Annotated in this window: 49 protein-coding genes (1 of these 49 running past the window's edge); 18 read left to right on the top strand and 31 right to left on the bottom strand. The window is 60.2% G+C overall.

Translation table 11 applies throughout. The features are described 5' to 3' along the window. A partial coding sequence (gene ilvD / locus AC1DYF_RS12470; RefSeq protein ID WP_477877049.1) for a dihydroxy-acid dehydratase occupies nucleotides 1–1,254 on the top strand: 1,254 nt, incomplete at its 5' end. A 72-nt stretch (nucleotides 1,255–1,326) separates the two neighbouring features. Here the strand turns inward: ilvD and AC1DYF_RS12465 are convergent. The 5 genes from AC1DYF_RS12465 to AC1DYF_RS12445 all read right to left on the bottom strand — a co-directional run bounded on the left by AC1DYF_RS12465 (nucleotide 1,327) and on the right by AC1DYF_RS12445 (nucleotide 7,180). Then, on the bottom strand, nucleotides 1,327–2,772 hold the full coding sequence (locus AC1DYF_RS12465; RefSeq protein ID WP_477877048.1) for a hypothetical protein: 1,446 nt from the start codon (nucleotides 2,770–2,772) through the stop codon (nucleotides 1,327–1,329). 147 nt (nucleotides 2,773–2,919) lie between these two features. Continuing rightward, nucleotides 2,920–3,690 (bottom strand): amino acid ABC transporter ATP-binding protein, encoded by a 771-nt coding sequence (locus AC1DYF_RS12460; protein ID WP_477877047.1) that lies wholly within the window; start codon nucleotides 3,688–3,690, stop codon nucleotides 2,920–2,922. Between the two features lie 15 nt (nucleotides 3,691–3,705). Further along, nucleotides 3,706–4,860, bottom strand: a complete 1,155-nt coding sequence (locus tag AC1DYF_RS12455) for an amino acid ABC transporter permease (protein ID WP_477877046.1) — start codon at nucleotides 4,858–4,860, stop codon at nucleotides 3,706–3,708. Nucleotide 4,861: 1 nt separating this feature from the next. Continuing rightward, on the bottom strand, nucleotides 4,862–6,055 hold the full coding sequence (locus AC1DYF_RS12450) for an amino acid ABC transporter permease (protein ID WP_477877045.1): 1,194 nt from the start codon (nucleotides 6,053–6,055) through the stop codon (nucleotides 4,862–4,864). A gap of 96 nt (nucleotides 6,056–6,151) precedes the next feature. Then, a complete protein-coding gene (locus AC1DYF_RS12445) occupies nucleotides 6,152–7,180 on the bottom strand; it encodes an amino acid ABC transporter substrate-binding protein (RefSeq protein ID WP_477877044.1) in 1,029 nt (342 codons plus the stop codon). Nucleotides 7,181–7,501: 321 nt separating this feature from the next. Between AC1DYF_RS12445 and AC1DYF_RS12440 the strand changes: the two genes are divergently transcribed. Then, nucleotides 7,502–8,692: a cystathionine beta-lyase gene (locus AC1DYF_RS12440; RefSeq protein ID WP_477877043.1), complete on the top strand. Its 1,191-nt coding sequence runs from the start codon at nucleotides 7,502–7,504 to the stop codon at nucleotides 8,690–8,692. A 30-nt stretch (nucleotides 8,693–8,722) separates the two neighbouring features. Here the strand turns inward: AC1DYF_RS12440 and AC1DYF_RS12435 are convergent, their stop codons facing one another. After that, entirely contained in the window at nucleotides 8,723–9,877 is a 1,155-nt protein-coding gene (locus tag AC1DYF_RS12435) for an FAD-dependent monooxygenase (protein WP_477877042.1), read from the bottom strand. Between the two features lie 44 nt (nucleotides 9,878–9,921). Beyond that, nucleotides 9,922–10,167 (bottom strand): zinc-finger domain-containing protein, encoded by a 246-nt coding sequence (locus AC1DYF_RS12430; protein ID WP_477877041.1) that lies wholly within the window; start codon nucleotides 10,165–10,167, stop codon nucleotides 9,922–9,924. A gap of 126 nt (nucleotides 10,168–10,293) precedes the next feature. Here AC1DYF_RS12430 and AC1DYF_RS12425 point away from each other — a divergent pair, with 126 nt between their 5' ends. The 7 genes from AC1DYF_RS12425 (at nucleotide 10,294) to AC1DYF_RS12395 (ending at nucleotide 16,594) form a co-directional block, all read left to right on the top strand. Continuing rightward, a complete protein-coding gene (locus AC1DYF_RS12425) occupies nucleotides 10,294–11,079 on the top strand; it encodes an alpha/beta fold hydrolase (protein ID WP_477877040.1) in 786 nt (261 codons plus the stop codon). A gap of 127 nt (nucleotides 11,080–11,206) precedes the next feature. Next, entirely contained in the window at nucleotides 11,207–12,028 is an 822-nt protein-coding gene (gene cysE / locus AC1DYF_RS12420) for a serine O-acetyltransferase (protein ID WP_477877039.1), read from the top strand. 105 nt (nucleotides 12,029–12,133) lie between these two features. Then, on the top strand, nucleotides 12,134–12,337 hold the full coding sequence (locus AC1DYF_RS12415; RefSeq protein ID WP_477877038.1) for a DUF3126 family protein: 204 nt from the start codon (nucleotides 12,134–12,136) through the stop codon (nucleotides 12,335–12,337). A 222-nt stretch (nucleotides 12,338–12,559) separates the two neighbouring features. Continuing rightward, a complete protein-coding gene (locus tag AC1DYF_RS12410; RefSeq protein WP_477877037.1) occupies nucleotides 12,560–12,943 on the top strand; it encodes a phasin family protein in 384 nt (127 codons plus the stop codon). A gap of 233 nt (nucleotides 12,944–13,176) precedes the next feature. Then, complete coding sequence (clpS, locus tag AC1DYF_RS12405; RefSeq protein WP_477877036.1) at nucleotides 13,177–13,530, top strand: ATP-dependent Clp protease adapter ClpS; 354 nt, start codon at nucleotides 13,177–13,179, stop codon at nucleotides 13,528–13,530. A gap of 10 nt (nucleotides 13,531–13,540) precedes the next feature. Further along, nucleotides 13,541–16,003: an ATP-dependent Clp protease ATP-binding subunit ClpA gene (clpA, locus tag AC1DYF_RS12400; RefSeq protein WP_477877035.1), complete on the top strand. Its 2,463-nt coding sequence runs from the start codon at nucleotides 13,541–13,543 to the stop codon at nucleotides 16,001–16,003. A gap of 141 nt (nucleotides 16,004–16,144) precedes the next feature. Then, nucleotides 16,145–16,594, top strand: coding sequence for a DMP19 family protein (locus AC1DYF_RS12395; protein ID WP_477877034.1), 450 nt, complete (start codon nucleotides 16,145–16,147; stop codon nucleotides 16,592–16,594). Nucleotides 16,595–16,642: 48 nt separating this feature from the next. On the opposite strand, the gene phnN is transcribed toward AC1DYF_RS12395, so the two are convergent. From phnN to AC1DYF_RS12355, 8 genes are all read right to left on the bottom strand, one after another. Then, nucleotides 16,643–17,233, bottom strand: a complete 591-nt coding sequence (phnN, locus tag AC1DYF_RS12390) for a phosphonate metabolism protein/1,5-bisphosphokinase (PRPP-forming) PhnN (RefSeq protein ID WP_477877033.1) — start codon at nucleotides 17,231–17,233, stop codon at nucleotides 16,643–16,645. Continuing rightward, on the bottom strand, nucleotides 17,230–18,363 hold the full coding sequence (locus tag AC1DYF_RS12385; RefSeq protein WP_477877032.1) for an alpha-D-ribose 1-methylphosphonate 5-triphosphate diphosphatase: 1,134 nt from the start codon (nucleotides 18,361–18,363) through the stop codon (nucleotides 17,230–17,232). Before AC1DYF_RS12385 ends, phnN begins: the two co-directional genes overlap by 4 nt. A 1-nt stretch (nucleotide 18,364) precedes the next feature. Next, nucleotides 18,365–19,072: a DUF1045 domain-containing protein gene (locus AC1DYF_RS12380; protein WP_477877031.1), complete on the bottom strand. Its 708-nt coding sequence runs from the start codon at nucleotides 19,070–19,072 to the stop codon at nucleotides 18,365–18,367. A gap of 73 nt (nucleotides 19,073–19,145) precedes the next feature. After that, nucleotides 19,146–20,480 carry a phosphonate ABC transporter, permease protein PhnE gene (gene phnE / locus AC1DYF_RS12375; protein WP_477877030.1) on the bottom strand — a complete coding sequence of 445 codons (1,335 nt, stop codon included), beginning with the start codon at nucleotides 20,478–20,480 and terminating at the stop codon, nucleotides 19,146–19,148. A gap of 10 nt (nucleotides 20,481–20,490) precedes the next feature. Next, complete coding sequence (phnE, locus tag AC1DYF_RS12370; RefSeq protein WP_477877029.1) at nucleotides 20,491–21,477, bottom strand: phosphonate ABC transporter, permease protein PhnE; 987 nt, start codon at nucleotides 21,475–21,477, stop codon at nucleotides 20,491–20,493. A 152-nt stretch (nucleotides 21,478–21,629) separates the two neighbouring features. Next, nucleotides 21,630–22,535, bottom strand: a complete 906-nt coding sequence (gene phnD, locus AC1DYF_RS12365; RefSeq protein WP_477877028.1) for a phosphonate ABC transporter substrate-binding protein — start codon at nucleotides 22,533–22,535, stop codon at nucleotides 21,630–21,632. Nucleotides 22,536–22,620: 85 nt separating this feature from the next. Beyond that, a complete protein-coding gene (gene phnC, locus AC1DYF_RS12360; protein ID WP_477877027.1) occupies nucleotides 22,621–23,460 on the bottom strand; it encodes a phosphonate ABC transporter ATP-binding protein in 840 nt (279 codons plus the stop codon). A gap of 176 nt (nucleotides 23,461–23,636) precedes the next feature. After that, a complete protein-coding gene (locus AC1DYF_RS12355) occupies nucleotides 23,637–24,758 on the bottom strand; it encodes an LLM class flavin-dependent oxidoreductase (RefSeq protein WP_477877026.1) in 1,122 nt (373 codons plus the stop codon). Between the two features lie 112 nt (nucleotides 24,759–24,870). On the opposite strand from AC1DYF_RS12355, the gene AC1DYF_RS12350 reads away from it, so the two are divergent. Then, nucleotides 24,871–25,425 (top strand): winged helix DNA-binding protein, encoded by a 555-nt coding sequence (locus AC1DYF_RS12350; RefSeq protein ID WP_477877025.1) that lies wholly within the window; start codon nucleotides 24,871–24,873, stop codon nucleotides 25,423–25,425. Between the two features lie 13 nt (nucleotides 25,426–25,438). Here the strand turns inward: AC1DYF_RS12350 and AC1DYF_RS12345 are convergent, their stop codons facing one another. The 4 genes from AC1DYF_RS12345 to AC1DYF_RS12330 form a co-directional block, all read right to left on the bottom strand. Next, nucleotides 25,439–26,623 (bottom strand): NAD(P)/FAD-dependent oxidoreductase, encoded by a 1,185-nt coding sequence (locus AC1DYF_RS12345; RefSeq protein ID WP_477877024.1) that lies wholly within the window; start codon nucleotides 26,621–26,623, stop codon nucleotides 25,439–25,441. 112 nt (nucleotides 26,624–26,735) lie between these two features. Further along, nucleotides 26,736–27,971, bottom strand: a complete 1,236-nt coding sequence (locus tag AC1DYF_RS12340) for a styrene monooxygenase/indole monooxygenase family protein (RefSeq protein ID WP_477877023.1) — start codon at nucleotides 27,969–27,971, stop codon at nucleotides 26,736–26,738. Between the two features lie 29 nt (nucleotides 27,972–28,000). Beyond that, nucleotides 28,001–28,786 (bottom strand): SDR family oxidoreductase, encoded by a 786-nt coding sequence (locus AC1DYF_RS12335; RefSeq protein WP_477877022.1) that lies wholly within the window; start codon nucleotides 28,784–28,786, stop codon nucleotides 28,001–28,003. Nucleotides 28,787–28,838: 52 nt separating this feature from the next. After that, nucleotides 28,839–29,342 carry a flavin reductase family protein gene (locus tag AC1DYF_RS12330; protein WP_477877021.1) on the bottom strand — a complete coding sequence of 168 codons (504 nt, stop codon included), beginning with the start codon at nucleotides 29,340–29,342 and terminating at the stop codon, nucleotides 28,839–28,841. A gap of 140 nt (nucleotides 29,343–29,482) precedes the next feature. On the opposite strand from AC1DYF_RS12330, the gene AC1DYF_RS12325 reads away from it, so the two are divergent. Further along, nucleotides 29,483–30,463 (top strand): AraC family transcriptional regulator, encoded by a 981-nt coding sequence (locus AC1DYF_RS12325; protein ID WP_477877020.1) that lies wholly within the window; start codon nucleotides 29,483–29,485, stop codon nucleotides 30,461–30,463. Between the two features lie 42 nt (nucleotides 30,464–30,505). On the opposite strand, the gene AC1DYF_RS12320 is transcribed toward AC1DYF_RS12325, so the two are convergent. From AC1DYF_RS12320 to AC1DYF_RS12295, 6 genes are all read right to left on the bottom strand, one after another. Continuing rightward, nucleotides 30,506–31,066 (bottom strand): VOC family protein, encoded by a 561-nt coding sequence (locus AC1DYF_RS12320; protein ID WP_477877055.1) that lies wholly within the window; start codon nucleotides 31,064–31,066, stop codon nucleotides 30,506–30,508. A gap of 150 nt (nucleotides 31,067–31,216) precedes the next feature. Continuing rightward, entirely contained in the window at nucleotides 31,217–32,053 is an 837-nt protein-coding gene (locus AC1DYF_RS12315; RefSeq protein WP_477877019.1) for an ATP-binding cassette domain-containing protein, read from the bottom strand. Next, nucleotides 32,053–32,913 (bottom strand): ABC transporter ATP-binding protein, encoded by an 861-nt coding sequence (locus AC1DYF_RS12310; RefSeq protein WP_477877018.1) that lies wholly within the window; start codon nucleotides 32,911–32,913, stop codon nucleotides 32,053–32,055. Before AC1DYF_RS12310 ends, AC1DYF_RS12315 begins: the two co-directional genes overlap by 1 nt. Further along, nucleotides 32,910–33,758 (bottom strand): ABC transporter permease, encoded by an 849-nt coding sequence (locus AC1DYF_RS12305; RefSeq protein ID WP_477877017.1) that lies wholly within the window; start codon nucleotides 33,756–33,758, stop codon nucleotides 32,910–32,912. Before AC1DYF_RS12305 ends, AC1DYF_RS12310 begins: the two co-directional genes overlap by 4 nt. After that, nucleotides 33,751–34,758, bottom strand: a complete 1,008-nt coding sequence (locus tag AC1DYF_RS12300) for an ABC transporter permease (RefSeq protein ID WP_477877016.1) — start codon at nucleotides 34,756–34,758, stop codon at nucleotides 33,751–33,753. The genes AC1DYF_RS12305 and AC1DYF_RS12300 overlap by 8 nt, the downstream gene beginning before the upstream one ends. Nucleotides 34,759–35,161: 403 nt before the next feature. Continuing rightward, a complete protein-coding gene (locus AC1DYF_RS12295; RefSeq protein ID WP_477877015.1) occupies nucleotides 35,162–36,697 on the bottom strand; it encodes an ABC transporter substrate-binding protein in 1,536 nt (511 codons plus the stop codon). Nucleotides 36,698–37,025: 328 nt separating this feature from the next. Between AC1DYF_RS12295 and AC1DYF_RS12290 the strand changes: the two genes are divergently transcribed. Then, on the top strand, nucleotides 37,026–39,179 hold the full coding sequence (locus AC1DYF_RS12290; protein ID WP_477877014.1) for a thiamine pyrophosphate-dependent enzyme: 2,154 nt from the start codon (nucleotides 37,026–37,028) through the stop codon (nucleotides 39,177–39,179). Nucleotides 39,180–39,189: 10 nt separating this feature from the next. Beyond that, the gene (locus AC1DYF_RS12285) at nucleotides 39,190–40,749 is read left to right on the top strand and encodes an indolepyruvate oxidoreductase subunit beta family protein (RefSeq protein WP_477877013.1); all 1,560 of its coding nucleotides are present in this window, start codon (nucleotides 39,190–39,192) and stop codon (nucleotides 40,747–40,749) included. A 341-nt stretch (nucleotides 40,750–41,090) separates the two neighbouring features. Here the strand turns inward: AC1DYF_RS12285 and AC1DYF_RS12280 are convergent, their stop codons facing one another. Continuing rightward, nucleotides 41,091–41,363 carry a hypothetical protein gene (locus tag AC1DYF_RS12280; RefSeq protein WP_477877012.1) on the bottom strand — a complete coding sequence of 91 codons (273 nt, stop codon included), beginning with the start codon at nucleotides 41,361–41,363 and terminating at the stop codon, nucleotides 41,091–41,093. Between the two features lie 292 nt (nucleotides 41,364–41,655). Between AC1DYF_RS12280 and AC1DYF_RS12275 the strand changes: the two genes are divergently transcribed. Continuing rightward, a complete protein-coding gene (locus tag AC1DYF_RS12275) occupies nucleotides 41,656–41,913 on the top strand; it encodes a hypothetical protein (protein ID WP_477877011.1) in 258 nt (85 codons plus the stop codon). Between the two features lie 14 nt (nucleotides 41,914–41,927). Further along, nucleotides 41,928–42,179 carry a hypothetical protein gene (locus AC1DYF_RS12270; RefSeq protein ID WP_477877010.1) on the top strand — a complete coding sequence of 84 codons (252 nt, stop codon included), beginning with the start codon at nucleotides 41,928–41,930 and terminating at the stop codon, nucleotides 42,177–42,179. 12 nt (nucleotides 42,180–42,191) lie between these two features. Here AC1DYF_RS12270 and AC1DYF_RS12265 read toward each other — a convergent pair whose 3' ends face one another. Further along, the gene (locus tag AC1DYF_RS12265) at nucleotides 42,192–43,139 is read right to left on the bottom strand and encodes a phosphoribosylaminoimidazolesuccinocarboxamide synthase (protein ID WP_477877009.1); all 948 of its coding nucleotides are present in this window, start codon (nucleotides 43,137–43,139) and stop codon (nucleotides 42,192–42,194) included. Between the two features lie 97 nt (nucleotides 43,140–43,236). Then, nucleotides 43,237–43,566, bottom strand: a complete 330-nt coding sequence (hspQ, locus tag AC1DYF_RS12260; protein ID WP_477877008.1) for a heat shock protein HspQ — start codon at nucleotides 43,564–43,566, stop codon at nucleotides 43,237–43,239. Nucleotides 43,567–43,752: 186 nt separating this feature from the next. Here hspQ and AC1DYF_RS12255 point away from each other — a divergent pair, with 186 nt between their 5' ends. Beyond that, nucleotides 43,753–45,060, top strand: coding sequence for a hypothetical protein (locus tag AC1DYF_RS12255; protein WP_477877007.1), 1,308 nt, complete (start codon nucleotides 43,753–43,755; stop codon nucleotides 45,058–45,060). 14 nt (nucleotides 45,061–45,074) lie between these two features. Continuing rightward, complete coding sequence (locus tag AC1DYF_RS12250) at nucleotides 45,075–46,115, top strand: TAXI family TRAP transporter solute-binding subunit (RefSeq protein ID WP_477877006.1); 1,041 nt, start codon at nucleotides 45,075–45,077, stop codon at nucleotides 46,113–46,115. Here the strand turns inward: AC1DYF_RS12250 and AC1DYF_RS12245 are convergent. Then, nucleotides 46,105–47,325, bottom strand: coding sequence for an RNA polymerase sigma factor (locus AC1DYF_RS12245; RefSeq protein WP_477877005.1), 1,221 nt, complete (start codon nucleotides 47,323–47,325; stop codon nucleotides 46,105–46,107). The genes AC1DYF_RS12250 and AC1DYF_RS12245 overlap by 11 nt on opposite strands. Before the next feature lie 3 nt (nucleotides 47,326–47,328). Further along, nucleotides 47,329–47,691 (bottom strand): YciI family protein, encoded by a 363-nt coding sequence (locus AC1DYF_RS12240; RefSeq protein ID WP_477877004.1) that lies wholly within the window; start codon nucleotides 47,689–47,691, stop codon nucleotides 47,329–47,331. A 192-nt stretch (nucleotides 47,692–47,883) separates the two neighbouring features. On the opposite strand from AC1DYF_RS12240, the gene AC1DYF_RS12235 reads away from it, so the two are divergent. Beyond that, a complete protein-coding gene (locus AC1DYF_RS12235; protein WP_477877003.1) occupies nucleotides 47,884–48,369 on the top strand; it encodes a hypothetical protein in 486 nt (161 codons plus the stop codon). Between the two features lie 72 nt (nucleotides 48,370–48,441). Here the strand turns inward: AC1DYF_RS12235 and glnA are convergent, their stop codons facing one another. Beyond that, nucleotides 48,442–49,197, bottom strand: the 3' portion of a protein-coding gene (glnA, locus tag AC1DYF_RS12230) for a type I glutamate--ammonia ligase (RefSeq protein WP_477877002.1). The gene runs 654 nt beyond the window's last position; the window shows 756 of its 1,410 coding nt (coding positions 655–1,410); its start codon lies off the right edge, out of view; its stop codon occupies nucleotides 48,442–48,444.

Genomic DNA, 49,197 nt, shown 5'->3' with positions numbered 1-49,197 from the left:
GGCATGTTCACCGCCAATTCGATGAACTGCCTGACTGAAGCGCTCGGCCTGTCGCTGCCAGGCAATGGCTCGACGCTAGCCACCCATGCCGATCGCAAGCGCCTGTTTGTCGAGGCCGGTCATCTGATCGTCGATCTGGCCCGGCGTCATTACGAACAGGACGATGCATCGATCCTGCCGCGCTCCGTTGCCAACAAGAAGGCTTTCGAAAATGCCATGGCGCTCGACATTGCCATGGGCGGCTCGACCAATACCGTGCTGCACATCCTTGCCGCCGCGCATGAGGGTGAGGTGGATTTCACCATGGCCGATATCGACGCGCTGTCGCGCCGGGTACCCTGCCTCTCCAAGGTGGCGCCGGCCAAAAGCGACGTGCATATGGAAGACGTGCATCGCGCCGGCGGCATCATGTCGATCCTCGGCGAGCTCGATCGTGGCAACCTGCTCAACCGCGACTGCGTCACCGTGCATTCGGCGACGCTCGGCGACGCCATCGACCGCTGGGACATCACCCGCACCAACAGCGAGTCGGTACGCAATTTCTATCGTGCTGCCCCTGGCGGCATTCCCACGCAGGTGGCCTTCAGCCAGGAAGCGCGCTGGGACGATCTCGACACTGACCGCGAAAAGGGCGTCATCCGCTCGGTCGAGCACCCATTCTCAAAGGATGGCGGTCTTGCCGTGCTCAAGGGCAACCTTGCCGTCGATGGCTGCATCGTCAAGACGGCCGGCGTCGATGAAAGCATCCTGAAATTCTCCGGTCCGGCAAAGGTCTTCGAGAGCCAGGACGCGGCCGTCAAGGGCATCCTCTCCAATGAAGTGGTTGAAGGCGATGTCGTCGTCATCCGCTACGAGGGGCCGAAGGGCGGGCCAGGCATGCAGGAAATGCTCTATCCGACCAGCTATCTCAAGTCCAAGGGTCTCGGCAAGGCCTGCGCGCTGATCACCGACGGCCGTTTCTCCGGCGGCACGTCGGGCCTGTCGATCGGCCATGTCTCGCCGGAAGCCGCCAATGGCGGCCTGATCGGCCTCGTCCGCGAAGGCGACCGCGTCGAGATCGACATCCCCAATCGGACGATCACGCTTGCCGTCGACGAAGCAACGCTTGCCGCCCGCCGTGCAGAGCAGGATGCGTTCGGCTGGAAGCCGGAGGCTCCGCGCAAGCGCAATGTGACGACGGCGCTGAAGGCCTATGCGGCCTTCGCCACCAGCGCCGACCGCGGCGCGGTGCGTGACCTCAACGCCTTCAAGTAATTTATCAACCATCAAAGAAGAGGGGCGCGGTGATCAGCCGCGCCCCTTTTGTATTGTCAGGTCGGTGACGGCTCAGCCGCCATCATCGTCACCGCCGCCGTCGTCACCACCGGAATCATCGCCACCGCCATCATCCGGCGCGGAATCATCACCGCCATTGTCCTCCGGCTCGGCCTGATCGTCCTGACCGCCATCATCCGGTGCCGCCTGGTCGTCATTGTTGTCGTCCGGCGCGGCTTGATCGTCGTTGTTATCGTCGGGTGCCGCCTGATCGTCWTTGTTGTCGTCAGGAGCGGCCTGGTCGTTGTTGTCGTTGTTGTCGTCCGGCGCAGCCTGATCGTTGTCATTATCGGCAGGGGCTGCATTGTCTTCATCGGCTTCGTCCGGAGCGGCTGCATCCTCGCTTTCGTTATCGTTCAGGTAGGACTGGTCATCTGTCGCCTGATCGTTGTCTTCGACATTGGACTGTGCATCCGCTTCCGGATCGGGATTGTCGCCGACGTCATCGATCTTCTCGTTGTCATCATGGTCTTCGGCGGTGTCGATCGCCTTGTCTTCGTCGGTTGCCTGGTATTCCTGCTCGACCGAAGCCTCGGTCGTTTCCTCGGTCTGCTCGTATTCCGATTCGAACGAGCTATATTCTTCCGACGTCTGCTCGAAGTCGTAGCTTTCGCTCGTCTCGACTGATTCCTCGTAGGATGCCCAGGAATAGGATTCATAGTAGGAGGAGGATTCGGAATAGCTGTAGCTGACCTGTTCGGAGTAATACTGCCACGAATCGGCGTAGAACGAGACGTAAGCCGGTTCATAGGCGGCATAGTAATAATAGTAGCCGGCATAATAGCCGGCGAAGTCGGCCAGGATGAAGGCCGTGTACCATTGCTGGTTTGCGAGGCGATTGGCATTCTCTGCCTTGGCAAGCAGCTTGCGCAGGCGGTTGATCTCGGCCTGCTGGCGCTTGGTCGCCTTCTTGTTGGCGGCCATCTTGTCGAGATGGCGCTGCATGTCGTGGATGCGCCGGCCATTCGACTTGGCGAGATCCTTGTCATTGGCCGCCTTGCCGCCCTTGACGCGCTTCAGATAGGCGCGCCAGGCCTTGTTCAGCGTATCGACGCCGATCCCGACCTTCTTGTCCTTCAGATTGGCCAGGCGATAGGTCTGGTTGAGCTGGGCGATCTCTTGGCCGAGCTTCGGCAACGAGGCTGCCAAGGCCTTGCTGTCCTTCGCCTGCGCAGCCTGCTTGACCACTTTGATCGCCTTCATGGTCGAGGCGAGCGATTTCAGGAAGGGTGCGCTCTTGCCGCGCTCTGGCTTCGGCAATTGCTTGAACGCCTTGTAGATGAAGGCGATCGATTCCTGCTGCTTGCGCAGCAGTTGGTCGGCATTGAGCTTCTTGGCCTGGAATTCGGCCCGCGTCTCAGCCCGCGTGTCCACAGCAGAGGGCGCCAGGATGGCGACGCTCAGTCCCAGGGAAAGCAGAAATGCCGAGACCATTGATGTAGATTTGGATTTTGTCATGTTTCCCCCAAATACCCTCGTTGGCGCGCCAATGCCTAGCACGCCAAAGCTTTACGTTTTCGACTTTGTTTGGGGGGAAATCGATCTTTAACCGGAATTTTCTGCAGAGGCCGTTACTTGGCCTCCGCAGATTGATATCCGTCAAAACTAATGCAGGATCTGGCTGAGGAACAGCTTCGTCCGTTCATGCTGGGGGTTGTCGAAGAACTGGCCAGGCTCGTTCTGCTCGACAATCTGGCCCTGGTCCATGAAGATCACCCGATTCGCCACCTGGCGGGCAAAGCCCATTTCGTGGGTGACGCAGAGCATGGTCATGCCTTCTTCTGCAAGTCCCACCATGGTGTCGAGCACTTCCTTGACCATTTCCGGGTCCAGCGCCGAGGTCGGTTCGTCAAACAGCATGATCTTCGGCCGCATGCAGAGCGCACGTGCGATCGCCACGCGCTGCTGCTGGCCGCCGGAAAGCTGGCCGGGATATTTCTTCGCCTGTTCGGGGATTTTCACCCGGGTGAGAAAGTGCATGGCAACTTCCTCGGCCTGCTTCTTCGGCATCTTGCGCACCCAGATCGGTGCGAGGGTGCAGTTTTCCAGGATCGTCAGGTGCGGGAAGAGGTTGAAGTGCTGGAACACCATACCGACTTCGCGCCGCACCTCGTCGATGCGCTTGAGATCGTTGGTCAGTTCGATGTTGTCGACGACGATCCGACCTTTCTGGTGCTCTTCCAGCCGGTTGATGCAGCGGATCATCGTCGACTTGCCGGAGCCGGACGGGCCGGCGATGACGATGCGCTCGCCCTTCATCACCTTGAGATTGATGTCACGCAGCACATGGAATTCGCCGTACCATTTGTTCATGCCGACGATGTCGACGGCAATTTCCGTCGTCGAAACGGTCATTTTTTGAGCGGCTTCAGCCATGGATTTCCCCTTTTGTTATCGTTTGTGTCCGGTGTCGAGGCGCCGCTCGACGAATGCTGAATAGCGCGACATGCCGAAGCAGAACAGCCAGAACGTAAATCCGGCAAAGATCAGTCCGGTCAACGGCGTCACTGGCGTGACCCAGCGAGCGTCGCCGAAACTGGCTTTGACGATGCCGAGCAGGTCATACATGTTGATGATCGATACCAGCGACGTATCCTTGAACATGCCGATGAAGGTGTTGACGATACCCGGAATGACCAGCTTGATCGCCTGCGGCATGATGATGAAAGTCATTTTCTGGAAGAAGTTCAAGCCGAGGGCGTCAGCGCCTTCGTACTGCCCCTTCGGAATCGCCTGAAGCCCGCCGCGAATGACTTCGGCCATGTAGGCCGATGCGAATATCGAAACGCCGACCAGCGCGCGCAGGAATTTGTCGATATTGGTACCGGGCGAAAGGAAAATCGGCAAAAGCACGCTGGCCATGAACAGCACGGTGATCAGCGGCACACCGCGGATAAGCTCGATGAAGGCGACACAGGCTGCTTTGAGGATCGGCATCTTCGAACGCCGCCCGAGGGCCAGCAGGATGCCGACAGGCAGTGACACGACGATGCCCACAAAGGACAGGATCAGTGTCACCATCAGCCCACCCCAATTGGTGGTTTCGACCGGAGAAAGGCCAAACCAGCCGCCGAGCAGCAGAAAATAGGCGACGATCGGCAGAGCGACCAGCAGGAGAATGGCGTTCAGACCCTTGCGCGGAAACGCGGGCATCAGAAACGGCACCAGCAGCCCGACGAACAGAAGCGCAACCAGGATCGGACGCCACAGCTGATCGCGTGGATAGGAGCCGACCATGAACTGGGTAAACCAGTTGCCGACATAGGCCCAGCAGGCACCACTCCATCCGTCCGGTCGTGTGCCGCCCTGGGCAATCGTCGCGCAAGCGGTGCGGTCGGGTCCATTCCAGATGGCCGATATGAAAAGCCAGTCGAAGACCGACACCACGAACCAGACGATGACGAGAATGACGACCACGCTGATGATCGTATCCTTTATCGACGCAAATAAGTTCCGGCGCGCCCACCCCCAGGCAGTCTTGTCATTCGTCGGCGCGCTTTGCGCAGCGATGGCCTGGGTGCGTACATAAGCAATGTTCTCAGCCATCTCAGCGCTCCACCAAAGCCATCTTGGCATTGAACCAGTTCATGAACAGCGATGTGGCCAGACTGGTCGACACATAGAGCAGCATCCAGATGCCGATGATCTCGATCGAATGGCCGGTCTGATTGAGGATCGTTCCGCCGACCGCGACCAGATCGGCATAACCGATCGCGACCGCGAGCGACGAATTCTTCGTCAGGTTCAGGTATTGCGATGTCAGCGGCGGAATGATGATCCGCAGCGCCTGTGGCAGCACGATGAGGCGCGTGGTCAGACCAGGGCGGATGCCCAGTGCATGCGCCGCCTCCGACTGTCCCTTCGAAACGCCACGGATACCGGCGCGGACGATCTCGGCGATGAAGGAGGCTGTGTAGAAGGAAAGGGCAAGGTAGAGCGATAGGAATTCCGGCCCGACCACCGTGCCGCCCTGCATATTGAACTTACCGAGCTTGGGCACGTCGAAACTCACCGGGAGGCCGAGGCCGATGAAGGCAAGCAGCGGCAGGCCGACGATCAAAGCGAGGTTGACCATCAGCACCGGAGAGCGCTGGCCCGTCGCCATCTGCCGCTTGCTGGCCCATCTGGAATAGATGATCGCGCCGATGAGACCAATCACGAAAGCCACTGCCACGATCCAGATGCTATCGCCAAAGATCGGAGCAGGCATGTATATGCCGCGATTGGTGACGAAGACCGAAAGCGGCAGCGCCAAAGCTTTCCTTACCTCCGGCAGCAGCGACAACACGCCCTTGTACCAGAAGAAAATAACCAGAAGCGGCGGGATATTGCGAAAAACCTCGACATAAATGGTCGAGAGTTTTGCGATCAGCCAATTGTTGGAGAGGCGTCCAAGACCCACCAGCAATCCGACGATTGAAGCCGTGATGATGCCGGTCACCGCGACGATTAGCGTGTTGATCAGGCCAACGACAAGCGCGCGCAAATAGGTGGAGTCGCTGGAAAAATCGATCGGCGTCTGGGCAAGTTCAAAGCCGGCGCGACCGCCCAGGAAGCCGAAGCCTGCCGTCATGTTCGCCTTGGCGAGGTTCTCTGCGGCATTTGACCACGAGTACCAGATAAGCCAGGCAATGAGGACCACCGTGAGCGCCTGATAAACAAACTGGCGCAGTTCCGGATTATACACCAAAGATTGCAACGATCGGTTCGTTCCGCCCCGTTCTACGGCGTCGACTGCCATTCATTTTCCCCTGTTCCGTCGCTCTTTTTTCCGAGCGTTTCATCGGAATATGCGGAAAGGCGGATGCCGCCTTTCCGCGCGTTGGTCAGACCAGCCTCAGCGGATCGGCGGTGCGTATTGCAGGCCGCCCTTGTTCCAGAGCGCGTTCAAGCCACGCTTGATCTTCAGGGGGCCGCCTTCGCCGACGTTGCGCTCGAAAGCTTCGCCGTAATTGCCCACCTGCTTGATGATATTATAGGCCCATTTCTCGTCCAGTCCGAGATCCTTGCCGATCGTCTCGTCCTTTTCCTCTCCGAGGAAGCGCTTGATGTCGGGATTGTCCGACTTGACCATTTCATCGAGATTGGCCTGGGTAATGCCGAACTCTTCAGCGGTTACCATGGCATAGTGTGCGTAGGAGACGACATCGAACCACTTGGAGTCGTTCTGGCGCACAGCCGGACCCAGCGGTTCCTTGGAGATGATTTCCGGCAGGATGACGTTGTCGGCCGGGTTGGCGAGGTTCAGCCGGATCGAATAGAGGCCGGACTGGTCGGTCGTGTAGACGTCGCAACGGCCGGCGCCATAGGCGGCATCGACTTCTTCCTGCTTTTCAAACACGACAGGCTTGTATTCCAGCTTGTTAGCCTTGAAATAGTCAGCGAGGTTGAGTTCAGTCGTCGTGCCGGACTGCACGCAGACGGCTGCGCCGGAGAGTTCGAGTGCCGACTTTACGCCCAGGCTCTTGTGAACCATGAAGCCCTGGCCGTCATAGTAGTTGACGGCGCGAAAATCGAAGCCCAACTGGCTATCCCGGCTTGCGCTCCAAGTCGTGTTACGGGCAAGAACGTCAACTTCGCCGGACTGTAGAGCCGGAAAGCGGTCCTTTGCCGAAAGCGGCGTGTATTTGACCTTGGTGGCATCACCAAACACCGCGGCTGCAATGGCCCTGCAGAGATCGACATCAAGGCCCGACCACTTTCCGGTGGAATCCTGTGCGCCAAAGCCCAGAAGATTGGAACCGTTGACACCGCACTGTACGAAACCCTTGGCTTTGACATCGTCAAGCGTGCCGGCATGAGCACTCACCGCGCCGAGCGCGACTACGGCGGCGCCGATCACACCGGTCAATAGCGTTTTGGACATTTTTCCCAACCTCTTGTTTGTCGTTGTTTCCCCGTGGATCCCCAATCGGGGATGTTCCAGCACCAACCGTTTTCCCTTCCGGAAGGCGGACCATTAAGACAATCTTAAACGCCACGATAGTCAAGACCGCACTGAGCATTTGCGGAAAATTGTGCGCGAAATCTCGCCAATGGTAGAAAATGTGCAAAAATTCGCTGTTGATTTGGGCAGCTTGGCGAATAATTTTGCGCGAGCGCACGGGGCGCCTCATCGGAACGCCGACTTGACGCTTCTCCCGGCCTATGGAATGGCATTGCGATCACCAGAACATGGACTTGGCAGATGGCAATCGAGAAGCAGGCAGACGATTTCGGACCGAATACGAAGCTCACCCACCAGGGCTGGAAGCCCGGCGAATTCCACGGTTTCGTCAACCCGCCGGTCGTGCATGCCTCGACCGTGCTGTTCCCGGATTCCAGCACGATGGACCGGCGTGCGCAGAAATATACTTATGGCACGCGCGGCACACCGACCACGGATGCACTCTGCGAGGCGATCGATGCGCTCGAAGGCTCGGCCGGCACGATCCTGGTGCCGTCGGGGCTGGCTGCAGTCACCGTGCCGTTCCTGGCCTTCGTTGCCGCCGGCGACCATATCCTGGTGACCGATTCCGTCTATTATCCGACGCGCAATTTCTGCGACGCGATGCTGAAGCGGCTCGGCGTGGAAACCGAATATTATGATCCAGGCATCGGCGCCGGAATTTCCGCATTGATCCGGCCCAACACGACGCTGGTGCATACCGAGGCGCCGGGCTCGCTCACCTTCGAAATGCAGGATATCCGCGCCATTGCCGATGCCGCGCATGCGGCCGGCGCGGTCGTGACCATGGACAATACCTGGGCAACGCCGCTTTATTTCAAGCCGCTCGATTTTGGTGTCGATGTCTCGATCCACGCGGCGACGAAATATCCGTCCGGCCATTCCGATATATTGATGGGCACGGTGTCCGCCAACGAGACATACTGGCCAAAGCTGCATGAAGGACAGATCACGCTCGGCACCTGCGGCGCGCCTGACGATGCCTATCAGATTCTGCGTGGCCTGCGCACCATGGGGATACGCCTGGAACATCATCAGAAAAACGCGCTCGAGATCGCACGCTGGCTGGAGGGCAGGGCGGATGTCGCCACGGTCCTGCATCCCGCGCTGGAATCGTTCCCGGGACACGCGCTCTGGAAGCGCGACTTCAAGGGCGCGTCCGGCGTCTTCTCCTTCGTACTTCGGGAGAATGACCCGGCGAAGTTCAAACCGCGGGCTTTCGCTTTCCTCGATGCTTTGAAACTGTTCGGGCTTGGTTATTCCTGGGGTGGCTTTGAGAGCCTTGCGGTCTGGTGCAATCTCGCCGACCGCAAGGTCGCGAAAGCGCCGGCGGAAGGACCGGTGCTGAGGCTGCAGATCGGTCTCGAAGACGTGCCCGATCTGATCCGCGACCTCGAAGCCGGCTTCAAAGCCGCGGCGGAACTAGGCTGAAGAAGTACGGGCGCCAGCCGAGACGAAAGTTCAGCCCGGCGCCTTGTAGCCATAGAGCCAGTCGAGGTCGGAGGCGACGTTTTCAGGACTGCGCACTTTGAGCACCATGTCACGTGCCCAGCGGACAGGTCCGCGCGCATGGTAGGCGAACTTGTTGAAGGCTGCGCGTGAGCGGACGCGCGAGACACGGCTCTGACGGTGATGTTCGAAGAAGGCAAGGCCATCGGCAAGCGCCACATCAGCGGTTGCGATACCGGCCAGTTCATAAGCATCCTCGATCGCCATGGCCGCACCCTGCGCCGCAAACGGCGTCATGGCATGGGCGGCATCGCCGATCAGCACACCATTCCTGCCGTCGGTCCAGCGGCCCTCAGTGACGCCGAAAAGCGGCCACCAGGTGGGTTTCGGCGCATAGGACAGAAGTGTGCGGATATCGCGGTGCCAGCAGGCGAACTGGGATGTCATTTCCGAGCGGTGGCTGGGATTGCATTCCGCCGCCCAGGTCTCGCCCGGATTCTTGCCCATCGACAGCGCCACGACGTTGAACGCCCCGGCATCCTTCAGCGGATAGGCGACGATATGCGCCTTCGGCCCGACAAAAGCGGTGACATTGCGCGGGTTGAGGAAGGACGGCGCGTCCTTTTCGGGAACGATGAAGCGCCAGGCGACCATGCCGGAAAATTCGGGTGCGCCAGCATGCGGAATGCGGCTGCGAAATTTCGACCAGACGCCATCAGCGCCGATCGTCAGATCCGGCTTCATGTCGGCCAGCGCATCGAGATCGGCGTCGTCCTTGATGCCTGAATCGAGTTTCAGGGTGATCAGCGGCTCGTCCTGGGCGGACTCGATCAGCACTTTCTGCAACGTTGCCCGGTGCAGCGAGGCATAGGGCGAGCCCCAGCGCTCGTGGGCGATTTTCTTGGCCGAAATCGAGGCGATCGGCGCCAGAGTCTGGCCGGAGACCAGACAGATATTGTCCGGCTCCCGCCACAGGTCCTTCAGCCTATCGGCTACACCGAGCCGGTCCAATACATAGGTGGCATTCGGCGAGAGCTGCAAACCGGCCCCGGTCCCCTGCAGCGTCGCGGTTCTTTCCACCACCGTCGAGGCGACACCTTTTTTTGCAAAGGCGAGCGCACTCACGAGTCCGGCAATGCCGGCACCAACAATAGCGACAGATTTCATCTGGTTCCAACCTCGCGCCCACTCTGGGACGCGGAAAACGTTCGTCAGGCTGCCTGGTCAGCGAAGACACAGCCCGCAGGGTCAGACTGACCGGCCTTGAGCGACGGCTCATATTGATAGAGCGTCGAGCAATACGAGCAGACCTTCTCGTTATCGTCACCCATATCAATGAAGATATGTGGGTGATCGAAAGGAACCGATGCGCCTGTGCACATGAACTCCTTGACCCCGATCTTGATCGTCCTGTATCCGCCATCATTCTGGAAGTGCGGAATGCTGTGACCAGCCATGCAAGTCTCCGAACCGATTTATTTTGTGGTGCAACATAATGGGTCCCGAGACAAAAGTGTAGGGCCAAAACGCCGCAAACTACACATGTCAGCTATAACATTTTTGCTAGTCCGGATCATCAAACCATGCATCTCAATGCGCCAAAATTCTCGCATTTCTCCCATGACGGGTTTGACTTCGCCTATTTCGACGAAGGTGAGCGACAGGGTGCACCGACGCTGCTGATCCATGGTTTTGCCTCTTCGGCAATGGTCAACTGGGTGCAGCCGGGCTGGCTGCAGACGCTCGCTCAGGCCGGGCGCCGGGTGATTGCGATCGACAATCGCGGCCATGGCGGCAGTTCCAAGCCTCACGATTCTGCCGCCTACCATCCGGCCCTGATGGCGTCCGATGCCGCCGCGCTGCTTGATCATCTCGGCGTCGATTCGGCTGATGTCATGGGTTATTCGATGGGCGCACGCATTTCCGCTTTCCTGGCGCTGGGACATGGCGAACGTGTCCGCTCGCTGATCTGGGGCGGGCTGGGAATCGGGCTTGTGCATGGCGTCGGCGACTGGGATCCGATTGCCGATGCCTTGCTCGCGCCCTCCGTGGAGACGATCAGTCACGAGCGCGGGCTGATGTTTCGCAACTTCGCCGACAAGACCGGCAGCGACAAGCTGGCGCTTGCCGCCTGYATCGCCTCCAACCGTGTGCTGGTGACGGAGGCGGAGGTGGCGCGGCTGATGCAGCCGACACTGATCGCAGTCGGCACCCGGGACGATATTGCCGGCAACCCGCACGAATTGGCGGCCCTGATGCCGGATGCACGCGCCATAGACATCCCCAACCGCGATCATATGCTCGCTGTCGGCGACCGTGTTTTCAAGAAGGCGGCACTCGATTTCTACCAGGAAACCGGTGGTTGCTGAACGATCTGCCGCCAACGGCATTCCGTCTTCGAAGGGGTGGTCGGACTTTCACGTTCCGGTGACCCCATTTCACTATGATGCGAAATCACCTATAGTATCTGGCAGAGGAACACGAAGGAGAGCCGCAATGGCCCTGAAGCATGATGTCCGTAGCGATGCCATTGCCAGCGTCGACCCTATCTGGGATACGCTGAGGCAGGAAGCAGAGATTGCCGCGGCACACGATCCCGTCCTGGGCACCTTTCTCTATTCGACGGTGATCAACCACAAGACACTCGAAGACTGCGTGATCTATCGGATCAGCGAGCGGCTCGACCATGCCGATATCCCCTCGGTCATCCTACGCCAGGCGTTCACGGAAATGCTGAGCGATTGGCCGGAATGGGGTACGATCATCCGCGTCGACATTCAGGCCTATTTCGATCGCGATCCCGTCTGCACCCGCTACATCGAGCCCGTGCTCCACTTCAAGGGCTTCCACGCCATCCAGACCTATCGCCTGTCGCACTGGTTGCTCAACAAAGGCCGCAAGGATTTCGCGCTCTATCTCCAGAGCCGGTCCTCCAGTGTCTTCCAGACCGACATCAATCCCGCCGCCCGGATCGGCAAGGGCTTCTTCCTCGACCATGCGACCGGGCTGGTGATCGGCGAAACGGCTGTGGTGGGCGACAATGTCTCGATCCTGCAGGACGTGACGCTCGGCGGCACCGGCAAGGAGAGCGGCGACCGGCATCCGAAGGTGCACGATGGCGTGCTGATCGGGGCAGGGGCCAAGGTGCTCGGCAATATCGAGATCGGCCATTGCTCACGCGTCGCTTCCGGCTCGGTGGTGCTGAAGCCCGTGCCGCCGAAGACGACGGTGGCCGGCGTGCCGGCGCGCATCGTTGGCGAGGCAGGCTGCTCGGAACCGTCACGCGCCATGGACCAACTCCTGTCGGCGATCGAGTGATATCCCTTTCGGTCGATCCTGCGCGGCTGTGAGCTTTGGGGTTTACAGCCGCGGTACACGCGTGGCAAAAGCGCCGCAAATCGGAACCGATATGGAGTGAATGCCGTGAAGCCTGATGAACTGAAGAAACTCGACGCCTATTTCAAGCGCACTCTCAACCCGAACATCGTCGTCAAGGCCCGGCCGCGCAAGAATGATTCGGCGGAAGTTTATCTCGGCGAGGAATTTCTCGGCGTCATCTACAAGGATGAGGAAGACGGCGATCTTTCGTATAATTTCTCGATGGCGATCCTCGACGTCGATCTCTAAGCGGAATTTCCCGCTTGGCCTCGCGTTTCCGGCGGGGCCAGCATGCTGCGACGCGATAAATTTTGACGAATGCCAACTCACTTCGGAAATTAGTATTACAAATCAAATATTTAAGATAAGCTACTGATTTTGCAACAAACTCTTTGGTTGCGTAGATGTTGACTTTTTTGTGCAGTGCACCTATATATTAGTGACCACTTTATGGCAAAGGGAACCCATCCAATGTTCAAATTTGACGAAGCTAGTCTGTATGGCAAAGATGCCATGGACAAGGCCCTGAAGTCCTATTCCACGACGTCCCGCGGCCTGCAGGCCATCGCGACGGAAACCACTGACTACGCCAAGAAGAGCTTCGAAGCGAGCGTTGCTCACTTCCAGAGCCTGATGGGTGCCAAGAGCTTCGAGGCCGCGATCGAAATGCAGACCTCCTATGCCAAGTCGGCAATGGAAGGCTACGTTGCCGAAATGACCAAGCTCGGCGAAATGTATGCCGATGTCGCCAAGGAAGCCTACGAGCCGGCCAAGGCTGCCGTCGCGACGGCCACCGAGGTCGTGAAGACCCGGGCAGAGAAGGTTGCCGCTGCCGCACAGAGCACCGCTGCCTGATCATACCCGCTTTTCGAATTGCGAAAGCCGGCAACCCGATGGGTTTGCCGGCTTTTATTTTTTGCCGTAACGGGAACTCTCAATTTCGCCAATCCATTTCCGGATAAGTTTCATCGAATAATATTGCAGGCTCAGAAAAGGGTCTTAAAATGGCGCGTTAGGATACCACATAACGGTCAGTGGATTAGGTTAAAATGCCTCGGCATTCATGGAATTCGGATTTGAAGGAAACGATGACTGATTTTGCATATCGGATGCAAGCCGGTGAAGAGCGGGACGCCAGTACTGGCGGTCGCGGCACGTCGGTAATCACCCGCGTTCAACCGAAAGTGAAGAAACCGAGCCTCTATCGCGTATTATTGTTGAATGATGACTATACCCCGATGGAATTCGTGATCCTCATCCTGGAGCGCTTTTTCCAGAAGGACAGGGAGGCAGCGACAAGGATCATGCTGCAGGTCCACAATCACGGCGTGGGCGAATGCGGCACCTACACATACGAGGTCGCGGAAACGAAGGTCATGCAGGTCATGGACTTTGCGCGAGAGCACCAACATCCGCTTCAATGCGTTATGGAAAAGAAATGAGGTTCTGAACGTGCCCACATTTTCATCAAGCCTGGAAAAGGCCCTTCACCGGGCACTGACTCTCGCCAATGAACGTCGTCACGAATATGCTACTCTCGAACATCTGCTGCTCTCCCTGATCGATGACAGCGATGCGGCCGCCGTCATGCGCGCCTGCAATGTCGATCTGGACAAGCTCAAGAAGACCGTCAGCGATTACGTCGACAACGACCTGGCCAATCTCGCAACTGGTTATGACGAGGATTCGAAGCCGACATCCGGCTTCCAGCGCGTCATCCAGCGAGCGGTGATTCATGTCCAGTCGTCCGGACGGGAGGAAGTGACTGGCGCCAATGTGCTCGTGGCGATCTTCGCCGAGCGCGAGAGCCATGCTGCCTATTTCCTGCAGGAGCAGGACATGACCCGCTACGACGCGGTCAACTATATCTCGCACGGCATTGCCAAACGTCCCGGTTCCGCCGAAACCCGTACCCCCAAAGGTGTGGATGAAAGCGAGCAGGAGGCCAAGCCCGCGACCGGCAAGGAGACGGAGGATGGCCAGAAGAAGCCGCTTGACGCGCTCAAGGCCTATTGCGTCAATCTCAACGAGAAGGCCAAGAACGGCCGCATCGATCCATTGATCGGCCGCCAGTCCGAGGTCAACCGGACGATCCAGATCCTGTGCCGCCGCTCGAAGAACAACCCGCTCTATGTCGGTGACCCCGGCGTCGGCAAGACGGCGATAGCCGAAGGCCTCGCCAAGCGCATCGTCGAGAAGCAGGTGCCGGAAGCACTGCAGAACGCCACGATATTCTCGCTCGACATGGGCACGCTGCTTGCAGGCACGCGCTATCGCGGCGATTTCGAAGAGCGGCTGAAGCAGGTGGTCAAGGAGCTCGAGGATTTCCCGGGCGCGATCCTGTTCATCGACGAGATCCATACGGTGATCGGGGCTGGCGCCACCTCGGGTGGCGCCATGGATGCCTCGAATCTGTTGAAGCCGGCTCTGTCCTCCGGGGCGATCCGCTGCATCGGTTCGACCACCTACAAGGAATACCGCCAGTTCTTCGAGAAGGACCGGGCGCTCGTCCGCCGCTTCCAGAAGATCGACGTCAACGAGCCGAACATCGACGACGCCATCGAGATCATCAAGGGCCTGAAGCCTTATTTCGAGGAGTTCCATCACCTGCGCTATTCCAACGACGCCATCAAGGCGGCGGTGGAACTGTCGGCCCGCTACATAACCGACCGCAAGCTGCCGGACAAGGCGATCGACGTGATCGACGAGACCGGCGCCTCGCAGATGTTGCTGCCGCTGTCGAAGCGCCGCAAGCTGATCACCGAAAAGGAGATCGAAGCGACGGTCGCCACCATGGCCCGCATCCCGCCGAAGACGGTGTCTCGCGATGACGAGGAACTGCTCTCCAATCTCGAGCAGGAACTGCGCGCCGTGGTCTACGGCCAGGAAGTCGCCATCGAGGCGCTGACGTCCGCGATCAAGCTGGCGCGTGCCGGCCTGCGCGAACCGAACAAGCCGATCGGCTCCTACCTGTTCTCCGGCCCGACCGGCGTCGGCAAGACGGAAGCGGCCAAGCAGCTTGCCTCGTCGCTGGGCGTAGAACTGCTCCGCTTCGACATGTCGGAATATATGGAGCGCCACACCGTGTCACGGCTGATCGGTGCCCCTCCCGGCTATGTCGGCTTCGACCAGGGCGGCCTGCTGTCCGACCAGGTCGACCAGCATCCGTATAGCGTGCTCCTGCTCGACGAAATCGAAAAGGCGCATCCGGACATCTACAACATCCTGTTGCAGGTGATGGATAACGGCTCGCTGACCGACAACAACGGCAAGAAAATCGACTTCCGCAACGTCATCCTGATCATGACCACCAATGCCGGTGCGCAGGACATGGCCAAGTCGGCAATTGGCTTTGGCTCTTTGAAGCGCGAAGGCGATGATATCGAGGCGATCAACAAGCTGTTCACGCCGGAATTCCGCAACCGTCTCGACGCGATCATCCCGTTCGCGCCGCTGCCGATGACGGTCGTCCACAAGGTGGTGCAGAAGTTCGTCTTGCAGCTGGAAAGCCAGTTGGCCGAGCGTCACGTCACCTTCGAACTCACCGAGGAGGCCACGACCTGGCTGGCCGAGAAGGGTTACGACGAAAAGATGGGTGCGCGTCCGCTGGGCCGCGTGATCCAGGAAAGCATCAAGAAACCGCTGGCCGAGGAAATCCTGTTCGGCAAACTGAAGAAGGGCGGCATTGTCCGCGTCTCCGTCGCCAAGAAGGAAGACGGCAAGACCGGCATCGTGCTCGAGGCCCTGCCGGATACGCCGGTCAAGCCGAAGGACGAAGCCGAAGTCGCCGCCACGCCGCCGGTTACCCGGAGCGGCAAGGCCAAGCCTGAGGTCGAGGAGGCCGTTGCATCGGCCAACCCGGTCGAAGAGCTGCCCAAGCCGAAGCGCCGACCGACGGTGCGGAAGGACGATTGAGTTCATTCATGTGAATGACGGCGGGCGGGATGCAAATCCCGCCCGTTTTATTTTACCTAGGCGGCTGCTATCGTGGCCAACGAGCATCGGCAGTTTGCGTTCTAAATCGTGAATGTGCCTTGTCCCATGAGGCGGGTAGCGATGGCATCATGTTCAGTCGAGGCGTGGAATCATTTCGTTCTTTGGAGTGAAGCATCGGCATATGAAAGGGGATCCATCCAATGGGCAGCGGCAACCGCCAAGCGCTACATGGGATCGGTTAACAATGACGGCCTCAACTCATTCTTGAGCCAGTCGTGGGACCTGGATCCCCAGGATGTCGTAGACGCTCTCCAAGCCATCGGTGCGCAGGCCGTTGCGAAGCAACTTGAATATGTACTTCTAAGACTTGGCGTGCGCCTGACGGTATCGTCACAGCAGGAAAGATGGGACGTTGTCGGGTTCTGCTGGAAGGACGAGCTTGATCCAATCGATTGTTTTTCAAACGAAGCGGACGTCGAGCTTATGTCTGCGTTGGAGGCACACGTCGCCAGCGAAGAAGATTTCTACATCGAATTGGGAGTCGGCCGGACACACATTGCCTATCGTTAAAGATGGACCTGCCGGTGATCGCCTCCGACATTTACCGCCTCGGCCTCTTCAGGCGTGTTCGCTGATGCTGCGGCTCGCCGCTCGCAGAATGACATCGACAAAGGCGTTGCCTGCCATGTCCAGCGTCCCGCTATTGTCGATCTCGATTGCTCGGCAATCCAGCGACCAAGCCTGCTCCTGGGAGCGCGCCAGCCGTTTGGAAATCGCCGCATCGTCCTCGCGCCCACGCGATTTCAGGCGCTGGGCGATGATGTCCGGCGTGGCGGTCACCGTCACCACGAGCAGGTTCGAATAGGCCTTCTGAAACTCGGGAAGAGCGGCGCGGGAGCCGTTGGCGATCAGCGTTTTGCCACTAGCAAGCTGGTCGCGGGTTTCGGCGGGAATGCCATAGTAGAGATCATGCGCTCCCCAGTGGACAGCAAATCGGCCGGCGTCGCGCATGGTTTCGAACTGCGCCTGCGTCACTGCATGGTGATCCTCGCTGCCAGCATCGGCATCACGGGTGATGAAGCGGCGTACGAAGCCGATATCGGCCTCATTGACCAAGTGCCGGCGGGCGAAATCGATCAGGCTGTCCTTGCCGGCGCCGCTTGGGCCGACGACGGCAATCATCGTACCCTGTAGGCGGTCGTCGCTCATATCACCCGCTGCCCTTCGCGCCAGACGGAACGGACCACCGGCACACCGCTCTTGCGGTCGATGCGGGCGAGGTCGGCGCGCAGACCTGGCGCGATGCGGCCGCGGTCGTTGAGGCTCACCGTCCGGGCCGGGGTCGAGGTGACCATGGCGATCGCCTTTTCCAGCGGCATGCCGGCATCGGCGAGCACGAAAGGCGCGTGGATCAGGCTGAGCGGCACGTAGTCCGACGACAGCACATCGAGAATACCGTGGTCGGCCAGATCCTTGGCGGTGATGTTGCCCGAATGCGACTTGCCGCGAACGATGTTGGGGGCGCCCATCAGCACGCTCATTCCTGCCTGGTGCGAAGCGCGCGCGGCTTCATGGCTGGTCGGGAATTCGGCAAGGCGGACGCCGTAGCCGATGGCTTCCTCGACATGCTCCACCGTGGCGTCGTCATGCGAGGCGACGGTGATGGCATGGCTGTTGCAGAAGGCAGCGATGATGTCGCGATGCTTCTTCGCGTGACGCTCGGAGGCTTCAAGGCGACGTGCGACGAATTCGGCGAACTGCTCGTCCGTCAGCCCGCGCTTGGTCTTGTAGTAGAAGGTATACTGATCCATCGTCTGGAACTGGCGCTGGCCTGGCGCATGGTCCATCATCGACACCAGCTTTACCTGCGGGTCATGCTCGAATGTCTCGAAATGGTCGATGACGTCGGATGACGAGACTTCGCAGCGCAGGTGGATCAGGTGCTCCGCCTTCAGGCGGTTTTCCGTCCGCGCCGTCATCAAAGCATCGGCCATGTCACGCATCTCGCCCGTCTCAAAGCCACCGTCTTCATCCGAGCCCATGCGCAGGCAATCGAAGACAGTGGTGATGCCCGAAGAGGCGACCTGGGCGTCATGTGCCTGGATCGCGGCGATCTTGTCCCAGCGGACGCCGGGGCGGGGCGAATAGTGGCTTTCGAGATGGTCGGTGTGCAGTTCGATCAGGCCCGGGATCAGATAGTCGCCTTCGAAATCCTCACCGATAGCCGAAAACCCTTCTGACAGTTCGGCGATCTTGCCATCGCGGATCACGACCGATCCGTTGAGGATCTTGTCGTCGAGGACGATGCGCGCATTTCTGAAGACGGTATCCTTGGACATTTCAGGCGGTCTTTCTTTGGATCAGCGGACGGAGGGGCGTGATCCTTTTCATGACAAAAGGACTTCCGCGTTCGGGTTCGATAAACAGGGCAAGGTGGGAAATGGCAAGCGGCCGGTCGAGGAAATCGGCGAAGAAGGCCTCGATCGCAGCGCGCATGGCCGTCTGGCGTTCAACCGGCACCTGGCCGGTCAGCGTCATGTGAAAGCGGAAATCCTCGAAAACGTAAGGATAGCCCCATTGCAGGAGATGATTGCGCTCGCTTTCGCTCAGCCGCTCCGGCCGGCGGCGGGCGATGTCGCCTTCCGAAAGTGCTGCGCGGAAGGGCTCGAAATGGGTCACGCTGGCATCGGCCAGCGCCTGCAATTCGTCACTTTCAGTGCCCGGAATCAGGGCAAAGAAGGCGCCGAGTTGGCCGAGCACGATCTTCGGGAGGTCGAACGCATCGATCTCTGCGGCAAAGTCGTCGAATGCGGCGAACAGGTCCGCCTCGCTGCGCCCAGGCGCCAACTCGATCGGCGCCTTCAGCGTCGCATGGAAGCCGTAGCGGCGCGGCTCGTCGGTCAGCGCCGCCAGTTCGGCGGCATCGAAGCCATCAGCGACAGGCTGGTCAAGCGGGCTGCCATCGAAGGCGTCCCGTCCCAGCCAAGTTGCAGCACGGATCGAAAGCGGATCATTCTCCGGGGGAGCAAAATAGAGTGCGTAGCGCATGACCTCTGTCGGACTCGGGTGTCGCGAGTCGACCCTGTTTAAGAAGCCGTTGCTCTATAGCCGCACTGTGACATTAACGTGAAGATGGGCCGATTAATCTCGACCGCAAAGCCGTCGACAAGGTGTCGAAAATATAGACGACGAGGAAGATCAGCAACACCATATAGGCGACATTTGCCCAGTTGGCATTGGTGCGCATCGCCTCCCAGAGTTTCAGACCGATACCACCGGCGCCGACGGCACCGATGATCGTCGCTTCGCGCACATTCGATTCCCACTGGTAGAGCGTCTGGCTGACCGTCACCGGCACGATCTGCGGCATGACGCCGAAGCGCTGCACTGCGATCGGCGAGGCGCCGACCGAGCGGATGCCCTCACGCGGCTTGTTGTCGATATTTTCCAGGCCTTCGGAATAGAGCTTGCCCAGCGTACCGGTCTCAGTGAGGAAGATCGCGCCCGAACCGGAGAGCGGGCCGGGGCCGAAGGCGCGGGTGAGGAACAGCGCCCAGATCAGCATGTCGACGGAACGCAGGAAGTCGAAGAAGCGCTTCAGCGCCGTGTTCAACGCGCGGTTCGGCGTGATGTTGCGGGCGGCGAGGAAAGCGAGCGGGAAGGCGAAGATCGCCCCCAGCAGGGTGCCGAGGAAGGCCATGATGATGGTCTCGAACATCTTGGTCCAGACATCGCCGTGCTGCCAGGCATTGTTGTTCCAGATGTTGTCCCAGGCCAGTGACAGGTTGGACTGGTCGGGGTCGATGCGGGGACCGGATACGATCAGGCTGATCACCTCGCCGGTGGATTTGCCGAAGAACGGCGATTGGGTGTCGAAGAGGAAATTCGCCCAGCCCCAGAAGCGCTTGCGTACCTTGACGCGGTCGACGTCAACACTCACGTCACCGGACAGGCCGAGGTCGACGAGAATGGTGTCGGGATAGACGGTGACGTAGTCCGGAACCGGGCCAACCAGTTTCGGACTGCCGCTGGTCACGTCGATACGCAGATCCTGTCCGTGGGTATGAACGGTCGTGCCAGCCTTGGTGATGGTGATGCCGCCGCTGATGTCGACATGGACAGTACCGTCGGGATTGTTCCTGACCCAGTCCGGATGCGGGTCACTGCCCAGCACCGAGAAACGCGAATATTTGGCCTGGATCGAGCCGTCGCTCCTGATGCGGAAATCCGGCTGGACGTCATAGCTGATCCATTGGATCATATAGATGCCGAAGCGTTCCCAATGCGCTTCTGAAACCAGCTTCGGCAGGTCGAAGAACCAGACGGCGTAAATCGCATAGATGAGCGTGCCGATGACGATCAGCAGACCGCCGAAGCGCTGGCGCGGCGAGCGGTAAAGCAGCTCCGGATAGCGCTGCTCGATTTCCTGCATGCGGATTGCGTCGAGAGTCGCCACGGCTGACCTCTTAGTGCTGGAGGAGGAAGGCATGCTCGCCGACGAGGCGGCGGCGGAGCCAGGCGGAGAACTGATCGACGGCCACGATGGTGATGAACAGCAGCAGCAGGAGCGCGATCGTCTTGGCGCCGAAACCGCGCGAGATGGAGAGCTTCAACTCTTCACCGATACCGCCGCCGCCGACCGCGCCGATGATGGTGGAGGCACGCACATTGATTTCCAGGCGCAGCAGCATGTAGGAGGTGAAGTTCGGCAGCACCTGAGGCAGGGCGGCGAAGCGCACGCGCTCCATCCAATTGGCGCCCACCGCCTTGATGCCTTCGTCCGGCTTCATGTCGATGTTTTCGACGACTTCATAGAAAAGCTTGCCGAGCGCGCCGATCGTGTGCAGGCCGACGGCGATGATCGCGGCGACCGGGCCGACCGAGAGGATCGCGGAAAACAGGCCGGCGATCACCAGTTCAGGGAAAGCGCGCAGGATTTCGCAGGTGCGCTTGGCAAACGTGCGCGGCAGGAAGGACGGCGTCATGTTGCGGGCGGCGAGGAAGGCGAGCGGCACAGCGAAGACGAAGCCGATGATCGTCGCGACGAGTGCGACGTTGATCGTGATGATCATCAGTTCGAAATATTCGGGGATATAAAAATCGCCCCAGACATAGACGCGCCCCTTGGCGAAGTTGAATTCCTCGCCACCGTTGTCATGGATGCTGGGCCTATCGAACAAAGCACGCCAGACGTCGTTCCAATCCTTGGGGATCAGCCATTCGAGAAAGTCGAACAGATGCGGCAGGCGCTCGAAGAAGTGACCGGCATTGGCCTCGTCGGCGAATTTTACCGAGCCGATGAAGCCGGCGACCAGGATCACCAGCCCAAGGATCGTGTAGAACCGGCGCCGGGCGACCATCTTGTCCCAGGCGCTGACGATTTCGCGGGTTTCGTCCTTCAATTGCCCATGCATATCGGCACGCAAAGGCGGTTGAGTATCGGCAATGGTCATGGACGTTCCGCCCGCTGGAGCATGTCTGCCGAAATTCGGTCCCGGTTAAGAGACAAGACATGCATAGAAACAAGAAGCCAAAGCTACGCTCTGCTCGTGGTCACGCGAAAAGGGCGGCTGTCTCCAGCCGCCCTTCCATTCCATGGTTCCGATCAGCCGCCGATGGCCTGCTTGCGGACGTCGACGATGGCATTGTAGAACTCGTGCTTGACCGGGACGTAGCCCTTGAAGTCGCCGCCTTCGATCGCGGTGAAGCAAGCATGGTCCTTGGCCGGCAGTGCGGTGAAGAAGGCAGCCAGCTTGGCCTGCCATTCCGCACCGAGTTCGTTGCGGACAACCAGCGGGCCGTTCGGGATCATCGGCGAACGCCAGACTTCAACCAGCTTGTTCGGGTCGACGGCGCCCTTTTCGACTTCCTTATGGAACGTGCCCGAGGTGAAGCCGTCCTTGAAATCGCCAATGCCCGAGGAATCGTCCACGGCAACGTCGACCTTGCCGTCATAAGCGGCGAGCAGGTTGTTCTCATGACCGCCGTTGAACTGGGTCTTGGCGAAGAACTTGTCGTTCGGCACGCCGGTGGTCTTCGGAATCTGCGTCAGGGGCACAAGGTAGCCCGAGGTCGAATCCGGATCGGCGTAACCCAGAACCTTGCCCTTGGCGTCCTTGATGTTCTTGATGCCGGAAGACTTGAGAGCGAGACCGATCGAATAGTAGCCGGTCGCACCGTCTTCCTGCTGCGTGGTCAGGATCGGGGTGACGGCCTTCGGATTCTTCAGGTAGACGTTGGCATAGCCGGACGCGCCGAGTTCGGCGAAGTCGAGCGTGCCGCCGAGCAGGCCCTGGATAACGCCGTCATAGTCGGCGGCCGGGAAGAGCGAAACCTTCTCGAAGCCGAATTCCTTTTTCAGGTGATCCTGAAGGCAGGCATAGTTGCGAAGACGGTCAGCTTCGTTCTCACCGCCGAGAATGCCGACGCGGAATTCCTTGATGTCTGCAGCATGCGCAGCGCCGGCGAGAGCGAACAGCGCCGTTGCGGCAAAGAGTGCTTTCTTCAACATGGGTTCTCTCCTGGTTGACCATTGTCAGGTCGTCTTGCTTATGAAGAAGTGCCCTTGACGCGGGCGGGCGATCGCAGCCAGCCTGTCAGTGGCCGGCGAGTACCAGCGGTTCAACGCCGGCAGATTTTTGTGCGGCATTCGCAATGTTGATCGCGGTCGAGGTCATCGTTTCGTCGATGCCGGCGCCATCCTTGTCGGTGCCGTAGATGGTCCTGACAGCCTCGGCGTTGAGGTCCTCGGGCCTGCCATCGAAGACGACGCGGCCCGCGGCCATGCCGATGATGCGCTCGCAATAAGCGCGGGCGGTGTCGAGCGTGTGCAGGTTGGTGACGACGATGATGCCTTCGCGCTCATTGATGTCGCGCAGCGCATCCATGACGATCTTGGCGTTCATGGGATCAAGCGAGGCGATTGGCTCGTCGGCGAGCAGCACCTTCGGCTCCTGCAACAGGGCACGGGCGATGGCAACGCGCTGCTGCTGGCCGCCCGACAACGTGCCGGCGGCCTGCAGCGCCGTCTGCTCGATGCCGRGGCGCTCCAGGGCGGCAATCGCCATGATGCGTTCTTCGCGGGTGAACATGCTCAACACGCTCGACATCGTCGAACGATGATTCAGCCGGCCGAGCATGACATTGGTCAGCACGTCGAGGCGCGGCACGAGGTTGAATTGCTGGAAAATCATGGCGCAATCACGCTGCCAATGGCGAAGGCTCGGGCCGCGCAGCTTGGTGACATCCTTGCCGGAGAAGGAGATCGAACCCGACGACGGATCGGCCAGCCGGTTGATCATGCGAAGCAGGGTGGACTTGCCGGCGCCGGAGCGGCCGATGATGCCGACCATCTGGCCGGCGGGGATATCGAGCGTTACGTTGTCGACGGCGATCTTGGCGCCGAACTGCCGCGTGACGTTCCTGAATTCGAACATCCCTGCCATTCCCTGTTATATCTATAAGTTAGGGGATGATCTAATGCCGCTAAATTACGGAGCCGTGTCAGTGCGATGACAGTTGGATGACAATCCACATTGGCGCAATGCGGTGAAATAAAAGGAAAATCCGCCGAAAGAACCGGCGGATTCACGACAAAGTTGCGCAGAGGCGGTCAGGCTGCCGCAACGATCCTTGCAGCGGGCTGGCGGATGCCTTCACCCTCGAGGATCGGAAGGACGCGGTCGCGGAAATAGGGAAATTCCTCGGCATAATCGACGAAGGACAGGGTCGTGCCGCCAAAGCCTGCTCTGTGCAGCGCGATCAGCCCTTCGGCCACCTGTTCCGGCGTGCCGACAAGCGGGAAACCGCCATGACCGGCGGCCATGCGGTCGCGGATCAGAGCCAGGAGATCATGCGGGAAGGACTGCGCATGGGCGAATTGCAGGCGCACGAGATTGTCGACCGCTTCCCAATCGGCATTGTCCTTGCCGAAATGCTGCAGATAGTCCTTCGCCTCCCTCTCCGTCGGCCGGCAAACGACATGCGAGAAGGTCAGCACACCGACATCGCGTCCGATATCCTTCGCCTGCTGCTTCAGTGCGGCGATCTCCTCAGACGAACGGGCGAGATCAATCGCCGGCGTGAACAGGAAATCGGCGTTGCGCACGGCAAAGGTGCGGCCTTGGCCTGACCCTGCGGCATTGAGGATCGGCGGCTTGCGGGCAGGGCGGGGATCGCCGAGCACATTCTTGAGCTTGAAGAATTCGCCGTGCCAGTCGAAGGCTTCGGTCCGTTCCCAAAGCGCGCGGACGATGGCGAACCATTCGTCGGCATAGGCGTAGCGATCTTCATGACCGGCGGGCAGCTCGAGACCCAGCGCCTCATATTCCGGCTGGTTCCAGCCGGCGACGATGTTGAGACCGATGCGGCTGTTGCTGATCTGGTCGATGGTCGCGAGTTGCTTGGCAACCACGACCGGATGGTTTGCCGCCACATGGATGGTAGCGAAGACGTTGAGGTCGCGCGTATGGGCCAGAAGTCCGGCGGCCCAGGTGACGGTCTCCAGCACACTGCCGTGGAAATTGGTCTCGCCGCCATAGCCGATCCAGCGGGCGATCGGCAGCATGAATTCGATGCCGGCATCATCCAGCATTTTTGCCAGGCGAAGATTGTTCTCCCAGGAATTGACCCAGCGCTTCGGCACTTTGGTGACCGACATGCCGCTGGAGCAGTTGGAGGCGAATGTGCCGAGCACGAACTGGTTCGGTGTGAACATGCTGTTCTGACTGGTCATTTTGTTCCCTCGAAATTATGATAGAATTTACAATAAAAAGTCTATCTTAAAATCGACTGTTGTCAACCAGCCAGACCGGCTAGGTTGAGACGATTGAGAAGGAGAAGTCTGGATGGCCGAGAAAGGCAAGACGAGCGGCAAAACAACGGAAGGGCTCGATCGGAGCTGGCATCTGGCGCGCACGCCGGTGGAAATCGATGTTGCCGAGATCGAATATGCGCTGATGCGCACCAACCAGGCGTTCGAGCGCTGGCAGACGGAATGCCTGGCATCAGTGATCGATTTCGCAGCGAGCGGCGAAGAAAATGCCATGCTGCACATCATCCGCATGAACGATCGCCCCAAGACGATCAAGGACCTGGCGCGGCTCGCCAATCGCGAGGACATTCCCAACATGCAGTACAGCCTGCGCAAGCTGATTTCCGCCGGCCTGGTGGCCCGAGAAGGCAGCGGCCGCTCCGGCGTCACCTATTCGGTGACGGAGCTTGGCCGAGAGGTCACCGACCGTTATGCCGAAGTGCGCGGCACGCTTTTGATTGACGCGATCTCATCGGTGCCGAACTTCCCGCAGCGGCTTGAAGAGGCGACGCGGACGCTCGAACTGCTGACCGGCATCTATGAGCAGGTGGCACGGGTGGCGGCGACACACCGGCGGACGTATAAATAGTGCGTAGATCGTTTTAGGCGCGGACTGTTTGCCGGCTGTCGAAGTCGGCGAGCGAGGATGGCGAACTCGGCCGGAACCATCTCGCCAGAAGTCCACGATTGGTCAGCTGCCGCATCGTCATCCCCGCTGCGGTTCCCCTGAGCAGCGCCACCTTGCTCAACGGCAATCGGGCAAGGCTGAAACCGATCCCATCCATGCGCGGATAGAAGAAGGACTTGAGCTGTTCGCAGCGGCGCAGGTCTGCCGTGATCGGCGAGAGCGCTTCGCGGTAGGCAGCGCCGGCGGACGTGGCGCGCCCGGTCTCTGCGGCATGGATCGCATCGGCAACCGCCAGGCCGGAACGGACCGCATTGTGCAGGCCTTCGCCGAACAAAGGCTCGACAAGACCGGCCGCATCGCCGGCAAGCAGGATGCGGTTCGAGCGCGGCAACCCGTTCGCACCGCCGAAGCCGAGCGGAAAGCCGACGATATGCTCGAGGTCATCGAGGCCGAGCCGGGCCTTGCAATAGGCGCGTAACAGGTCCTTGCTCAAATGGACCTGGGCGTCATGGGTATAGATCCCGACATTGACGTGATCACCCTTCGGGAACAGCCAGCCATAGCCGTTGTCGACATAGCCGAAGAAGAACTCCGCATCGGGCATGCGGCCGATTTTCGCGAGCGGCATCAGGCCTTCGATGGCGAAGCCTCGCTTGAACGGGATGCCGGCGATGGTCAGCCGCCTCACCGTGCTGTTGGCGCCATCGGCGCCGACGAGATATTTCGAACGGATCGTGCGGTTCCTGAAACGAAGCTCGACTGCGTCCACCTGCTCCTTGATCGCTTCCAGTCTACCGTCCACCTCGAAGTCGACGCCTGCCGCAATCATCTTCTCGACATTGAACGCGTCGAATTCTTCGCGGACGACGAAGGCGCAAATCGGATCGGCGCCAGCAAACATTTCGAGGCGCTCTCGCCGGTCGCTCTTCACGCCGATCGCAAAGCGGTCCGTGACACTGCGGATGATCGGGCCGACCGAATGGGGCAGGGCATTCAACGTCTTGACCGTCAGGCCGCCGGCACAAGGTTTTACCCGCGGGAAGGCGGCCTTGTCGACGACGAGCACCTTGATGCCAAATGACGCCAGCCGAATGGCCGCCATCGCGCCGGACGGGCCAGCGCCGATAACCGTGACGTCGAAATCTGTTTTGGCGCTCATGCGTTAGGCGACTTCCGAATTGGTTGCGCGCCCTGTTACATCGCTTTTACGCCGGCTTCCAGTTCGATTGTTACGGCCGGTCGGATGCCCGGCCGGCCAGTAACAATTGGTCTTATGCTGCCAGCTTCTTCAAATAAGCATCCGCTTCTTCCGGCACAGCGAACCACGGGAAGAAGTCAAGCGGGTTGTCAAAACCGTTGGCGATGCGTTTGGCCAAGGACGGATAGGCCTGTGCCGTGCCCATGATGGTAAGCACATGCGGCGGAGGCGGCTGCAGCAGGGCGTTGGTCCAGCCTGTCACATATTGCGCATAATTCCAGTAAGTGTCGAAGGTCGACTGCATGAAGGCGGCATCGTAGGGCCGATCGCCACGAGCGAGGATCGCATCCATATAAGTCTTGGCCGATTTGGAGGCATTGTTCGAACCTTGGCCGGTGATCGGATCGTTGAGTACAACGGCATCGGCCATGCCGAGCACAAGCGCGCCGGAAGGCAGTCTGCCGATCGGCTTGCGCACCGTCGGGGCAAAGGCGCCGGCGAGGATGCCGTTGTCGTCGGTCAGTGTGACGTTTCGGTTGCGATCAGCTTCCCAGGGCAGGAAGGTGCGCAGAATCCAGAGCGATTTCGCCAGATGTTCGTCAGGCGTCTTCACATCCTTCCAGCAGTCCATCGGACCGCCGGGGATGCCCTCGAACACCATGATGTCGCACGGGCCGTTCACCGTCAGCGCCGGGAAGACGAAATATTCGCCGACCGTCGGGATCAGGTTGAAGTTCACCGCCGAATGGTCCGAGCGCGGCAGCATGCCCTTGACATAGGTGAGCGCCAGCGCCCGCTGCGGCTTGTCGAACGGCGATTTCTCCGCATCGCGCTCGAAGAGTTTTGCTATGTCGCCCTTGCCGGCTGCTACGATGACCAGGTCGGAAGATTTCGCATAGTTTTCGAGATCGTCGATGCTGGCGTCGCGAATGGTGATCATGCCGCCGCGGCGTTCGAACTCCGTCATCCAGCGCGGGATTTTTACACGCTGGTCGACGCTCTGCGCCGGCCGGTCGAGCTTGCCGTTCCAGTCAATCGCCTTATTGCCGGAACCATCAGGGGCCGGGACGCAGAAATTGATCGAATCGACCGTCGGGCATTCCGCTTCCCAGAAATTCAGCCCGATGTCGCGCTCGTTCTGCAGCGACGCGCCGAACATGCATTGGCTCGACAGAACCTTGCCGGTCCTGACTTCGTCGGCCGTCCGGTTCTGGACGATCTCGACGTCATAGCCGTTGATGAGAAGGCCGCAGCCGAGCTGCAGGCCCGACTGGCCGCCGCCGACAATGGTGATCTTGCGCTTGCTCATGGTTTCGTTCCCTTGTTCTCGTTGGTCGATCAGTCCATCAGCTTCGGAATGGCCGGCACGTTCTGTTCCGGGCCCATGGCGGTGTAGCCGCCGTCGACGCAGATATCGGTGCCGGTGACGAAGCTGGCATTGTCGGAAAGCAGGAAGGCGATGGCCTCGGCGACCTCTTCGGGATTGCCGGTGCGGCCGAGCAGATGGAAGGGTGCGGCGACCTTGTCAGTCTTCTCGCGATTGTCATGCGTGAGCTGCACCATGATATTGCTCCAGGTCCAGCCCGGCGAGACGGCGTTGACGCGGATGCCGTCCGGCGCCAGGTCCATCGCCTGATTGCGGGTGAGCTGCAGGATCGCGGCTTTCGACACCGGATAGACCCAGCGGCCGGTCTGGGCGACCCGGGCCGAGATCGAACCGAAATTGACGATCGCGCCTTTGTTGGCCTTGAGGTGCGCCCGCGCCGCCTGCATCAGCATCACGGAGCTGACGATGTTGATATCCAGCGCCTTCAGCCAGTCAGCGCGGCTGGTCTCCGCCCCGTTGTCGAGATAGGTGCAGGCAACGTTGACGAGGAAATCGAGCCGGCTGGTGGTCTCGACCGTTTTTGCAACGAGGGCGGCGATCTCGTCATCACTGGTGATGTCAGTCCGGATGAAATGCGCCAGGTCGCCGAGACGGCTAGCCGCTGCGCTACCGTCAGCCTCGTTGATGTCGGCGATCACCACTTTCGTTCCATAAGCGATCAGCGTTGCGGCCGCAGCCTGGCCGATCAGCGTCGCGCCACCGGAGATGATCGCCGTCTTTCCAGTCAATCCACGCATGGAATTCCCCATTCTCTTGTCAGGATTTTTTTGCAGGCGAATGTATCGACTTCTAAATCACACCCGACGCGACCTGCGTCGTGGTGAAACCGCCGCCGACATAGACAAGCGGCTCGGCATTCACTCGGCCGCTCACCGTCTTGCGGACGCGGCCGATCAGGATCACATGCGTCGCGAATTCGACCGCCTGGTCGAGATCGCAGTCGAAACTGGCAATGGTACCACTCAGAACTGGCGCACCGGTTTCATGCTCCTCCCAGGCGCCCACCTGGAAGCGGTCGCCGGCGGCGAGCCCGCTGCGGCCGGCAAATGTCTCGGCCACCGTCTGCTGCTCGCGCGAAAGCACATTAACACAGAAATTGCCGCTCTGCGGGGCGAATTGGCCGACCCAGGTGTCGCGGTTGATGCAGGCGATCACCGCGGGCGGCTCGACGGTGAGCGAGCAGACGGCGGTGGCGGTGACGCCGCGCGGCTCGCCATTCGTGCCCCGCGTGGTCACGACGGTGACGGCGCCCGCCACCTGGCGCATTGCTGAACGGAACTCTTCCCTGTCCATGGTCAAAACCTCCCGGACTTCCATTCGTTTGAAATTTAAAGTATGTTGATGATCCGCTCGGAAAGCTGTTTTCACAATCCGGATTGCGCGAGCCACTATCCGGATCCGGCAAGGCTTTCTCGATAGCATGAGGGGACCCGATGCAGATAAAGCATGTGCCGCTTTCCCGTTTCGCCGCCGTCGACACACGCTCGCCGGAGGATGCGCGTGACGCGATCGGCCGGATTTTCTGCCCGCATTTCCTCAACCCGCTTGAGCGCGAGCCGAAGCTTTTTCACGCCCGGCATCACACGGTCGTGCAGGCCGATTATTCGGTCAATTTCGTCTCCTACGGATCGACGGTCGAGATCGATCCAGGAGAATTGTCGCGCTTCTTCCTTTTGCAACTGCCAATCGCGGGCTCGGCCACGGTGCGATGCGGCACGCAAGTGGCGGAGGTTAGCTCCGGTATCTGCGCTTCGCTGCTTTCGCCGACGCTCACCTCGCGCATGGTCTGGCACGAGGGCTGCGAAAAGCTTATCATTCTCATCCGCCGTGAGGCTTTGGAGGCGCAGTTCGAGAGCCTGACGCATCAGACGAGCCGGGCGATAGAATTCGATACGGCTGTCGATCTCACCGGTCCGGTCGGCTTGGCGATCCTGCAGCATGCACAACTCATGCTCATGGCCGCCGAAACCAGCGACCGGATTGCCGATGCGTACAAGGCCACGCTCCGGGACGGCATGAACACCTTGCTGCTGACGGGGCTTGCCAGCAACAAGACGGCTTCGTTCTCGCGGCCGGTGCCGGCCGCCGATCCGATTGCCGTGCGTCGCGCGCAAGAATTCATGGATGCACATGCCGAACGCGCCATCGCCATGGCCGAGATTGCCGCGGCGTCGGGCGTATCGCTGCGCTCGCTTCAGGATACATACCGTAAGGTAAGGGGCATGACGTTAGGTGAGGGGCTGTTGGCGCTCAGGCTCGCACGATTCCGCGCCAACCTGCTTGCGCCGCAGGAGAACGTCTCAGTGGCTGACGCCGCCTTTGCTGCCGGGCTTGGCCATCTCGGTCGCGCCGCCGCGGCCTATCGCGACTGTTTCGGCGAAACACCGTCCGAAACGCTGCGCCGGCGAAAATGACAGGCGGACCGTTGGCGGTCCGCCCATCTCATACCGGATCGCTCATTTTTCCGGACTCTTCGGGTCCCAGAGCTTTGTCTCGGATGTCTTTTCATATTGCATGCCGTTCGGATAGCTGATCGCCTCGAACTGCAGACCCCAGGGCGCCTGGAAATACATGATCGTCTGGCCACCGGCTGGACCGTCCTTGATCGGGATCGGCCCCATGCGGGTGGCGATGCCTTTCTTGTCGAGATAGGCCTTGGCGGCAGCGACGTCATCGACGTAGAAGGCAATGTGAAAGGCGCCGATGTCACTGTTTCTCTGCACGATCGTCTTCTGGTCCGGCGCCGCATATTCGAACAGTTCGATATTGGAGCCAAAGCCGCAGCGCACCTGGGTGATCTTCTTGATCACAGCCTTGGAATCGACGCCGAGCGCGTCGGTCATGAACGTGCCCTTGCCGTCGGAAAACGGGCCGAAGGACATGGCGGCCTTGCAACCCAGCACATTGGTGAAGAAATCCACAGCCTTGTCCATGTTCGGGACCGTCACGCCAGTATGATCGTGGCCACGCAGGCCGGGCATCGAGTCTGCATGCGTAAGGCTGGCGCCGGCCAGCATGACCGCCGCGGTCAGGGACGTCATCAGAAGATATTTCATGGTCAGTTCCCCTTTCGTGATGCGGGCATGGCTTCGCCGATCGCCGGCGCCCGCAGGTCCGGCGCGGTAGAGATGAAATGCACTCAAATCACACCGCCAGGGGCGGTGACTTCAGGCCACGGCGTCGTCGACGGGGCTTTGCCGGTCGAGCCAGTCGGGGTCGATTTCCGGCAACGGGATCGCGTCGAGAAGCGCGCGGGTATAATTGGATTTCGGCGCGGCGAAGACATCCTCGCAGCGGCCTTCTTCGACCACGCGGCCGAAGCGCATCACATAGACCCGGTCGCAGACGGCGCGGATCACCGACAAGTCGTGGCTGATAAAGGCCATGGCGAGGCCCATGTCACGCGACAGATCGCGCAACAGATTGAGCACCTGCGCCTGGGTCGAGACATCGAGACCGGATACAATCTCGTCGGCGAGGACGAAATCCGGCTCCAACAGGGCAGCGCGGGCAATGCCGACGCGCTGGCGCTGGCCGCCGGAAAGCTCATGCGGATTGCGGTCGAGCACGACTTTCGGCAGCGCAAACCGGTCGAGGATTTTCTGCACCCGCTCTTCCGCCTGCCGTGCATTGGTGGCCAATCCATGCAACAGGATCGGCTCGACCAGGATTTTCCGCACCGAATGGCGCGGGTTGAGCGAGGCCATCGGGTCCTGAAAGATCATCTGCATGCGCCGGCGTAGCGGCCGCATCTCGCCGTCGGGGAGCTGCGTGATGTCGCGGCCGTCGAAGCGGATTTCTCCGGCGGAGGCGTCGACCAGCCTCAGCAAAGCGCGCCCGAGCGTCGTCTTGCCGGAACCGGATTCGCCGACAATGCCCACCGTCTCGCCACGACGGATCGAGAGATCGACACCGTGCAGCACCTTGTGGCCGGCGCCCCCGAACAGCCGGTTGGCGCCATAGGTGACCTCGATGCCGCGAGCGGTGAGAAGATCGTCTGCCATCACTTGATCCCGATCTCGGCGCGCAATTGTTCGAACACGGTTTGCGGCACGGGCTCAAGCCCGGCATTCGGCTGATCGTAGCGCGGGCCTGCGGCGAGCAGTGCCTTGGTATAGGCATGTCGGGGAGCGACGAGCACATCGGCCGTGCGGCCTTCCTCGATCACCTTGCCGGCATAGAGCAATGTCACGCTGTCACAGATCTGGGCGACGACACCGAGGTCATGGGTGACGAAGATGACGCCGGTGCCATAAGCTTTCTGCATCCCGCGGATCAACCGAAGGATCTGCTTTTGCACGGTCACGTCAAGCGCAGTCGTCGGCTCGTCGGCGACGACCAGTTTCGGCTCGAGTGCGAAAGCCGCGGCGATAAGCACACGCTGGCGCATGCCGCCAGACAGTTCGTGCGGGTAGGAGCGCAGCACGCGTTCCGGCTCGCGGATATGCACTTCATCGAGCAACGAGGTAGCGCGCGCGTGTGCCTGTTTAGAGGAAAGGCCACGACGCATGCGAAGCCCGTCGGTCAGTTGCGCCTCGATCCGCCGGCCGGGGTTGAGTGCTGTCTGCGGGTCCTGCGGGATCAGCGAAATCTCGCTGCCCATGATGTTGCGTAGCGCTGGAGCCGGCAAGGTGAGCAGGTTCTTGCCTTCGAAGAGGATCGTGCCGGCTGTCACCCGGACGGTACGGGGCAGGATGCCGAGCAGCGCCTTGGCGATGGTGGATTTGCCGGCGCCGCTTTCGCCGACAAGGCCGCGCACTTCGCCACGTGCGAGCGACAGCGCCACATCGCGCAGGATGGGCGCGCCGCCATCGCGATCCGAAACTGCCGAGAGCCCGGCTATGGAAAGCAGCGTATCGATCATCGGCGCATCATCGGGTCGAGCGCCCGGCGCAGGCCGTCGCCGAGTTGGTTGAAGGCAAGTACGGTGAGCAACAACATCACCAGCGGCGCCACCATCACCCACCAGCCTTCATAGACGATCTGGCGGCCCTCGGCGATCATCCCGCCCCAGGTCGGCGTGTCGGAGGAGACCGAAAGGCCGACGAAGGAGAGGATGGCTTCGACGATCACGGCTATGCCCATTTCCAAGCTGACGAGCGCCACGAGAACAGGAGCGACATTCGGCAGGATTTCCGAGATCAGGATTCGGAAGCGCGGGAAGCCTATGGTGCGCGCGGCGGTGACATAGTCCATGCTCGCCTGCGCCATGGTTTCGGAGCGGACGACGCGGCAGAAGCGCGTCCAGTCGATGATGACGATCGCAGCGATCACCGAATGCACACCGGAGCCGAAGACCGCGACGAGCAGGATAGACAGCAGCACCGGCGGAAAGGCCATCCAGATATCGACGAGCCGCGAAATCACAACGTCGACCCAGCCGCGATACCATCCGGCAAGCAGGCCGAGCGAGGTGCCCAGGAGAGCAGCAAGGCCAGCGGCGATGAAGGCGACGGTGAGCGCGATCTGGCTGCCATAGATCAGTCGCGACAGCACATCACGGCCGAGATCGTCAGTGCCGAACCAATAGCCGGCTTCGGCATCGGTGAAGCCGGCCGGCGGAATGGTGCCGAGAGACAGGTCCTGTTCCAACGGATCCTGCGGGGCGATCCAAGGCGCCAGGATGGCAAGGGCGATCAGGATCATGATGAAGCCGCCACCGAAGATGACCTTGGGGTCGGAAAGAGCAGCGCGCAGCAACTTACGCATGGCGCAGCCTCGGATTGAAGGCCGCGACCAGCAGGTCGACCAGCAGGTTGATGATAATGAACAGAGCGCCGAAGACCAGCACGAGGCCCTGGATCAGCGGCAGGTCGCGATTGATCACCGCATCGATCGCCATATTGCCGATGCCGGGATAGGCGAAAATCCGCTCGATGATCACGGTGCCGCCGATGAGAAAAGTGAATTGCACTCCGGTGAGCGCGATGGTCGGGCCAACGGCATTGCGCAGCGCCTCCTGCAGGATAAGCCGGATCGTCGACATGCCCTTAAGGCGCGCGAGCAGGATATAATCCTGCACCATGGCTTCGAGTAGCGCCTCCTTGAGTACGCGGGCAATGATAGCGGCCAGCGGTAAAGCGAGCGCCAGCACCGGCATGATCATGTGCGCTGCGATATCGCCGAATTCGGTGAAGCGCAGCCGCATAAGGCTTTCGATGAGATAAAAAGGGGTGACGAAATCGATCTGCGTGGTCGGATCGATGCGGCCGGACAGTGGCAGGACGGGAAAAAAGACGCCGAGAACCAGAACCAGCACCAGCGCCCAGACGAAATCCGGCACTGCCAGCACCGTACCGTTGACGGTATCGACCACCGGCTCCAGCGGTGTGCGCCGAACCAACGTGCCAAGGATCGCAACGGCACCGCCCAGCAGCATGGCAAAGATCAGTGCGGCGACGGCCAGTTCCAGCGTCGCGGGCAGGCGTTCCGCCAGCAGTTCGAGAACATTGCGCCTGAGCGAGATCGACGTGCCGAAATCGCCCGACAGGATGGCCTTCAGCCAGATCCAGAACTGGCTCATGATGGTGCCATCAAGACCGTAATGGGCGCGCATCTGGGCGATCTGCTCCGGCGTCGAGCCGGGCGAGATCATCATGGCGATCGGATCGCCGGGGACGACACGCAGCAGCACGAACACCACGATCGCCACGCCGAGCAAGGTGACGGCGGCGAGCAGGAGCCGGTTGAGGATGGAAAGGGCAAGCATCAGACAATAATTCCGCGCCGCGCCGGTTTTTCGGGCGGCAAAAGCGTAAAGAAGGCAGGGTGAAGCCACAAGAGTGCGCAAGTCAGGATATGCGGTGGCAAACCGTCAATCATTTTGGATCTCCCCACGACCTGCAGCGCTGTCACATATCGGCAAAACGTCGAGTTTGGCGGAGACGCCGGCCAGGGGCTCCCTCTTCTCCCCAGCGGGGAGAAGGTGGCCCGAAGGGTCGGATGAGGGGGCTTCCCGCGTGGGACGGCCCCCTCATCGCCTCGCATTCGCTCGGCACTTCTCCCCGCTGGGGTGAAGAGGGAGCAAGTGGCTCGCCCAGCGGACTTCCCATACGCGATAGCCCTGCCACCGCCTGGGAGAGGCAATCAACTCGCCAAGCCGACCAGGCCAATCAAGCCTTCGCCACCAGCGTCGGCTGCAGTGCACCCGACACATTCGGCGTCACCTTGACCGACTTCTTGTAGAGGATCGGCTGCGCATATTGCAGCAGCGGGATCACATAGCCCTGTTCGGCAATATATTTGTCGACGGCCTTCCAGCCGGCGATACGCTTTGCCTCGTCCTTCTCGCCCCAGAGCGGCCCGATCTTGCTGTCGAGGTCGTCGGTGTTCCAGACCGAGTGCGGCGAGGGGCCGAACATGGCAAAGCCGGTCGAAGTGGTCGGGTCGCCGATCGCATTGCCCCAATTGTAGAAGGCGGCCGGCGCCAGCTTGTCGGCAGCGCGCAACTCATAATGCTTGGCGATTTCGTAGACTTCGATCGTGGCCTCGATGCCGACCTTGCGCCACATGCCGACAATGGCCTGGATCATTTCATAATCCTTGGGCTTCAGGCCGCGCGTCGTCTGGATGGTGAACTTGGCCGGCTTGTCCTTGGAGTAGCCGGAGTCGGCCAGCAGCTTCTTAGCAAGCTTCGGATCGTGCAGCACCTTGATCGAGGCGTCATAGGCAGTGTATTCCGGCGTCTCCAGCGTATCGATCGGCACGCCGTAGCCGCGCAGCAGCTTCTTGACGATCGCCTTCTTGTCGATCGCGTGGCAGGCGGCGAGGCGGACGTTCTTGTCGAGCATCACCTCGATATTGTTGATGAACAGCATGCCGATATCCGAGACCGGCTTGCAGACGCCTTGAAGACCCTTCTTGCCCTTCAGCCGGTCGTAATCCTCATAGGGGATTTCAAGCGTGATATCGGAGGAACCGGATTCGATTTCGGCGACGCGGCTGGTGGCATCCGGCACGAACTTGAACACGACGGTGTCGAAGGCCGGCTTGCCGCCATAATAATTCGGATTGGCCTTGAGACGCAGGAAGGCATTGCCTTCATAGGCATCGAACATATAGGGGCCGGTTCCGATCGGCTTCTTTTCGAAACCTTCCGCGCCAACCTTTTCGTAATAGGCCTTCGGCAGGACATAACCGGTGAGGAAGGCCATCCACATGAAATAGGTGGGTTCGAAGCGGACGACATCGCCGGTGATCTTGTTGCCGTCGACCTTGTAATTGTTGGCCGTCGACCAGATGAACTGGATCGGATTGCCGGTCTTCTCATTGGCGGCGCGGTTGAGCGACCAGACGACGTCTTCGGCGGTGAACGGCGAGCCATCGTGCCACTTGACGCCGTCGCGGACTTCCATCCACACCCTGGTCTTGTCGTCGTTCCAGCCCCACTTGGTCAGAAGACCGGGCTGGAATTTCAGGTCCGGACCCTGGCCGACATATTGATCGAAAATCGAGCGGTAGATCGCCTGGATCGTCGGATTGACAGCGGATGGACCGACCGTCGGGTCGAAAGACGGCAGGTTGACGTTGAAAGCGATCGTCAGCGTATTGGCGTCTGCGGCCAACACCTTGGTCGTGCCAGCAAAGACACTCGTCAAGAAGCTTGCAGCGCCCAGTTGGAGGGCCTGCCGGCGTGTAATATCGAACATTTCAGTTCTCCCTCGTTCCCCTGTTCCCCGACGCCCGGTTTCCTCCGCGGACGCCGCCGATCAATTTTTTATCGGAATGTTTTAATCTTAAAATTTTTGCAGATTGGTGGCAAGTGGATTCTTGCGCGACCCATCGCTGAAATGGAGTAAATTCATCGCTGATCGCGATCGGTCGCGAACAATTATATGCGTAAGCATATAACTGGAACTGAGTACATGCACGACAATGCAGCGCACACATTTGTAATTTGACAAAGACCGGCCTCGAGAAATATGCTCTTGCAAATGAATGACGTCAGACCTCTTCGAAGAGGCAAGGGGAATTGGAATGGCTGAGAGATCATTTGCGCGCGAGGTCGAGGACCTCAAGCTTGGAGAAGGCGACATCTTCCGCGGCGAGGGCATTCTCGCCATCACCAAGGCGCTGCTGCAATCGGGCGTTTCCTATGTCGGCGGCTATCAGGGCTCGCCGATTTCGCATCTCATGGACGTGCTGGCTGATGCCAAGGACGTGATGCAGGATCTTGGCGTACATTTCGAGACATCGGCTTCGGAAGCGGCTGCCGCCGCAATGCTCTCGGCCTCGGTCATGTATCCCGTCCGCGGCGCGGTGACCTGGAAGTCCTCGGCCGGCACCAATGTCGCCTCCGATGCGCTCTCCAACCTCTCCTCCGGCGGCGTCACCGGCGGGGCGCTGATCATCATCGGCGAGGATTATGGCGAGGGCTCCTCGATCATGCAGGAGCGCAGCCATGCCTTCGCGATGAAGTCGCAGCTATGGCTGCTGACGCCGCGGCCGAACCTGCCGTCGATCGTCCGCGCCGTCGAAGAAGGTTTCGAACTTTCCGAGGCATCGAACACGCCTGTCATGCTGCAGGTCGGCATCCGCAGCTGTCACGTCCACGGCCAGTTCGTCGCCAAGGACAACAAGCGGCCGGCCCATTCGCTCAAGACCGCGCTGGAAAACCCGGTCCGTGACGTCAATCGCATCGTGCTGCCGCCAGCCTCCTTCATGCATGAAAAGGAGAAGCTGGAGAAGCGCTGGCCAGCCGCCGTCGAGTTCGTCAAGAGCCGGGAGTTGAATGAGTATTTCGGCCCGAGCGAGGGTGAGATCGGCATCATCCTGCAGGGCGGCCTGTATAACGGCGTCATGCGCGCCCTGCAGCAGCTCGGTCTTGCCGATGTCTACGGCAATTCGTCCGTGCCGCTTTATGTGCTCAACGTCTCCTATCCGCTGGTGGATGACCAGATTGCCGATTTCTGCATCGGCAAGCAGGCCGTGCTGATGGTGGAGGAGGGGGCGCCGGAATATATCGAGCAGGCGCTCAACACTATTCTCCGCCGCCGCGACATCCAGACGAAGGTGTCGGGCAAGGACGTGCTGCCGATGGGCGGCGAATATACCGCGCCGGTTCTGGTCAAGGGCGTCAAGGCCTTCCTCGAAACCTATCAGCGCGTCCTGCTCGGCAACCAGCCGCCGATTCCCGACCCGTCGCCGATCCTCAAAGATCCGAAGATCAAGGCGCTTGCCGAAGTCGTGCCGCCACGGCCGCCGGGTTTCTGTATCGGCTGTCCGGAGCGGCCGATTTTCGCGGCGATGAAGCTGGTTCAGAGCGAACTCGGCGAGCATCATGTGTCGGGCGACATCGGCTGCCACCTGTTCTCGATCCTGCCGCCGTTCAATATCGGCTCGACCACCATGGGCTATGGCCTGTCGCCAGCCGCGGCCTCCGCCTTCAACGTCAAGGCCGACAAGCGCGTGATTTCGGTGATGGGTGACGGCGGCTTCTGGCACAATGGCCTGGCGACCTCGATCGGTAATGCCGTGTTCAACAAGCAGGATGGCGTCATCCTCGTGGTCGACAATTACTATTCGGCGGCGACGGGTGGCCAGGACATCATGTCCTCGCGTGCCGTCAATCCGCGCCGCAAGACCAACAATTCGATCGTCGATGCGGTGAAGGGCATCGGTGCGACCTGGGTGCGGCAGATCGACCGGACCTATGACGTCGCCAAGATGCGCAACACGCTGCGCGAGGCGCTGACCACCAAGGAAGAGGGACCGAAGATCATCGTCGCTTCCTCCGAATGCATGCTCAACAAGCAGCGCCGGGTGAAGCCGCAATTCGCCAAGGCGGTGAAGGACGGCAAGCGCATGGTCAAGGAGCGTTTCGGCGTCGACGAGGATGTGTGCACCGGCGATCACGCCTGCATCCGTCTCTCCGGCTGTCCATCGCTGTCGGTCAAGCATACTGATGATCCGCTGAAGGACGATCCGGTGGCGGCGATCGACAACAATTGCGTCGGCTGCGGCAATTGCGGCGAGGTGTCGGAGGCGGCCGTGCTCTGTCCGTCCTTCTATCGTGCTGACATCATCCACAATCCGACCGGCTTGGATAAGTTCGTCAAGAACCTGCGCAGCAAGGTGATCGGTTGGCTGCAGGCGCGCCGCGCTGCATCCCGCATCGTGTTTTCGGATTGAGGAAAGCCCCATGAACGAACATGTCTCCTTGAATGCCGACAACACCGCTCGCCTCGCCACCGACAAGCCTCTGTCGCTTGCCATCCTCGCCATGGGCGGGCAGGGCGGCGGCGTGCTCGCCGACTGGATCGTCGATCTCGCCGAGCGCCAGGGCTGGATGGCGCAGACGACGTCTGTGCCGGGCGTTGCGCAGCGCACGGGCGCCACGATCTACTATATCGAGATACTGCCGGAGAAGGACGGCCATGCGCCGATCTTCTCGCTGATGCCGACGCCCGGCGATGTCGACGTGGTCATCGCCGCCGAACTCATGGAGGCCGGCCGCTCCGTCCTGCGCGGCCTGGTGACGCCGGACAGGACGGTGTTGATCGCTTCGACGCACCGCTCCTTCGCGGTGGCCGAAAAGCAGACGCCCGGTGATGGCATCGGCAATCCGGAAGTGGTGATCGATGCCACCGATTTCGCCTCCAAGCGGACCATCGCGTTCGACATGGAAACCCTGGCCGTCAAGAACGGCAGCGTGATTTCCGCCTCGATGTTCGGTGCGCTTGCCGGTTCCGGGGCACTACCGTTCGGCAAGGAGGCTTTCGAGGCGACAATTCGTGCCAGTGGCAAGGGCATCGAGCCGAGTCTCAAAGCGTTCAACGCCGCTTTCGACCGGGCGCAGAACAAGCCGCGCGACGAAGTTTCGGCCAAGCCGGTGAAGCGGCTCGACCCGCTGCCGCAGTCGGTCGGCCATCCGGTGCTCGACAAGCTGGTCAATCGGATCCGCAACGACTTTCCGGCTGAGGCCCAGCCGCTGTTGTTCGCCGGCGTCAAGAAGCTCACGGATTTCCAGGATCCGGACTATGCCGGTGAATATCTCGACCGGCTGGAACAGCTTCTCGCACTCGACAAGGCCAGTGGCGGCGAGGCAAGGGGATTTGCCTTCATCGTTCAGGCGGCGAAATATGTCGCTGTCGCCATGACTTATGACGACGTGATCCGCGTTGCCGACCTGAAGGTGCGGCAATCGCGCTTCGAACGGGTGCGCAAGGAAGTCGGCGCCAAGGACGACCAGATCGTCTACATGACCGAATATATGCATCCGCGCATGGAAGAGGTCTGCGGCACGCTGCCCATGGGCCTCGGCCTCTGGATCGAGAGCCGGCCGAAACTGTTTGCCTGGCTCGACCGGCGCGTCAACAAAGGCCGGCGGGTGCAGACGGGTACGCTCTTCTGGTTCCTCAGCCTCTATATGGTATCGGCACTGCGCGGCCGCCGGCGCGGCACGCTCCGGCATATGCGCGAGAACCAGCATATCGATGCCTGGCTCAAGACCGCGACCGACCTCCTACCGAAAAACTACGACCTCGCCGTCGAAGTGCTCAATGCCCGGCGCCTGGTCAAGGGCTATTCGGACACGCATTCGCGTGGGCTGTCGAAGTTCGACAGGGTCATGTCGGCCCTGCCGATGCTGGTGGCGCGCGACGATGGGGCGGACTGGATGAAGCGGTTGAGGCAGGCAGCTTTGTTGGACGAGAACGGCATTGCGCTCGACGGCGCATTGAAGACGATTGCGACGCTATAATTGGCTTTTGTAAAGTCTCTCCTGTCTCAAAACCGGATTCTGCCAGAATTTCCGCTTATTCGGCAGGAAAATATTAACTTTTGCGCCAGGAAATCAGCTTGTTGCAAGCTTACTGTTTTAGAACAAAAGAATAGCAGGGGTTATCGACCCGCTCGCTGTCGCCGCCACGCTGCCGATATTCGGGGGAGCGGATCCGGCGTTCGGAGGACAAGATGGATTATGACTGGACGGGAGCGCGAACCCGCAGGCTCGCGCTGTTGAAGTGGACGTCTTTCCTTCTCGGCGCCGGCCTGCCGCCGACGCTGCTGTTGTGGCTGCACTTCGTGCAGTGACGCTCGCCGTCAATATTTCCAGCCGGCTTCCTTGGAGCATTCCTCCTGTGCGTCGGCATGGCTTTTTTCCCAAGCAGTGATCGACACCGAGAAATCATTGGCCTTGCCGCTGGCGCATTGGCAATAGGTTTCGAGCGTCTGCTTGCTCTGGCCGGCATCGGAATTGTCGTCGATGCACTGGTCGATCTGCGCGTCTTCGTCATTGTTGGCGTAGACTGGGCTCGAAAGTGCTACGGCTCCGAGCAGGCTGGCGGCGAACAGGATGGTCAGCGAAATTTTCATGGCATATCCCCCAATTGATGCGTCGACCATCTGCGGGCGAGCGATTCCGACGCGGGCGGATCGTAGCCTGTCTTTGCGACAGTTGCTCCGACCATTTTTGGGATGTTTGAACCAAGCAACCGTCCGCCCCGTGAAAAAGGGTGGCAGGATCGGCTCGATAGAGGGTGATTGAGAAGGATTGTGCTTTTGAAGTCGACGTTGAGGTAGTGCGTGTGGAATCACTGCCAATCCAGACTCTGAGTCTCCCCGCGGCCGGTTCAGACCATGATCCCGGCCCTCTATCCATCTGCTGATGGAAAATGAACGTCGAGGAGCAAGAAGGCTGCGGGGCGTCGTTTCCGCCCTGTGCCTGGCGGGGCAGCGATCCGCCTCCGGCAAGATAAGCTTTTATTATCAATATGTTCCCAAGGCTTTGTATTGCCGCAAGATCGCCGCGAAGCAGTTCGCCGGCAAATATTTGAATATAAGTCAATCGCACATGCTGCAACGCAAGGGCGCAAGTCAGCCTCGCGCAAGCTTCGAGTGGTTAATGGGGGTTAACTTCTCTTAACAAGTTTTACCGCCATGCAAATCCAGACAAGCTCGAACAGCTACAATCAGGCCCCGCGGCCTTCCGGCCAGGAGCGAAAGTCCGCTGAAACCGAGGCGAACGGCACGTCGAGCCGCGTTCGTCGCGACGACGCGATCACCGGTAGCCAGGCAGTGCTCAGCAATTCGCTTGCCGATGCGCTTTGGTCGATCCATCAGTCCTCCACGGTTGAGGACCAGCCGTCCTATGCGACGGTGGAAGATATCTATCGCGCCTACGCGAACTGACCCAGAACGCCTTTAGAAGTAAACGCTGAGCGCCGCACGGATATCCGCAAGCGGCGCTTTTGCATTTGTCCGGTCGAATGTCTGGCCGGTGATCATCTCATAGGCATGGATGTAGACCTCCGATGCCTGGGCGACCAGTTCCTCCGGAATCACCGGGATTTCATCCTTATAGGGATCGCAGCGCTCCGCCACCCAAGCGCGGATGAAGTCCTTGTCGAAACTCTGTGGCCTTGTGCCGTTGGCGAGCGCGGTCGGATAAGTTTCCGCCATCCAGTAGCGGCTCGAATCGGGCGTATGGATTTCATCGGCGAGGATAATATTGCCCGCCGCATCCGTGCCGAACTCATACTTGGTGTCGGCGAGAATCAGGCCGCGCCTGGCGCTGAGTTCCTGGCCGCGCTTGAACAGTGCCAGCGCGTGGCGTGTCACCATTTCCCATTGCGCTTCCGTCAACAGCCCGCGTTCGAGAATCTCGGCGCTGGACAAGGGCTCGTCATGGCCGCCGTCGAAAGCCTTGGTGGTGGGTGTGATGATCGGCTCGGCAAGCTGTTCATTGTCGCGCATGCCGTCCGGAAACTTGGCGCCATACATGTCGCGCTCGCCGACCTTGTACTTCGTCAGGATCGAGGTGCTGGTGGTGCCGGCGAGATAGCCGCGCACGACCACTTCCACCGGCAGGATATCGAGCCGCTTGCCCACCACGACATTCGGATGCGGATAGGCGACGACATGATTGGGGCAGATGTCGGCGGTCTGTTCGAACCAGTGGCGCGCTGTCTGCGTCAGCACACGGCCCTTGAAGGGGATGGCCGTCAGGATGCGATCGAAGGCGCTCAGGCGGTCGGTGGCGATGATGATGCGATTGCCATCCGGGAGATCGTAATTGTCGCGGACCTTGCCCTTGTAATAATTGGGCAGCTCCGGGATATGGGCATCGTCGAGCACAGCGGGCAGGGTCATCGGCACAACCTCTTCATGGGTTTATCGCCGCGATAAATCAGCGCCCCGGCCAAAGGTCAAGTGCCGCCTGGCCGCCGTCGAGATTTCTGGTGCAAGCTCAATGGGTGCTGAGCGTCTTCGGGCGGTATTTGCCTTTGCTTTCCAGGCTGAAATTCTCGCTGACGGCCGGATGCCTGAAAGGATCGCCGCTCTCGTCGATCACCAGATTCTGCTCCGAAACATAGGCGACATAGGCCGTTTCGGCATTCTCAGCATAGAGATGGTAAAAAGGCTGGTCGCGCGACGGACGAACTTCGACCGGAATGGAGTTCCACCATTCTTCCGTATTGGCAAATTCCGGATCGACATCGAAAATCACCCCCCGGAAGGGGAAGAGGCGATGCTTTACCGCCTGGCCGATCTGATATTTTGCAACGCGTTCACGCATGTCCTTACCTCGTATCCACACCGTAAATGTGGTGAAAATCGATCAGGTTTCAAGACAAATCGCACTGCCACGAGCGCGTCATAATAGCGTTACAATTGTGGCAGCCTTATTGCCGGGCGGAACAATATCGTGCATTTTCCAATGCATGGCGTAAGAAGAAGAAAAAGCGACAGGCAGGGGTAGGGCGTGGTCAATCAGTGGGGTAGGGATGGCAATAGCGGCTCGGGCAATGCGAGCTCTCGCTCCGCCGCAGGCGTCGTTATTCCAGCAGTCATTGCGTTGATTCTCGGTGTTGGCGGCGGCTATGCCGGCGCCCGCTTGATGAGCGGCGTTTCGGAGACGGACATTGTCGCGCGAGACAAGCGCATCGCCGAGCTGAGCAAGACGCTCTCCGATATCAAGTTCGACAGTCAGAGCGCCCCAACCCAGCAAACCGTGTTGCAGCAGCGCGTCAAGGACCTGCAGAGCCAGGTCGACCAGTTGAAGCGAGAGAAGAACGCGTTGCGGACGAATACGGATCAGCAAAACGCAAAGGCGAAGGATGACGCGGCGGCCGAGATCGCGGCGCTGAAAAAGACGATCGAAGAGGCCGGCGACCTTTCCGGCGAGCTCACGCGCACCAAAAAATCGATGAAAACCTCCCAACTGCAGATCGTCGAGCTCAACAAGACCGTCGAGGACCAGAAGGCTGAGATCGGCAAGCTGCAAGCCGCGCAGCAACAGGCAAACGATTCCGGCAGCCCGGCGCTGGTGCTGCTCCAGGCCCAGAAAACCATGCTGGAGTCGCAGCTTGACGATGCCAAGAAAGCTGCGGCGGACATTCCCGAACTGAAATCGCGGATCGCCGCGCTCGAAGATCAGGTCACCAAGGCTTCGGATGATTCCGACCAGAAGGCTGGGCAGATTTCCGCATTGCAGAAGCAGAAGGACCAGTTGCAGGCCAAGCTCGACGCCGCAAGCAAATCCACCGATGCCGCCGATCAGCAGGCGCGAAAAATCGCCGACTTGCAAAAGCAGCTCGACGATATGGCGCAGAGCCTTGCCGCGCGTGACGACGATGCGCGCCAAGCCGACGACAGCCTCAAGGCTGCTCGCGCCGATCTTGAAAAATCACGGGACAACGTCAAGACACTGACCAAGCAGAACACAACGCTCACGACGGATCGGGACGCGCTTCAAAAGCAAGTCGCGTCGCTCAAGGATACAGTTGCTGCGCTGAAGACAAAGACACCACCTGCCAACGACCAGACACCCAACAACTCGACCGATAACGGCCAGGACAATAGCGGCCTGACGCCGCGGAACAGTGACGATGTGCAGAAGGCGGTCGCCGACCTACCCGGCTTCGACGGGCTGACGCCGGACAAGCAGGCCCTGCTCACCAATATGCTCGTCAAGGGCGCCTGCGTCACCGATTCGCTCAAGGCAGCCTATGGCCACGTTTCGCCGATTTCATTGCGCAGCCTTTTCCGCAACCTCGGCGGCAGCTGCTGAACAGGGAGGATAGAATGCGGATTTTGACGATGATCGGCTCAGCGGTTCTCGCGGCGGGCCTCATCTGCCTGCCGGCGAGAGCGGCCGAGGTCGAGAAGAACATCATGACAGGCGGCCCGACCGGCACCTATATCAAGATCGGCCAGGACATTGCCCGCCTCGGCAAGCAATGCGGCCAGACACTGAACGTGATCGGCAGCGCCGGCTCGTTGGAAAATTTCCAGGGCGTGCGCAACCGCAAGAACACCCAGTTCGGCATCGTGCAAAACGACCTGCTCGACTATCTCAAGACGTTCGAAGCCAAGGATAAGGATATCCAGCAGGCAGTGCGCGGCGTGCGCATCATGTTCCCTCTTTATAATGAGGAAGTGCATGTTCTGGCTGTGAGCTCCGTCGCCAATCTCGAAGGTCTTTCCGGCAAAAAGGTTGCGATCGGCGTCAAGGACAGCGGCACCTACCTGACCGCGACACTGATGCTCGACATTCTGCGAGTGAAAAACGTGCAGAAGGTGCTGCTCAATCCGGATCAGGCGCTGCCGAAACTCCAGTCGGGCGAAATCGACGCCTTCTTCTATGTCGCCGGCGCCCCGGCGTCGCTGTTCCAGAGTGCCGGTATCGATGCGACGAAATTTCACCTGCTGCCGATCAAGGAAGCGCCGCTGCTCGCTACCTATATTCCAAGCACTATTCCCGCCGGCACCTATCCGTTCGAGAAGGATGCGATCGATACCGTGTCGGTGAAGGCGGTGCTGATGACCTTCGAATATGACAAGAAGCGCAATGCCTATCAGCGCGACAGCTGCAAGGCGGTCGCCGATTTCTCCAGCCTGATCCTCAACAATCTCGACCAATTGCAAAAGACCGGCCATCCGAAGTGGAAGACTGTCGACCTGACGGCGCTGCCGCCGGGCTGGAAGGTCGGCGCCTGCGTCAAGGAAGGCATGGCGCTCGATTACAAGCCGACCTGTGCCGCTGAAAGCAAACCGGCCAGCGATGACCAGTCCGGCGATAACGACGACTACCTCAATCTGCTGAAGCAGCGGCTCAAGAAGTAAGCGCCCTGAGCCGCCTGTCGATGTAGCGCCTTTCGGATGCCAGGAGATCGAAGCTCCTGGCATCGGCATAGGCGGCAGCCGCACCGGCGGTGTCACCGGCGCGATCGAGGAAATCCGCCTTGGCGAAATGCGCGAACTTGTAGCTGGCGAGCTCGCCTTCGGTAAGCCGGGCGATGATTGGCAGGGCAGCCTGCGGGCCGTCGCGCATGCCGAGTGCGATGGCGCGGTTCAGCTCTACGACCGGACCGGGATCGGCGAGCCGTAAAAGGTCATAGAGCGCGACAATTTGCGCCCAATCCGTTCGGTCCGCCTCTGTCGCACGCGCATGCTCGGCCGCGATTGCCGCCTGCAGCACATAGGTCGAATAGGGTGGATGCCCCATTGCCTCATCGACCAGTTGAAGACCTTCCTTTATAAGATCGGCATCCCAGAGGCCGCGATCCTGGTCGGCGAGCAGGATAATGTCGCCACCGGCATCGAAACGGGCTGCCTCGCGTGAACGCTGGATCAGCATCAGGCCGAGAAGCCCATCGATATCGGGCGACGGCGCCGTGGAACAGATGAGCCGCGCCAGGCGGATCGCCTCACCGCACAGTTCGCTACGCAGCACCTGCGTGCCGGCCGAGGCGGAATAACCCTCAGAAAACACCAGATAGACGACGCGCAGCACGACGTCGAGGCGCTCGTCACGCTCCGCCCCTTCGGGCACGGCATAGACGATGCGCTCCTCTCGGATACGATTCTTGGCGCGGACGATGCGTTGCGCCACTGTCGTGGGCTTCGTCAGGAAGGCGGCCGCGATCGCCTCCGTCGTCAGGCCGCAGACCTCGCGCAGGCAGAGCGCCGTCTGCGCGTCGGCAGGCAAGGCCGGATGGCAGCAGACGAAGATCAGCCGCAGCATGTCGTCGGGCATCGTCTGGTCCTCGTCGGCTTCGGGCGCGGCTTCAAGCTCCTGCAGGGCCGACAGTTCAGGCGTGATCGCGTGAAAGCGCTTGCGACGCCTGAGCATATCGATCGCCTTGAAACGTCCCGTCGACACCAGCCAGGCGCGCGCATTGCGCGGCATGCCCTGCTGCGGCCAATGCTGCGATGCCGCAAGGAACGCCATCTGCACAGCCTCCTCGGCGAGATCGAAACTGCCGAGCAGGCGGATCAGGGTAGCGAGAACCTGTGGCGCTTCGCGGCGGTAGACGGCGTCGATCGATTCCATGGCTTACCGGTCCGGATCCGGGATGTCGTAGATCGGCCGTACCTCGATCGTCCCGAACCGTGCCATCGGGATGCCGCCGGCGACCTCGATCGCCTGCGCCATGTCGCGCGCTTCGATGAGGATGAAGCCTGCCAGCTGTTCCTTCGATTCGGAAAAAGGCCCATCGGTCATCGACATCCTGCCGTCCCTGACCTTGACCAGCGCAGCACTATCAGGCGGCTGCAGCGCCTGTGCCTGGATGAGAATGCCGCGGGCGCGCAAATCCTGATCATAGCTGATAGAGTCGCGATCGAGCGTCTTCTTTTCCTCTTCGGTCTGGTTGTCGAATGTGCCGGTCTCGAAGTGAACGAGGCAGAGATATTTCATCATGAACTCCCTTGGTTGACCGCCATAGTCGCATAGAAGACGCAGCTTTCGACAGGATGGAGGAAAAATTTCCCTGTCGGGTCGTGAAAACCTCGATTCTCCGTCCGGTCACTCATTGGTGACTGCGCCGCCGAACGTTGAGCAGGTAACGTTATGACGCGCACCCAGCCGCGTTGCAGAATGGAGATTTCGGTGCATATCAGTAGAAAAATTGCCGTTGCCTGCGTCCTGGCGCTCGCATCGGCGCATATCGCATCCGCTGCCGACTGGACACATTATGGCAATGCCCGTTTCGGCTATTGGGTCGATATCCCGCCCGGTTTCTCGCAGGTCGCCGAAGCCGAAAACGGCGATGGCGGCACATCGACGTCCCCCGACGGCCGCGCCGAACTGAGCGTCTGGGGCGGGTATATGATGAAGGACAGTTTTGCCGAAGAGGTTGCCTGGACCATCGACATGGACAAACAGGAGGGCTGGACGATTTCCTATGACAAACGCGCCGCAAAGGCGGCGAGCTGGTCGGGAACCAAGGGTGACAAGGTGTTCTATGAGCGCACCGTCGTCGGCTGTGATGGCGCAGCGGCCTATTTCAGGCTCGAATATGATCTGAGCGCGATCAAGGCCTATGACAAGATTGTCGGCAGACTGGTCAAGTCGTTGAATGGTTGCGGTCGATAGGCTGCTTCAGAAACGATCGAGGGGCGGTCTTGCCGCCCCTCGAAACATCTGCGCTCTGATCGCAATCGGTGCTCAGACCGAATAGTACATGTCGAATTCGACCGGATGCGGCGTCATTTCAAAGCGCATGACTTCCTGCATCTTGATCTCGATATAGGCATCGATCTGGTCGTCATCGAAGACACCGCCGGCAGTCAGGAACTTGCGGTCCTTGTCGAGGCTGTCGAGCGCTTCGCGCAGCGAGCCGCAGACGGTCGGGATCTTGCGCAGTTCCTTCGGCGGCAGGTCGTAGAGGTCCTTGTCCATCGCCTTGCCGGGATGGATCTTGTTTTTGATGCCGTCGAGGCCGGCCATCAGCATGGCAGCGAAGCCGAGATAGGGGTTCTGCGCCGGGTCGGGGAAGCGGACTTCGACGCGCTTGGCCTTCGGGCTGGAGCCGAAGGGGATACGGCATGAGGCCGAGCGGTTACGGGCCGAATAGGCGAGCAGGACCGGCGCTTCATAGCCCGGCACCAGGCGCTTGTAGGAATTGGTCGTCGGGTTGGTGAAGGCGTTGATCGCCTTGGCGTGGCGAATGATGCCGCCGATATAAAACAGGCAGGTTTCCGACAGGCCGGCATATTCGTCGCCGGCGAAAGTCGGCTTGCCGTCCTTCCAGATTGACTGATGCACGTGCATGCCGGAGCCGTTGTCGCCGAAGATCGGCTTCGGCATGAAGGTCGCCGTCTTGCCATAGGCATTCGAGACCTGATGCACGACATACTTATAGATCTGCATCTTGTCGGCGTTGCGCACCAGCGAGTCGAACTTGACGCCAAGCTCGTGCTG

The sequence above is a fragment of the Rhizobium sp. P2_G9 genome, assembly GCF_056403475.1.
The sequence above is the reverse complement of the archived record's forward strand: the minus strand, read 5'-3'. Positions and strand labels throughout refer to the sequence as shown.

What these genes read in the sequence shown, in the direction of transcription:
- AC1DYF_RS12290 (WP_477877014.1), top strand. Translation starts at nt 37,026, where the DNA reads ATGGCTGAGAGATCATTTGCGCGCGAGGTCGAGGACCTCAAGCTTGGA.
- AC1DYF_RS12280 (WP_477877012.1), bottom strand. Translation starts at nt 41,363, where the DNA reads ATGAAAATTTCGCTGACCATCCTGTTCGCCGCCAGCCTGCTCGGAGCC.
- phnD (WP_477877028.1), bottom strand. Translation starts at nt 22,535, where the DNA reads ATGTTGAAGAAAGCACTCTTTGCCGCAACGGCGCTGTTCGCTCTCGCC.
- cysE (WP_477877039.1), top strand. Translation starts at nt 11,207, where the DNA reads ATGGCCCTGAAGCATGATGTCCGTAGCGATGCCATTGCCAGCGTCGAC.
- AC1DYF_RS12350 (WP_477877025.1), top strand. Translation starts at nt 24,871, where the DNA reads ATGGCCGAGAAAGGCAAGACGAGCGGCAAAACAACGGAAGGGCTCGAT.
- AC1DYF_RS12315 (WP_477877019.1), bottom strand. Translation starts at nt 32,053, where the DNA reads ATGGCAGACGATCTTCTCACCGCTCGCGGCATCGAGGTCACCTATGGC.
- AC1DYF_RS12395 (WP_477877034.1), top strand. Translation starts at nt 16,145, where the DNA reads ATGGCATCATGTTCAGTCGAGGCGTGGAATCATTTCGTTCTTTGGAGT.
- AC1DYF_RS12265 (WP_477877009.1), bottom strand. Translation starts at nt 43,139, where the DNA reads ATGACCCTGCCCGCTGTGCTCGACGATGCCCATATCCCGGAGCTGCCC.
- AC1DYF_RS12445 (WP_477877044.1), bottom strand. Translation starts at nt 7,180, where the DNA reads ATGTCCAAAACGCTATTGACCGGTGTGATCGGCGCCGCCGTAGTCGCG.
- AC1DYF_RS12285 (WP_477877013.1), top strand. Translation starts at nt 39,190, where the DNA reads ATGAACGAACATGTCTCCTTGAATGCCGACAACACCGCTCGCCTCGCC.
- AC1DYF_RS12440 (WP_477877043.1), top strand. Translation starts at nt 7,502, where the DNA reads ATGGCAATCGAGAAGCAGGCAGACGATTTCGGACCGAATACGAAGCTC.
- AC1DYF_RS12330 (WP_477877021.1), bottom strand. Translation starts at nt 29,342, where the DNA reads ATGGACAGGGAAGAGTTCCGTTCAGCAATGCGCCAGGTGGCGGGCGCC.
- AC1DYF_RS12335 (WP_477877022.1), bottom strand. Translation starts at nt 28,786, where the DNA reads ATGCGTGGATTGACTGGAAAGACGGCGATCATCTCCGGTGGCGCGACG.
- phnN (WP_477877033.1), bottom strand. Translation starts at nt 17,233, where the DNA reads ATGAGCGACGACCGCCTACAGGGTACGATGATTGCCGTCGTCGGCCCA.
- AC1DYF_RS12430 (WP_477877041.1), bottom strand. Translation starts at nt 10,167, where the DNA reads ATGGCTGGTCACAGCATTCCGCACTTCCAGAATGATGGCGGATACAGG.
- AC1DYF_RS12325 (WP_477877020.1), top strand. Translation starts at nt 29,483, where the DNA reads ATGCAGATAAAGCATGTGCCGCTTTCCCGTTTCGCCGCCGTCGACACA.
- AC1DYF_RS12435 (WP_477877042.1), bottom strand. Translation starts at nt 9,877, where the DNA reads ATGAAATCTGTCGCTATTGTTGGTGCCGGCATTGCCGGACTCGTGAGT.
- AC1DYF_RS12460 (WP_477877047.1), bottom strand. Translation starts at nt 3,690, where the DNA reads ATGGCTGAAGCCGCTCAAAAAATGACCGTTTCGACGACGGAAATTGCC.
- AC1DYF_RS12355 (WP_477877026.1), bottom strand. Translation starts at nt 24,758, where the DNA reads ATGACCAGTCAGAACAGCATGTTCACACCGAACCAGTTCGTGCTCGGC.
- AC1DYF_RS12380 (WP_477877031.1), bottom strand. Translation starts at nt 19,072, where the DNA reads ATGCGCTACGCACTCTATTTTGCTCCCCCGGAGAATGATCCGCTTTCG.
- AC1DYF_RS12250 (WP_477877006.1), top strand. Translation starts at nt 45,075, where the DNA reads ATGCGGATTTTGACGATGATCGGCTCAGCGGTTCTCGCGGCGGGCCTC.
- AC1DYF_RS12450 (WP_477877045.1), bottom strand. Translation starts at nt 6,055, where the DNA reads ATGGCAGTCGACGCCGTAGAACGGGGCGGAACGAACCGATCGTTGCAA.
- AC1DYF_RS12275 (WP_477877011.1), top strand. Translation starts at nt 41,656, where the DNA reads ATGGAAAATGAACGTCGAGGAGCAAGAAGGCTGCGGGGCGTCGTTTCC.
- AC1DYF_RS12270 (WP_477877010.1), top strand. Translation starts at nt 41,928, where the DNA reads ATGCAAATCCAGACAAGCTCGAACAGCTACAATCAGGCCCCGCGGCCT.
- AC1DYF_RS12385 (WP_477877032.1), bottom strand. Translation starts at nt 18,363, where the DNA reads ATGTCCAAGGATACCGTCTTCAGAAATGCGCGCATCGTCCTCGACGAC.
- hspQ (WP_477877008.1), bottom strand. Translation starts at nt 43,566, where the DNA reads ATGCGTGAACGCGTTGCAAAATATCAGATCGGCCAGGCGGTAAAGCAT.
- AC1DYF_RS12320 (WP_477877055.1), bottom strand. Translation starts at nt 31,066, where the DNA reads ATGCTGGCCGGCGCCAGCCTTACGCATGCAGACTCGATGCCCGGCCTG.
- AC1DYF_RS12295 (WP_477877015.1), bottom strand. Translation starts at nt 36,697, where the DNA reads ATGTTCGATATTACACGCCGGCAGGCCCTCCAACTGGGCGCTGCAAGC.
- AC1DYF_RS12310 (WP_477877018.1), bottom strand. Translation starts at nt 32,913, where the DNA reads ATGATCGATACGCTGCTTTCCATAGCCGGGCTCTCGGCAGTTTCGGAT.
- AC1DYF_RS12345 (WP_477877024.1), bottom strand. Translation starts at nt 26,623, where the DNA reads ATGAGCGCCAAAACAGATTTCGACGTCACGGTTATCGGCGCTGGCCCG.
- AC1DYF_RS12300 (WP_477877016.1), bottom strand. Translation starts at nt 34,758, where the DNA reads ATGCTTGCCCTTTCCATCCTCAACCGGCTCCTGCTCGCCGCCGTCACC.
- phnE (WP_477877029.1), bottom strand. Translation starts at nt 21,477, where the DNA reads ATGACCATTGCCGATACTCAACCGCCTTTGCGTGCCGATATGCATGGG.
- AC1DYF_RS12410 (WP_477877037.1), top strand. Translation starts at nt 12,560, where the DNA reads ATGTTCAAATTTGACGAAGCTAGTCTGTATGGCAAAGATGCCATGGAC.
- AC1DYF_RS12245 (WP_477877005.1), bottom strand. Translation starts at nt 47,325, where the DNA reads ATGGAATCGATCGACGCCGTCTACCGCCGCGAAGCGCCACAGGTTCTC.
- clpS (WP_477877036.1), top strand. Translation starts at nt 13,177, where the DNA reads ATGACTGATTTTGCATATCGGATGCAAGCCGGTGAAGAGCGGGACGCC.
- AC1DYF_RS12305 (WP_477877017.1), bottom strand. Translation starts at nt 33,758, where the DNA reads ATGCGTAAGTTGCTGCGCGCTGCTCTTTCCGACCCCAAGGTCATCTTC.
- AC1DYF_RS12455 (WP_477877046.1), bottom strand. Translation starts at nt 4,860, where the DNA reads ATGGCTGAGAACATTGCTTATGTACGCACCCAGGCCATCGCTGCGCAA.
- AC1DYF_RS12340 (WP_477877023.1), bottom strand. Translation starts at nt 27,971, where the DNA reads ATGAGCAAGCGCAAGATCACCATTGTCGGCGGCGGCCAGTCGGGCCTG.
- AC1DYF_RS12240 (WP_477877004.1), bottom strand. Translation starts at nt 47,691, where the DNA reads ATGAAATATCTCTGCCTCGTTCACTTCGAGACCGGCACATTCGACAAC.